43 protein-coding genes and 1 pseudogene (1 of these 44 cut by a window edge) are annotated in these 57,671 nt (G+C 41.1%); 25 read left to right on the plus strand and 19 right to left on the minus strand.

Features of this window, described 5'->3' with window-relative positions; genetic code table 11:
- Positions 1 to 47: 47 nt before the first annotated feature.
- Entirely contained in the window at positions 48 to 1,010 is a 963-nt protein-coding gene (locus BLS32_RS02475; RefSeq protein ID WP_091391709.1) for a helix-turn-helix transcriptional regulator, read from the plus strand.
- 353 nt (positions 1,011 to 1,363) lie between these two features.
- On the opposite strand, the gene BLS32_RS02480 is transcribed toward BLS32_RS02475, so the two are convergent.
- Positions 1,364 to 1,846: a DinB family protein gene (locus tag BLS32_RS02480; protein WP_091391710.1), complete on the minus strand. Its 483-nt coding sequence runs from the start codon at positions 1,844 to 1,846 to the stop codon at positions 1,364 to 1,366.
- A gap of 328 nt (positions 1,847 to 2,174) precedes the next feature.
- Between BLS32_RS02480 and thiL the strand changes: the two genes are divergently transcribed.
- On the plus strand, positions 2,175 to 3,227 hold the full coding sequence (thiL, locus tag BLS32_RS02485; RefSeq protein WP_091391711.1) for a thiamine-phosphate kinase: 1,053 nt from the start codon (positions 2,175 to 2,177) through the stop codon (positions 3,225 to 3,227).
- A gap of 202 nt (positions 3,228 to 3,429) precedes the next feature.
- Complete coding sequence (locus tag BLS32_RS02490) at positions 3,430 to 4,101, plus strand: T9SS type A sorting domain-containing protein (protein ID WP_170227510.1); 672 nt, start codon at positions 3,430 to 3,432, stop codon at positions 4,099 to 4,101.
- A 253-nt stretch (positions 4,102 to 4,354) separates the two neighbouring features.
- Here the strand turns inward: BLS32_RS02490 and BLS32_RS18395 are convergent, their stop codons facing one another.
- Entirely contained in the window at positions 4,355 to 4,528 is a 174-nt protein-coding gene (locus tag BLS32_RS18395) for a hypothetical protein (RefSeq protein ID WP_091391713.1), read from the minus strand.
- A gap of 245 nt (positions 4,529 to 4,773) precedes the next feature.
- On the opposite strand from BLS32_RS18395, the gene BLS32_RS02500 reads away from it, so the two are divergent.
- A complete protein-coding gene (locus tag BLS32_RS02500; protein ID WP_091391714.1) occupies positions 4,774 to 4,974 on the plus strand; it encodes a hypothetical protein in 201 nt (66 codons plus the stop codon).
- A 407-nt stretch (positions 4,975 to 5,381) separates the two neighbouring features.
- Positions 5,382 to 6,020 (plus strand): DUF6266 family protein, encoded by a 639-nt coding sequence (locus tag BLS32_RS02510; RefSeq protein ID WP_091391716.1) that lies wholly within the window; start codon positions 5,382 to 5,384, stop codon positions 6,018 to 6,020.
- A 175-nt stretch (positions 6,021 to 6,195) separates the two neighbouring features.
- Here BLS32_RS02510 and BLS32_RS02515 read toward each other — a convergent pair whose 3' ends face one another.
- Positions 6,196 to 6,915 (minus strand): hypothetical protein, encoded by a 720-nt coding sequence (locus BLS32_RS02515; RefSeq protein WP_091391717.1) that lies wholly within the window; start codon positions 6,913 to 6,915, stop codon positions 6,196 to 6,198.
- 334 nt (positions 6,916 to 7,249) lie between these two features.
- Between BLS32_RS02515 and BLS32_RS02520 the strand changes: the two genes are divergently transcribed.
- Entirely contained in the window at positions 7,250 to 8,968 is a 1,719-nt protein-coding gene (locus tag BLS32_RS02520) for a helix-turn-helix transcriptional regulator (protein ID WP_139171673.1), read from the plus strand.
- A gap of 11 nt (positions 8,969 to 8,979) precedes the next feature.
- Here the strand turns inward: BLS32_RS02520 and BLS32_RS02525 are convergent, their stop codons facing one another.
- Positions 8,980 to 9,741, minus strand: coding sequence for an XRE family transcriptional regulator (locus tag BLS32_RS02525; protein ID WP_091391719.1), 762 nt, complete (start codon positions 9,739 to 9,741; stop codon positions 8,980 to 8,982).
- Between the two features lie 108 nt (positions 9,742 to 9,849).
- Between BLS32_RS02525 and BLS32_RS02530 the strand changes: the two genes are divergently transcribed.
- From BLS32_RS02530 to BLS32_RS02555, 6 genes are all read left to right on the plus strand, one after another.
- Positions 9,850 to 10,563 (plus strand): ImuA family protein, encoded by a 714-nt coding sequence (locus BLS32_RS02530; RefSeq protein ID WP_139171674.1) that lies wholly within the window; start codon positions 9,850 to 9,852, stop codon positions 10,561 to 10,563.
- Complete coding sequence (locus BLS32_RS02535) at positions 10,560 to 12,053, plus strand: Y-family DNA polymerase (protein ID WP_217639544.1); 1,494 nt, start codon at positions 10,560 to 10,562, stop codon at positions 12,051 to 12,053. The genes BLS32_RS02530 and BLS32_RS02535 overlap by 4 nt, the downstream gene beginning before the upstream one ends.
- Complete coding sequence (locus tag BLS32_RS02540; RefSeq protein ID WP_091391721.1) at positions 12,050 to 15,232, plus strand: error-prone DNA polymerase; 3,183 nt, start codon at positions 12,050 to 12,052, stop codon at positions 15,230 to 15,232. The genes BLS32_RS02535 and BLS32_RS02540 overlap by 4 nt, the downstream gene beginning before the upstream one ends.
- A gap of 235 nt (positions 15,233 to 15,467) precedes the next feature.
- Positions 15,468 to 17,279 carry a sensor histidine kinase gene (locus BLS32_RS02545; RefSeq protein WP_170227511.1) on the plus strand — a complete coding sequence of 604 codons (1,812 nt, stop codon included), beginning with the start codon at positions 15,468 to 15,470 and terminating at the stop codon, positions 17,277 to 17,279.
- A gap of 28 nt (positions 17,280 to 17,307) precedes the next feature.
- Positions 17,308 to 17,754 (plus strand): response regulator, encoded by a 447-nt coding sequence (locus tag BLS32_RS02550; protein ID WP_170227512.1) that lies wholly within the window; start codon positions 17,308 to 17,310, stop codon positions 17,752 to 17,754.
- Between the two features lie 159 nt (positions 17,755 to 17,913).
- Positions 17,914 to 18,903, plus strand: coding sequence for a TlpA family protein disulfide reductase (locus BLS32_RS02555; RefSeq protein ID WP_091391724.1), 990 nt, complete (start codon positions 17,914 to 17,916; stop codon positions 18,901 to 18,903).
- Positions 18,904 to 19,448: 545 nt separating this feature from the next.
- Here the strand turns inward: BLS32_RS02555 and BLS32_RS02560 are convergent.
- Positions 19,449 to 19,859, minus strand: coding sequence for a response regulator (locus tag BLS32_RS02560; protein ID WP_091391725.1), 411 nt, complete (start codon positions 19,857 to 19,859; stop codon positions 19,449 to 19,451).
- A gap of 764 nt (positions 19,860 to 20,623) precedes the next feature.
- Between BLS32_RS02560 and BLS32_RS02565 the strand changes: the two genes are divergently transcribed.
- Together BLS32_RS02565 and BLS32_RS02570 are read left to right on the plus strand one after the other, a co-directional pair.
- Entirely contained in the window at positions 20,624 to 22,051 is a 1,428-nt protein-coding gene (locus BLS32_RS02565) for an amidohydrolase family protein (RefSeq protein ID WP_091391726.1), read from the plus strand.
- A 16-nt stretch (positions 22,052 to 22,067) separates the two neighbouring features.
- Complete coding sequence (locus BLS32_RS02570) at positions 22,068 to 22,826, plus strand: S1/P1 nuclease (protein ID WP_170227513.1); 759 nt, start codon at positions 22,068 to 22,070, stop codon at positions 22,824 to 22,826.
- Positions 22,827 to 23,024: 198 nt separating this feature from the next.
- Here the strand turns inward: BLS32_RS02570 and BLS32_RS02575 are convergent, their stop codons facing one another.
- Together BLS32_RS02575 and BLS32_RS02580 are read right to left on the minus strand one after the other, a co-directional pair.
- Positions 23,025 to 23,249 (minus strand): T9SS type A sorting domain-containing protein, encoded by a 225-nt coding sequence (locus BLS32_RS02575; RefSeq protein ID WP_170227514.1) that lies wholly within the window; start codon positions 23,247 to 23,249, stop codon positions 23,025 to 23,027.
- Between the two features lie 63 nt (positions 23,250 to 23,312).
- Positions 23,313 to 23,666, minus strand: a complete 354-nt coding sequence (locus BLS32_RS02580; protein WP_139171676.1) for a hypothetical protein — start codon at positions 23,664 to 23,666, stop codon at positions 23,313 to 23,315.
- A 549-nt stretch (positions 23,667 to 24,215) separates the two neighbouring features.
- Here BLS32_RS02580 and BLS32_RS02590 point away from each other — a divergent pair.
- The 3 genes and pseudogenes from BLS32_RS02590 (at position 24,216) to BLS32_RS02600 (ending at position 28,034) form a co-directional block, all read left to right on the plus strand.
- Positions 24,216 to 25,331, plus strand: coding sequence for a pepsin/retropepsin-like aspartic protease family protein (locus tag BLS32_RS02590; protein WP_091391731.1), 1,116 nt, complete (start codon positions 24,216 to 24,218; stop codon positions 25,329 to 25,331).
- A gap of 203 nt (positions 25,332 to 25,534) precedes the next feature.
- A pseudogene (locus tag BLS32_RS02595) lies at positions 25,535 to 26,146 on the plus strand (S1/P1 nuclease); the annotation flags it as partial.
- A gap of 211 nt (positions 26,147 to 26,357) precedes the next feature.
- Positions 26,358 to 28,034: an AIPR family protein gene (locus tag BLS32_RS02600; protein WP_091391733.1), complete on the plus strand. Its 1,677-nt coding sequence runs from the start codon at positions 26,358 to 26,360 to the stop codon at positions 28,032 to 28,034.
- 77 nt (positions 28,035 to 28,111) lie between these two features.
- On the opposite strand, the gene BLS32_RS02605 is transcribed toward BLS32_RS02600, so the two are convergent.
- Both BLS32_RS02605 and BLS32_RS02610 read right to left on the minus strand, forming a co-directional pair.
- The gene (locus BLS32_RS02605; protein ID WP_091391734.1) at positions 28,112 to 28,909 is read right to left on the minus strand and encodes a hypothetical protein; all 798 of its coding nucleotides are present in this window, start codon (positions 28,907 to 28,909) and stop codon (positions 28,112 to 28,114) included.
- Complete coding sequence (locus tag BLS32_RS02610) at positions 28,906 to 30,105, minus strand: hypothetical protein (RefSeq protein WP_139171677.1); 1,200 nt, start codon at positions 30,103 to 30,105, stop codon at positions 28,906 to 28,908. The genes BLS32_RS02605 and BLS32_RS02610 overlap by 4 nt, the downstream gene beginning before the upstream one ends.
- Positions 30,106 to 30,374: 269 nt before the next feature.
- Here BLS32_RS02610 and BLS32_RS02615 point away from each other — a divergent pair, with 269 nt between their 5' ends.
- Genes BLS32_RS02615 through BLS32_RS02635 form a run of 5 tightly spaced genes read left to right on the plus strand, consistent with a single transcriptional unit; the run spans position 30,375 to position 36,793 of the window.
- Entirely contained in the window at positions 30,375 to 31,601 is a 1,227-nt protein-coding gene (locus BLS32_RS02615; RefSeq protein ID WP_091391736.1) for a DNA cytosine methyltransferase, read from the plus strand.
- On the plus strand, positions 31,602 to 32,678 hold the full coding sequence (locus BLS32_RS02620; protein ID WP_091391737.1) for a DNA cytosine methyltransferase: 1,077 nt from the start codon (positions 31,602 to 31,604) through the stop codon (positions 32,676 to 32,678).
- A complete protein-coding gene (locus tag BLS32_RS02625; protein ID WP_091391738.1) occupies positions 32,675 to 34,750 on the plus strand; it encodes a GmrSD restriction endonuclease domain-containing protein in 2,076 nt (691 codons plus the stop codon). The genes BLS32_RS02620 and BLS32_RS02625 overlap by 4 nt, the downstream gene beginning before the upstream one ends.
- Positions 34,747 to 35,865, plus strand: coding sequence for a DUF3696 domain-containing protein (locus BLS32_RS02630; RefSeq protein WP_091391739.1), 1,119 nt, complete (start codon positions 34,747 to 34,749; stop codon positions 35,863 to 35,865). The genes BLS32_RS02625 and BLS32_RS02630 overlap by 4 nt, the downstream gene beginning before the upstream one ends.
- 1 nt (position 35,866) lies before the next feature.
- Positions 35,867 to 36,793 (plus strand): hypothetical protein, encoded by a 927-nt coding sequence (locus tag BLS32_RS02635; protein WP_091391740.1) that lies wholly within the window; start codon positions 35,867 to 35,869, stop codon positions 36,791 to 36,793.
- A gap of 330 nt (positions 36,794 to 37,123) precedes the next feature.
- On the opposite strand, the gene BLS32_RS02640 is transcribed toward BLS32_RS02635, so the two are convergent.
- Both BLS32_RS02640 and BLS32_RS02645 read right to left on the minus strand, forming a co-directional pair.
- On the minus strand, positions 37,124 to 37,696 hold the full coding sequence (locus tag BLS32_RS02640) for a hypothetical protein (protein ID WP_091391741.1): 573 nt from the start codon (positions 37,694 to 37,696) through the stop codon (positions 37,124 to 37,126).
- 88 nt (positions 37,697 to 37,784) lie between these two features.
- The gene (locus tag BLS32_RS02645; protein ID WP_170227515.1) at positions 37,785 to 38,213 is read right to left on the minus strand and encodes a helix-turn-helix domain-containing protein; all 429 of its coding nucleotides are present in this window, start codon (positions 38,211 to 38,213) and stop codon (positions 37,785 to 37,787) included.
- A gap of 637 nt (positions 38,214 to 38,850) precedes the next feature.
- Here BLS32_RS02645 and BLS32_RS02650 point away from each other — a divergent pair.
- The 3 genes from BLS32_RS02650 to BLS32_RS02660 are packed head-to-tail and all read left to right on the plus strand — an operon-like array spanning position 38,851 to position 45,864.
- Positions 38,851 to 41,883 carry a SusC/RagA family TonB-linked outer membrane protein gene (locus BLS32_RS02650; RefSeq protein ID WP_091391743.1) on the plus strand — a complete coding sequence of 1,011 codons (3,033 nt, stop codon included), beginning with the start codon at positions 38,851 to 38,853 and terminating at the stop codon, positions 41,881 to 41,883.
- Between the two features lie 11 nt (positions 41,884 to 41,894).
- Entirely contained in the window at positions 41,895 to 43,271 is a 1,377-nt protein-coding gene (locus tag BLS32_RS02655; RefSeq protein WP_245699307.1) for a RagB/SusD family nutrient uptake outer membrane protein, read from the plus strand.
- Positions 43,258 to 45,864 carry an alpha/beta hydrolase family protein gene (locus BLS32_RS02660; RefSeq protein WP_091391744.1) on the plus strand — a complete coding sequence of 869 codons (2,607 nt, stop codon included), beginning with the start codon at positions 43,258 to 43,260 and terminating at the stop codon, positions 45,862 to 45,864. The genes BLS32_RS02655 and BLS32_RS02660 overlap by 14 nt, the downstream gene beginning before the upstream one ends.
- Positions 45,865 to 45,925: 61 nt before the next feature.
- On the opposite strand, the gene BLS32_RS02665 is transcribed toward BLS32_RS02660, so the two are convergent.
- The 8 genes from BLS32_RS02665 to BLS32_RS02700 form a co-directional block, all read right to left on the minus strand.
- Positions 45,926 to 46,198: a hypothetical protein gene (locus tag BLS32_RS02665; RefSeq protein WP_091391745.1), complete on the minus strand. Its 273-nt coding sequence runs from the start codon at positions 46,196 to 46,198 to the stop codon at positions 45,926 to 45,928.
- A gap of 94 nt (positions 46,199 to 46,292) precedes the next feature.
- A complete protein-coding gene (locus tag BLS32_RS02670) occupies positions 46,293 to 47,825 on the minus strand; it encodes a DoxX family protein (protein ID WP_091391746.1) in 1,533 nt (510 codons plus the stop codon).
- 172 nt (positions 47,826 to 47,997) lie between these two features.
- Positions 47,998 to 48,888: a helix-turn-helix transcriptional regulator gene (locus BLS32_RS02675; RefSeq protein ID WP_091391747.1), complete on the minus strand. Its 891-nt coding sequence runs from the start codon at positions 48,886 to 48,888 to the stop codon at positions 47,998 to 48,000.
- 158 nt (positions 48,889 to 49,046) lie between these two features.
- The gene (locus BLS32_RS18400) at positions 49,047 to 49,205 is read right to left on the minus strand and encodes a hypothetical protein (protein WP_170227516.1); all 159 of its coding nucleotides are present in this window, start codon (positions 49,203 to 49,205) and stop codon (positions 49,047 to 49,049) included.
- A gap of 67 nt (positions 49,206 to 49,272) precedes the next feature.
- Positions 49,273 to 49,948 (minus strand): IS1 family transposase gene (locus BLS32_RS18885; RefSeq protein WP_443093389.1). Its coding sequence is split into 2 segments (ribosomal slippage): positions 49,273 to 49,602 and positions 49,604 to 49,948, totalling 675 coding nucleotides; the frame shifts between segments, so codons are not numbered across the junction.
- Positions 49,949 to 50,434: 486 nt separating this feature from the next.
- Entirely contained in the window at positions 50,435 to 53,992 is a 3,558-nt protein-coding gene (locus BLS32_RS02690; RefSeq protein ID WP_091391749.1) for a DUF6443 domain-containing protein, read from the minus strand.
- Positions 53,993 to 54,017: 25 nt separating this feature from the next.
- On the minus strand, positions 54,018 to 57,614 hold the full coding sequence (locus tag BLS32_RS02695) for an RHS repeat protein (RefSeq protein WP_091391750.1): 3,597 nt from the start codon (positions 57,612 to 57,614) through the stop codon (positions 54,018 to 54,020).
- An 8-nt stretch (positions 57,615 to 57,622) separates the two neighbouring features.
- A protein-coding gene (locus BLS32_RS02700; RefSeq protein ID WP_245699308.1) for a T9SS type A sorting domain-containing protein crosses the window boundary here: on the minus strand, positions 57,623 to 57,671 show its end. 1,901 nt of this gene lie beyond the right edge of the window; only the last 49 of its 1,950 coding nucleotides appear in the window; its start codon lies off the right edge, out of view; its stop codon occupies positions 57,623 to 57,625.

A 57,671-nucleotide genomic window follows, 5' to 3' on the forward strand; every position in this document is an offset into this window, starting at 1 on the left:
ACTTTTGACTTTTGACTTTTGACTTTTGACTTTTGACTTTTGACTTTATGTACGACGAATCCCCAAAACGCTTTGACCGCATCGTTGCGATCCTGATCCAGCTGCAATCCAAAAAAGTAGTACGGGCACAGGAACTGGCGCAGCGTTTTGGCGTAAGCCTCCGGACGATTTACCGCGACATCCGCACACTTGAAGTTTCGGGCGTTCCCGTATATGGCGAAGCAGGTACCGGTTATTCGCTCGTTGATGGCTACAGACTGCCTCCGGTGATGTTTACGCGTGAAGAGGCCGGAAGCTTTATTGCTGCCGAAAAGCTGATGCAGCAATTTACCGATGCTGAAACTGGCGGGCATTATGCCTCGGCGATGTTCAAGCTTAAATCGGTACTCAAAAGCGCCGACAAGGAATTGGTTTCGAATATGGAATCGAAGGTGCTGATCCGGAATACCAATCCGCTGTTCGACCATAAAGTGCCGAATGCACTGGCGGCCATTTTCAGGAGCATGGGCGAAAAAAGCCAGATCGTGTTGTTTTACCAGGCGATGCAAGCCGAAGTAGCTTCTGAAAGAACGATCGAGCCGGTGGGCGTTTTCCATGAAAACAACAATTGGTATGTGTACGGATTTTGCCACCTCAGGAAAGATTATAGGCAGTTTCGGGCCGATCGCATCCATGAGATCCGAAGCACGGAAAATGCATTTACGCGGCAGCATGCAGCATTGGAAACTTTTCTGAAACCCGATACTGCTTCTACGACTACAATTCGGATCTCAGTTGCAAAAGACCTTGCCAAGTACATGCGTCACGACCGTAAAGGCTATGGTTTTGTTTCTGAAGAAGAAATGGAGGACAGCATTGAAATGACTTTTGAAAGCCGCGATATTGAAAACGGATTTCCGCGGTGGTTTTTATCTTATGCTGATTTTGCTGAAATTGTTGAACCTGAAACTTTGAAGATTCGGGTTTTGGAGTTATTAGAAATGGGTAAATCTAAAATTCTAAATAAATAGTTTTTAAAGCTTTTTCTTTTTTTCAATTGATAAAAAAAGAAACAAAAAAATCTAGCCGAGACTGTTCGGCGACCTGCTAATTCTCAATTCTGAAATGAAACGAACTCGCTTACGCTCAAACAGCGTTTCATTTTTTTCAGAATTTTCAAATTGCAGGTAACCCGCCTGCCACAGTCTAAGGGCGGAAGAGCTGCTGGTAGTGACGATTGCCAGTTTGTTCAAGAGATATAAAGTCAAAGCCTGAAATTATTTCAGGCTTTGTTAAAATTATTCAAGTTTTATCGGCACTAGCCTGTCTCAAAATTACCTTTTAAAATGGCGCGGATTTGCAATCCGTACATGAACCACAAGTTTTACCTTTCCCAAAAAAATGGCGGTGTAATGCCCAATGCCCTCAGATACACAAACATTTGTCCGCGGTGGTGGATTTCGTTGTCAATGAAATACTGGATGTTCTGGATTACCGGAAAATTGTATAGCCCGAAAAGGTTGAAGGTTTCATGAAAATCCTGGGCAGACAATTCTTCCCAGTTGGCGTTGATCGCAGCTGTGCTTTCATCCCATTTTGTGAGATACTCCGCCTTCGTTTCCAAATTAAACCTGTTTTCAGAGAATGGCTCTTCAGATCGGTCAACAATTGATTTTAGCGCCGGTGCACCCATAGCCAATATTTCGGCAGTCAGTTGTGCCGCTGTCCGCATCCCGCCAATGGTAAATTCGAAAAAATGGTTTTCAGGAAAAGCATCAATGACTTTCCTGGTCAGGTTTCGGTGGCCCTGCCAGTGCTTTAATAAATACTCCGAATTGATGACCTGTGGTGTTGTTAATGTGTCCATGATGTGATTTTTAATGGTTATGGGACAAAATTAAGGGTGGCTGGTGACAACAGTCTGTCAGGAGGATAATTAATAATGGACAATGGATAATTACTAATAGCGCAGTAATTACTGATGGCGCGGATTTGCAATCCGTGCAAAAAACATACAAGTTATTTACCTATATAATCATTAAAATCTTTGAAATATGCGGGCACGGATTGCAAATCCGCGCCATCAGGTTGTCTATAATCTTTTTTCGCATTCATCATCCTTTTGACTTTTAGACTATATAGCTTTCCAACTTTAAACTTTGTAACTTTGCCACTTTAAACTTTGCCAATAAAAAATGATAGAAGATAAAACACCGCAGCGCACTTCGCTGGCACAATTGGGCGAATTCGGGCTGATCGACCACCTGACGAAACACTTTGGCGTAAGCCAGGAATCGACCCTTAAAAGCATAGGCGACGACGCGGCCGTACTCGATTTTAAGGATAAGAAGATACTGGTTTCGACCGATTTGCTGATTGAAGGCGTGCACTTTGACCTGGCTTACATGCCGTTGAAGCACCTCGGCTATAAAGCGGTTGTTGTGAATGTCTCCGACATTTGCGCGATGAATGCGAAAGCGACCCAGATCACCGTTTCGGTAGCAGTGTCCAACCGTTTTCCGCTTGAAGCGCTTGAGGAATTGTTTGCCGGGATTGCGCTGGCAGCGGATGAATATAAGGTAGATGTTATCGGTGGCGACACGACCTCCTCGCAAAAAGGGCTCATCATCAGCATTACGGTTTTAGGTGAGGCAGATGCCGACGAGATCGCCTACCGAAATGGTGCGAAAGAAAACGACCTGCTCGTAGTTACCGGCGATATCGGCGCGGCATATATGGGATTGCAGGTCTTGGAACGCGAAAAACAGGTGTTTCAGGTGAACCCGAATTCGCAGCCCGACCTTGACGCTTATACGTATTTGATCGAACGCCAACTCAAGCCCGAAGCGCGTAAAGACGTCCGCACTTTATTGCATGCACTTGAAATCAAGCCGACTTCAATGATCGATATTTCAGACGGATTGTCTTCAGAGATCATCCACCTCTGCAAACAATCGGGCGTGGGCTGTAATTTATATGAAGACAAGCTTCCACTGGATCCGCAGCTCATTAATGTTTGCGAGGAATTCGGTATTGATTCGACCACAGTAGCCATCAATGGCGGCGAGGATTATGAATTGCTGTTTACGATCAAAATGGAAGATTTCGACAAGATCAAAGGCAACCCGAATTTTACGGTCATCGGCCACATGGTACCCGAAAGCGAGGGCATCCACCTGATCACGCGTGCCGATACCAAAATTCCTTTGAAAGCGCGGGGCTGGAATGCTTTGAGCGAAGAAAGCTAAGCTATCGAAACTGACGATTCCCTACATTAACGACTTTTTATCAAAGTCACCTACAGATAAATTCGACTCGTATTGTTCTTTTTCTTATATTTGAAACAGGCGAATACCACCAAGAGCCAATATTTTTTGAATCCCGCAACACGGAACCGAAATGTATTGGCTCTTTTTTTTGCCTGTAACCAATAACCAAATCCAAATACCCATGAAAAAAAACCTGCATTTTTACCTATTCCTGTTGTGCCCGGCAGCTTACCTCAGCGCACAGCCTGTTGCCGCTGCGGCCGAGGTAGTTAATTACATTGCCTGGACGCAAACGCCGCCTGCCTTATCAAATGTTGATGTGATGCACACGGTTCGTTATGAATATACGATCCCGCAAACCCGCATTGTCATGACTGCCATTGTAAAATGCAGCAGCGACGGCAGTACGATCGGACCAATCGCACAGGCAATCATCAACCCAACGCCGGCCACGACAGAAACACCGGTAGCGGTAAGCGGTAATTTGTATGTCCCGCCCGGAACAATGCCATCAGCCCAGTTGCCCGACGGCCAGTTTTACCGCTGGGAAGCCTCGATACGCGGCAACGGAAACGTGCTGATCCTGGGCATCAGCAGCCCGCTTACGATCAATGGGCCACTTGGCACGGATTCGTTTGCAGCCAAGAAAATGGCGCTTTATCCAAACCCCGTGGCAGACCGTTTGTTTTTGCCGGAAAATCTTTTAAACCGGAACATCAGCATTTCAGATAGTAGCGGCAGGATCGTTTTTTCAGGAATGCATTCCGGTTCCTTTGAGGTCGCAGGATTTTCACCGGGCCTGTACTTTCTTACTGCCGAGAGCGGTGAAACCGGGAAATTTGTGAAGCGTTGAATTACTGGAAAACACAATTTTTAAAGATCAAAATCCCAATCAGGATTGTATAAAAACAAAAAAAGCGATAATCCCTACATTATCGCTTTTTCTTTTTTGAAAGTGTTATTTTGTATTATTATGGCTATGAATAACTAACTCATAATCATAATGTAAAAGTAATGGGAAAGGCCGTGAATCCAATTACGGTTTCCCGCACATTTGATTGCGGGAAACCGTATATTTAAATTCCGAAGGTAAAATCTTCAACAGATTATGACCGTTTCTTAAACAGCAATTTTAACAACAGTGACATCAAAAAACTTACTGCTGCCCCTACCGCTGCTAATATCATTGTTTTTAAAATTTCTGATGAATTAAGGTTTGGCAGTATGCTCAAAAAAGTTCCGGTTGCGGTGGGAATTGCTAATTGGTTTGTTGTTTTCATGGCTTATAAAATTTTAGGTTTAATAATCTGTTATTGCAAATTTTATAAATAATATGCAAGCAAAAAAAAGGCAGCTGTTCCAAACGGTACGAAACGTGCAAAATGTCATTTTTAGTACCAAATGTCATCTTTAGTCAATCAAATTTTGATGTAAATTGCAGTATCAAATTCTGACACCGGGCCATTTGCCGTTAAACCCTCGCCCGGATTAAGGAACTATACGCCAACCAAACAAAACCCACAAAATGAAAACACCAGCTAAAAGAATCTGCATCTTCCCGAAAGATGTTGCGTTGGTAACAGGACTCAGTTACCGACAAAGTTTGCGCCTCCTCAACAAAGTACGTGAGTCGCTGAAGAAGAAAGAAACAGATTTTGTCACCATTGAGGAATTTTGCAATTACAAAGGACTAAGCAAAGAACAAATCGACCAGTTCATTTTTTAAAAACACTTTTTTTAAACAAAAACCCATAAGTGCATCTGCATTTGTGGGTTTTTGTTTTTGCCGGATTTTAAGTTTCCGCAAAACTTCCCAAAAAGACACGATTTCTTTTACCGTTGTTTTACTGTTGTTCGCAAAAATGCCTTTTTTGCAAACCATTACAAAAGGAAACCAAAACAACACCAAAACAATTCCCTTTTTACAGCTATGACATTTGGCACATTTTTGCCAATACTGTTCAAAAACAACCATTTACGACACTTTGTACTAAAAATGACATTTGGCACCGTTTGGTACGCCGCCCCTTTTTTTATCCGGAAAAGCGCTATACGTTTGCCATGAAACCGGGACAGAATTCCGGTAGCCTGCGCAGGCATCTTTTAATTCATTTTTTTTAAACCATTAAAATTATGGGAACAATTCAGAAAGGAATCCTCGGAGGATTCTCAGGAAAAGTCGGCACTGTAGTAGGTGCAAACTGGAGAGGCAAAGACGTAATGCGAAGCCTTCCTAAAAAAAGCCAGCGCGTGGCTACCGAGCAACAAATGATTGTCCGGACGAAATTTAAACTGATTACGCAATTCCTTACGCCAATCAGTATGATCCTTAAAGCCCACTTTGGGCAGTCATCAGGAGAAAAGTCAAGGCGAAACCTTGCGGTATCTTACCATATCAGGGAAGCCATTACAGGAACTTATCCTGATTTTACGATCGATTTCCCTAAAGTGGTTATTACAAAAGGAGAACTTCCGGGATTGCAGGAACCTGAAGTAACCCCCGAAGCCGGAGGAAACCTTGCAATCGTGTGGGAAGACAACAGCGAACAAGGCCTTGCCAAACCGGGTGACTTGTTGCTGGCTGTAGTATACAATCCTGAAAAGAATCTGTATGAAGACAGGCAAAGTGCTTTGCGTAGCGCATTGGCCTATGACATGGCCGTCCCTGCAAACTGGGTCGGAGATGCTGTGCACTTGTGGCTCAGTTTCACAAGTGCAGACGGCAAAACTCGTTCTACAAGCTTTTATGCCGGAACTTTTACTATTCTTTAATAACTAATTATCACAGTTGGAGCCGGGGCAGATGTCCCGGCTTTTTTGTTTTCAATATTCAATACGAGTATACAAGTTACCAGTTTTTAATTACTTATAAAAAAAAGCCGCTGCATAGATATGCAACGGCAGTCAAGGCAGATAAAATATTTGTATGGCTTATAAACCTGCTTGTTTATTCGTTAATAAGAATTTCAGAAACCAATGACTTCGTTACCGCTCTTTGGGTGCTTTCTGTTGTTCCCGAAAGACAGGCAACGAGACAGCCCACAGAAACATCCCAATCCCGGTCACGGGGTTTTTGCTTTTGCTTTTTCGCAAAATAACTGCTATACCTCGTGATTGATGTAAGCGTCAGGATTGCTTTCTTGTCCTCGGGTTTCAGAGCCGTGCCTGCAATAATCCCGGTTTCGTAGCTTACAATATAATTGTAAATCTCACTGTAATCTTTATTTTGCCGCCCAAGCGCAGCAACCTGCTGTATGAAAGCAAGCAATCCCTGTTTCAAACTGTTGCTCATCTCAAATGTGCCTAACGCCTCAGCAGCTGTTTTATCAGAATTGTTGAGGATGTATACAATCCCAGGAAGTGAAATGGGCATGTAATCATTTCCCAGCATAGCAAAATCCGGATTTTGGAGTGCCAGACCGTCGACATATTCTGCAAGCAATATCCTTGGCGGACTCGAAGGGCCTCCTATATAATGTTCGGCAATTTGATTGTGGACCTGGCCAGCCATATCATAAGGGTTTGATGGGTTTTGGGGTTCTGTATCCCCTGCTTTTGAATATGCAACTGTATCTTTTGCATTTTCTGAGGGGTTTGAATATTCGTTTTCCGTTTCACAGGAAATGGCGGTGAAAACAATTGTCAGGCATATAATAATTTTTTTCATGGTTAAGATTTAAAAATTTACTGATTTTTTGATCAGTTCATTTCTCCCGGGGTAGTCTGAACAGCTTTAGCTTCCGGCTAAATTGTTTGTTTGAATTCAGGGCAAATCTAAAACCGCCAAATAACCTCCACAACTGTCGTATGCTGCGGTTTATAAAAGATTTCTTTTGAAAAAAGGTTTGATTTATAAACCGTACTATCATTTTCTGTTCTACCTGCCAGGATTTCAAGGCTTTTAAGCGTTGACATTGGAGCTATAAGAAACCTGCTTTAAATTGTAGTGTTTTTCGTAACATTTTAATACTTTTACTAAACCAAATTGTCGATTGCAGCACATGAAATATGCAAAATCTATATCTGACATCGCTGTCTCCAAACTATTCTTTGGCACCATATTCATTTTTTTCTTTTGTCATATGCTGCAAGCCCAGAATCAGTTTAAGGTTCCTGACAGCCTAAAAAGAAAAAGCTATGCTTACCTGTCTGAAAAACTGGATGACGACAACAGCGGACGCTTGGCAGATTCTTTATATGTCTGGTCTTACCTTTATAAAGCAAAATCAGAAAAGAACCTGGCTGAGACCGCCATGGGTTTTAAGCACCTTATGTACCATTCCCCGAAGAATTTCCGGCTTATTTATGCCGACAGCATGGTAGAAACTGCTTCTAAAACAAAAGACGCTTTAATCATTGGGTCTGCTTATTTGTCCAGAGGGATCATTTTTTATGGTCAAAACCGGTATAACGATGCGCTCAATGATTATATCACGGCAAACGAATACCTTTCAAAAACAAAAGACAAGTACCAGATTTTTAAGGCCAAGTACAATCTTGGACTGATGAAGTATTTCCTGAAGTATACCGATGAAGCCTACTCGCTTTTTAAGGAATGTACCCAGTACTATGAAACAAATGGCGGAAAGCCTTACCTGCATTCACTGCATATGGTAGCACTATGTTACCAGTCTATGGAAAAATTCGAACGAAGTACTGCCACGAATACGCTTGGAATAGCCGAAGCACTACAAACAGGCGACCATGATATCATTTGCTATTTTGAGCATTGCCAGGGCGTGAACGATTATCTTACTGGTAACTATGACACTTCCATCAGGCTTTTAGAAAAATCGATGCCGGGCATCCTAAAAAATGAAGACGGAGCCAATGCAGCTGTTGGCTATTTTTATTTAGGCAAAGATTACCTCTCTAAAAATGACATGGGAAAAGCGTTGCCCTACCTCAAAAAAATTGACAGCATATCGCGACATGGTACGTATATCAGGAATGACCTTTGGGAAAGCTATGACATCCTGGTTGCTTACTATGAAAGCATTCATGATGAAGCCAGTAAATCTTATTATTCACAGGCACTGACAAAAGCCACACGTGCCAACCATAGTGATTATGAATCCGTTTCCGGGAAAATGGCGTATGATTATACTAAAAAAATCCAGCAGTCGGAATCAGAAAAGGCTGCGATTGCCAAAAGCGGTAATAATAAGATTATCGCAGAAGCAGGCATTATCATTTTACTTGCGATTGGTTTGGTCAGTGTCAGTTATAAATTCAAAAAACAGAAACAGATCGACCAGAAAAGATTCAGGGATATTTTCCACGAAGCAGAAGAAACAAAAAGTGGTTCAGTGAAAATGAAAGTCGAGATACAGCCGTCTGATGGCTTAAGCGATGAGGTGCGGGAAAAGATACTCGACGCACTTGATGGTTTTGAAAACGGCAAGGGATTCCGCGATAAACAAACCGGGCTGCCTGAACTTTCCAGATTATGCCACTCCAATACCAAATATGTTTCCAAAGCCATTAATGTTTACAAAAATAAAAGCGTCCCTGATTATCTTGACAGCCTCCGTATAGAATATGTCCACAAAAAGCTGAGAGAAGACAGGCAGTATGCGAATACTAAAATTGCTGCCATCTCCGAAGATGCGGGGTTTAAAACACCACAAAAATTCAATCAAGCTTTCAAGAAATATACAAAGGGACTATCGCCTGGCTTTTTTATGGCTGAAATCAGAAAAAGCAGGGAACAGGCATAGCCAAAAAGTTGTTACCCGTTTTTCCGGGTTTTGATTTCCAGCATCAATTTCGAGAACATGGCTTTTACGCTATCATCGTTGACTTCACGCTGAACCTTATCATCAAAACCGATGTTGCAGACGTATTCCCAGATTTCAATAATTTCAGATGCCTTTGCTTTATATGGTTCGTAAAGCGTATTGTCTGAAATTAGCATTAAGCTATTATTGTCATTTTTATTTAACCTCTTGTAAACCATCCCCTGATTTTTTGTAATCAGGATATATGTTTTGCCATTTTTTATGTCTTCAAGCTTTTCAGTAAACTGCCCCACAATATAAGAGCCATCCTGGTGCGGCGGCATAGAATCTCCTTCTACCGGAAAAGCCCTGTACTTTCCACTGCCTAAAAACGGAAGCGAAATTCGTTGCAGGTTTTCAATGAATTCTGGATCGGCATATCCCGTAAGGTATCCTGCGCGGGCTTTATGTGGTACAATTTCAATAAGATTCTCCCCATGTGCATCTATCATAATCGGCAGCAGGATGCGGTTGTCTTCAAGTGTGAGCAGTTCTTCGATATCGTATTTGCGGATATCGACCGACAGCAGCAGGTCAATACTGATATTAAAATACTGTGCCATTTTTTTCAATATTTCATACGGAGGTTCTGCATTCCCTGATTCATACGGTTCATAGCGGCTTCGCTTGATATCGAGGGCTTCAGCGATCTTTGACTGGCTTTCTTTCCGGCTGCTTCGCAGGTATTTGATGTTATCTGAAAATAATGTCATTGTTAATGTTGTAAATAACAGCAACAAATGTATGTAATTTTGCTGTAAATCACAGCGTTTATAAATTAAATACCCGAAAAAGTGCAGGCTGCAACAGAAAAAATAGCGTTGGCAAAGGAACTACAGGCAAAAATAAATGCCATGCAGGGATTGGGCAAACCATCAGGTGAACCTGCAATTGCGGGTCTTGCTCCTTTTGACAATGCCTTTCCCGGCCATGTTTTCCCAACGGGCGCTATCCACGAATTTGTCAGTTATGAACCATCACATGCTGCGGCTACAAGCGGGTTCATTACCGCTGTAGCAGGCAAAATCTTAAAAGAAGGCGGCCTTTGCCTATGGATCGGAAATGAAAAAAAAATCTTTCCTCCAGGCTTAAAGCATTTCGGGCTTGAACCGGACCGTGTCATTTTTATCCAAACTCTAAAACAGAAGGAAAAACTATGGATTATTGAGGAAGCCTTAAAATGTGAAGCCCTCACGATTGTCGTTGGTGAAATGAAAGAACTTGGTTTTACCGAATCGAGGCGGCTGCAACTGGCAGTAGAACACAGCGGAGTCACCGGTTTCATACACCGTTTTTGCCCTTATTCTGAAAATGCCGTTGCCTGCGCCACGCGATGGAAAATAACGCCTTTGGCAAGTATTCCCAATGATGATCTGCCCGGCGTAGGGAACAGCTGTTGGGATGTACAATTGCTGAAAGTGAAAAATGGCAGGCCTGCTTCGTGGCAAATCAGCTGGATGGACAAACAATTTGTTCAGTCGGGTCAAAAGAATTTTTTCAGTCCTTCTTTCCACGAACGCCACACCGGATCATGACAAGGTATGCTTCCATATGGTTCCCTTACCTGCTTACGGAATATGCAATACGGAAAAAGCCTGAGCTCCGGGATGTTCCTTTCGTATTGGTTTCGCCACAACGTGGGCGTATGGTCATCGATTCGGCAACTGCAACAGCCATGCAAAAAGGCATCCGGCCCGGAATGGTACTGGCTGACTGCAAAGCCATTTTCCCGGATTTGCTTATGGTCAAATCAGAACCCGGCAGGCCGGAAAAACTATTGTATGCGCTGGCAGAATGGAGCATCGGCTATACGCCTTTTGCCGCTGTGGATCTGCCGGACGGACTGATTTTAGATACAAGCGGCTGTACGCACTTGTGGGGTGGCGAAACGGCCTATCTCGAAAACATCAAAACAAAAATGGCCGCTTATGGGTATACTGTTCACACCGCCATTGCCGACACCATTGGAACGGCATGGTCTGCGGCAAGATTCGGGCAACCTGCTACTATCATAAAAACAGGCAAACAACGGGATTTTTTACTTCAACTGCCGCCAGAAGCATTGCGGCTGGAACCAGAAATTCAGGCAAGGCTTAAAAAACTCGGATTGCAACGCATCGATAGTTTCATTGACATGCCGCGGGCTGCTTTGCGACGACGCTTTGGTGAAACATTACCATTGAGAATTGGGCAGGCACTGGGGCATGAGGTTGAAATGGCAATACCGATAAAGCCTGTCGAACCCTACCAGGAAAGACTTTGCAGTATGGAACCGATATCGACTGCCACAGGGATTGCCATTGCGCTTCAAAAATTGCTTGAAATACTTTGCCAAAGACTTGATTCCGAAGGTATGGGCTTGCGTTATTGTGTTTTTAAAGCTTACCGCGTGGATGGCGATGTCCAGCAAATTGAAATCGGTACCGGCCATCCTTCACGGAATGCGCGGCATCTTTTCAGGCTTTTTGAGCATAAAATTGCAACGCTTGAACCGGCACTCGGCTTTGAATTGTTTTTGTTAGAAGCGACAAAAACCGAAACAGTTACGGAAGCACAGGCAGCCATCTGGAATATGCAGAGCCAGAACGACACAAAAATTGCAGAACTGCTGGACAGGATTTCGGCAAAAACAGGCAATCATGCGATCAGGCGTTTTTTGCCGGATGAACATTACTGGCCGGAGCGTTCCGTAAAACAGGCCAAGCCTTTATGGGAAAAACCAACTACAACATGGCGGACTGACCTGCCGCGCCCGATCCATTTGCTGGATCAACCGGAAGTTATTGAAGTGACCGCAGTATTGCCGGATTACCCGCCGATGCTGTTCCGTTACAAAGGAAAATTATATACGCTAAAAAAAGCCGACGGCCCGGAACGCATCGAACCCGAATGGTGGCTTTCAGACGGGCTTTTCCGGGACTATTATTGCGTGGAAGATGAAGATGGTGCACGCTATTGGGTATTCCGTTCGGGACCCTACCATGCCGGGCAGCCCGAATGGTTTATACATGGATTTTTCGCATGAGTTATACAGAATTACAGGTTACCAGCAATTTCAGCTTCCTGCGTGGCGGCTCCCATCCCGACGAACTCGTCGCCCAGGCTGCCTTGCTTGGCTATAAGCAGATTGCCATTGCCGACACCAATACACTCGCCGGGATTGTACGCGCCCATGTTGCTGCAAAAAAGGCAGGCATCAAACTTATTATTGGCTGCCGCCTCGAATTGCTTGACAGTTCTCCTCTTCTTGTTTATCCCACTACGCAGGCAGCCTATGCCCGGTTGTCGGGATTATTGTCAACAGGCAATATCCGTGCTGAAAAAGGGCAATGCCATCTTTACAAGAATGATGTTTTCAAATATGCCGAAGGGTTGATATTTATTGCCATCGCCCCACTTTCACTCAATGAAACATTCGATTTTGACGATGACTTTAAATTAACACTTCGGGAATACAAGGATGTTTTGGGGGAGTCGCTTTATCTTGGCGTAAGCCGTTCGTACCAGGCCAATGACAATAAACGCATGCACCGGCTTGCGCAACTTTCCATGTCTCTCGGCATTAAAATGGCCGCAACGAATGATGTACACTACCATGCGCCGGAACGGAGGCAATTGCAGGATGTATTGACCTGCATCCGTGAGAAATGCACCATCCATACGGCAGGTTTCCGCCTCTACCAGAATGCGGAACGTTACCTGAAACCAGCCGATGAAATGCAAAGGCTGTTCCGGCAATATCCCGAAGCACTGGCCACGAGCCAGGAAATAGCGGATGCCTGCCAATTCTCACTCGATAGCCTCAAATATGTGTATCCTGAAGAAATCACTACTGAAGGGCGCACACCCCAACAGGAACTGGAACTGCTGGCGTGGCAGGGCGCGAATGAAATCTTCGACAATAACATTCCTATAAAAATCGCCGAAAGCATTCGCTACGAACTGGAATTTATGGAGCGGAAAAAATATGCGGCTTATTTCCTGACCGTACATGATTTCGTCCGTTTTGCGCGGAGCAGGAATATCCTTTGCCAGGGGCGCGGATCGGCGGCAAATTCCGTTGTTTGTTTCTGCCTTGGGATCACATCAGTCAACCCGGCAAAAATCAAACTGCTTTTTGCGCGTTTTATGTCTGATGCGCGGGACGAACCGCCGGATATCGATGTCGATTTTGAACATGAACGACGCGAAGAAGTCATCCAGTATATTTATGAAAAATACGGGCGCGACCGGGCTGCCATTGTTGCAACCGTCACACAGGTACACCAGAAAGGAGCCATTCGTGACGTGGCAAAAGCTATGGGATTGTCGGCGGATGCCGTTGACCGGCTTTCGGCTTCCGTTTGGGAATTCCGCGACAAGCTCGATGACGATACCGTGACATCGGAAGGCTTTGACCTGAACGACCCACACCTGGCAAAAGTGCTTGACCTTACCAATCAATACGTTGGATTCCCGCGGCAGCTTGGGCAGCATACGGGCGGATTTGTGATTACGCAAGATAAGCTTTCAGACCTTTGCCCGATCCTTAATGCGCGGATGGAAGAACGTACCAATATTGAATGGAACAAAGATGATATTGAGGCACTCGGATTCTTAAAGGTAGATGTGCTGGCTCTTGGCATGCTGACCTGCATCCGCAAAGCATTTGATTTGTGCAAGACCCATTACGGTAAAAACTATACTTTGGCCAATATCCCGCAGGATGATGAAAAAGTGTATGATATGATCTGTGCTGCCGATACTTTGGGCGTATTCCAGATTGAGAGCCGTGCCCAGATGTCGATGCTGCCACGCCTGAAGCCACGCTGCTTTTATGACCTGGTCATTGAAGTGGCCATTGTTCGGCCCGGACCGATACAGGGCGATATGGTGCATCCGTATTTAAGGCGGCGTGACGGAATTGACCCGGTAGCATATCCTTCAAAAGAACTCGAAGATATATTAGGGCGTACCCTTGGCGTCCCGCTGTTCCAGGAGCAGGCTATGGAAATCGCTATTGTGGCCGCGGGTTTTACGCCAGCCGAAGCCGACGGATTGCGTCGCAGCATGGCTACGTTTAAGGCGAAAGGAAAAGTCAGTGACTGGGAAATAAAACTCGTGGACGGCATGATCAAAAAAGGCTATGAGGAAGGATTTGCGCGACGTGTATTCCGGCAGCTTGAAGGATTCGGGTCATATGGATTCCCCGAAAGCCATGCGGCGAGTTTTGCCTTATTGGTTTATGTGTCTTCGTATATCAAATGCCATTATCCGGATGTGTTCGCTGCCGCGCTGCTCAACAGCATGCCTATGGGTTTTTACCAGCCTGCACAAATCGTCATTGATGCACGGAGGCATGGTGTTAAAGTAAAGCCTGTGGATATTAATCATTCCTTTTGGGACAATATGCTTGAGGAAAAATCAGGCGGTTATTATTCCATCAGGCTTGGGTTCAGGCATATTAAAGGACTGGCATCGGAAGATGTGCAATTGCTGCTGGCTGCACGGCAAAAGGCATTTCCTTATGTGCATTCTTTATTGGATGCAGGAGTTTCCATGGCTGCGATGGAAAAACTGGCTGATGCCGATGCTTTCCGGTCAGTAGGGCTTGACAGGCGGCAGGCTTTGTGGGAAGTGTCTGCATTGTCTGACAGCCCAACCGGGATGTTTGAAGGACAGCCTTCAGCAAGTACTGATGAGCCGCAGCTTACTTTGCCCTTTTTGACAGAAGCCGCACATGTGGTTGAAGATTATGCCACTACAGGACTGTCTCTAAAAGCACATCCGGTAAGCTTTGTACGGCAGCAATTGGGCAGCCTGGGTGTTACGCCAACAGGAAACCTTGGCAAAATGAAAAATGGGGATGCGGTTAAAGTGTCAGGTCTGATTACCGTGAGGCAAAGGCCGGGTACTGCAAAAGGCGTGCTTTTCGTTACCATTGAGGATGAAAGCGGCTTTGCCAATATTGTAGTTTGGGAAAAAGTATTTGAAAAACACCGGAAGGAAATTATCCAGGCGCGTTTGCTCATGGTGGAAGGAAAATTGCAAATTGCTAATGGCGTCACCCATGTTCTTGCTGACAAATGCTTTAACTTATCTTCGTTATTGCGTGGCATGACACTCAATCGGAATCCTGAGGCAGCACTCTCCACGCTGTCGCGCGGAGATGAAAAAAGCAGCGGCACTGAAGAAGTTTTCTACAAAGGGCGGAATTTCAGATAGGCGTTTTAAATTACAGAATTTGTAGAGATGTGAAACCACATTGGATTGTACAAAATTGCATTTGATCATTCGCAGAACGAAACGATGCCTTATAAAATCCCTTGCTCCAAAATCTGAAATTCCCGAACAAACTTTTTTTATTACTTTTATCCCGAATAAAATGAACGTGAAAAAGTTAGCCCTATCCCTATTCTTCTTTTTTATTGCCCATATTGCTGCAGCGCAGCGGATGGAAATGGCAGCACTGAAAAACAGGTTGCCCCATATTAAAGAAAAGCAACAATACATTGATGCACTCAACCGGCTCGCCATGCTTTCCCACCTGCGGTATAAGGATTCGTGCCTTGTGTATGCGTCAAAAGCCATGTCACTTTCTGAGCAGGCAGGTTATAAGAAAGGCATTGCAGATGCGCTTAATTGTGAGGCGATTTATTATATGAGCGTCAACAATTACCTGTCGGCCCGGTACTTTAATGATGCTCTGCAACTTTACCGGCAGCTGGAAGACCGCGAAAATGAAGCGCAGTTGCTGATGAACCTCAGCGTCCTGCTGTATACCAACAACAATCCGGCTGAGGCTGTCAAATACATCTACCGTGCAGAAAAGCTCAGCCGCAGCCTGCAAAATGATTCGATACGCTCGATAATTCTGAGCGACATCCTCACCCTCGACCATAAACTGCCACTCGCAAAATATAAGGCCTATTATGACGAAGGGCTGGGCATTGCAAAAAAACACAAGGACTACCGGATGATCATTTCTTATGAAAACAACCGGGGCACCCTTTTGTATAATGATGGCAGAAAGGCTGAAGGCATTGCCATCCTTGAACGCTCTGAAAAACTTGCCGACAGTGTTGGATGTGAATATGTACAGACCACCGCATTCATGACGCTGGGCGAAATGATGCTTGACCTGAAGCGCAACCATGAAGGTATTGCCTATTATGAGAAAGGGCTGCAACACTCAGAGTTGTATGGTTATCCGGAAAGCTATACGATTTTTGCCGACCGCCTGTACCAGTTTTACAAGGCACAGGGCGACAGCCGGTCGGCATTAAAATACCTTTCGCTGTTGCAACTCCAGCAAAACAAAATCCAGGAATCCATGTCAAAGTCGGGTTTCAATTATGTCAACTATGTAGAAAAAGACAATGAAATAGACTCGCTTGAAAAACACCGGGATTTCCAGACCCAGCTCCTCATCGTACTTGGCACACTACTCATTGCGCTTTTGGGAATCGCTTTCCTGTATTACAGGCTCAACCAGTCTAAGAAGAAAAGTGCTTCGATACAACAGCAATTGCAGGAGGCCCTTTCTAAGCACAATACCGAACTTGAAGCGCAGGTGCAATTCAACAACATGCTCATTACGGTACTTGCCCATGACGTCCGGCAGCCTTTTTCAAACGTCATCATGGCCACAGAATTGTTTACTTCGCCAAATGACATCCCTGAAGACCAGAAATCCTATATCCTTAAGGAACTTGAATTAACAGCCCGGCAAAGCATGTTCTTTATGGATGGTGTGCTGTCATGGATCAAGTCTAAAGAGTCCGGGTATGCATTTGGCACAGAACCCATCCATCTTGCCGAAATGGTACAGGAAGCCAATTCCTTTTTTGTACCCGTACAACGGAGAAAGGATATTGTGTTTCATTCGGCAGTGCCGCCGTCAAGTGTGCTTAATACCAGTAAGATGGTCTTACTTTTTGTGTTGCGCAACATCCTTAATAACGCTACTTCTTATTCCCCGGCAGGAGCATCTATTGATGTACACGTCACCCATTCGAACGACTATTCGACCGTTTCGGTTACCGATACCGGACGGGGCATGTCGGCAAAAGCGGCTGCAAACCTTTTCCGTATATCGCACAAGCAAGAGAGTAAAGGCAAAAAGGGAGCAGGCGTTGCGCTTGCTTTGTCCTATGAGATGATGGCAAGGATCGGCGGCAGCATCGCGGTCGAGAGTACTGAAGGAAAAGGCACTGTTTTTTATATCAAAATCCCAACCGACCCCAATCTGGGTTCCACTGCCCACAATTAAACTTATTGAAACATAAATGCCCCATCCCATGGACAACCTACAAGAACCCATCACGCTTTACTATGTAGACGACGACAAAGACGACCTCGATATATTTGAAATAGCCTTACAGCCCCTTACGGGCCGGGTCGTGCTTTTTGAGATCGGTGCTGACTTGCTGGCGTCCCTAGAAATGCCCCATTTGCCGGCAATCGTTTTTGTTGACCTTAATATGTCGTCGTTTACCGGCTTTCAAATCATTCAATACATCAGGAGTAAAGAAAGGCTGGCCAAGCTGCCGATTGTGGTGCTGTCCACGTCTATTGATTTCCGCACCAAACAAACCTGTTGGGAACTCGGAGCAGACTTTTGCATTGCCAAACCACGACAAATCCACGAACTCACCACGGCACTCCAATATGCCATTAACGTTGACTGGACTTTGCGTGAGCGGTCGTTTGCCAGCTTTCAATTTGTTTATGAAAAAAAATCCTGACTGCTAAATTTGACTATGCTTTAAATCTAATGCTGAACTGTACAAATCCCGGAAGCAGAAAAGCATGACTATAACAGTTTAGAAAAACGCGTGACAAACAACGTATTTTGTTAACTGATAAAATATTTATATTTTTAAGTTTCATTTTAATTCTTAGCCATGAAAACTTTTTTTCTAGTCTTCTTATTTTCCTTAAGTCATGTTTTCGCCCAATCAGATCAATTAAAATTTGCTGCAACAATCAAAAACCGGAACAGCGATTCGCTATTAATTTCGTCCAGTACTTTTCAAAGGGTAGTTAAAGCAGCAAAAAATGGCGTTTTTAATGATTCCTTTACTGTAAAAGAAGGGGCATATTTTTTAGATGACGGAACCGAGTCTACCCATCTCTATCTCAAAAACGGTTATGATCTGACAATGACTATTGACGCGTCAAAATTTGACGAAACCATTCATTTTGAAGGCAACGGATCAAAAGAAAATAATTTTCTTGCCAGCAACGCCCTTGTGGAAGAGGATTTTGTAAACAGCCTTGGTGAAAAAATGACCGATCCGGTTTTTCTTCGCAAAAGTTTTGAAGAGCATCTGGAAAGCGTCAACTCGTTACTATCAAACGGCAAATATGATCCTGCTTTCATAAAGAATGTAATGGATTCAAAAAGGATATGGATGGATAAAAGTATCAAATCACTTGAAGTTTCGTTAAACCGGAAGACCATTAACGGCCTGCCATCCCCATCTTTCAAGTTTGAAAACTTTGCTGGCGGCTTTTCGAGGTTAGAGGACTTCAGGGGCAAATATGTTTATATTGACCTATGGGCAACATGGTGCGGTCCCTGTAAGCAGGAAATCCCATTTCTTGAAAAATTGCAGAAAAAGTACCGGACTAAAAATATTGCGTTTATCGGCATTTCAATCGACAAACCCGAAGATGCAGGAAAATGGAAAGCAATGGTCGCAAAAAACAATATGGGAGGCGTACAATTAATTGCAGGCAAAGACAGGCAATGCGAGTTTATGAAAATTTTCGAAGTAAATGCCATTCCAAGATTTATACTCATTGACCCAAACGGTGTCGTTGTGAATGATCAGTCATTTTTTCCATCCATGCCTGAATTGCAGGAACTCTTAGACAAACTGGTGAAATAGCCAAAACACTGTTTTTTGCAAACAACCTGACCTAATGAATTATTGCCGCAGCTGGTAATAAGAGGCTGAGTCGTATCTAACGCACATTCATAACCTCATGTACTTTGAATCACCTTGACAGACTATCTTTGTCACGGAATGCAATACCGCGCGATCGGGCTTTCAAATCATTGAATAGATCAGGGGTAAAAAAAGCTGGCCAAGCTGCCGATTGTCGTGCTTTCGACATCTGTCGATTACCGCAATAAGCAAACCTGTTGGGAATTCGGCGCAGCGTTTTGCATCGTGAAACCAAGGCAAATAGACGACCTCACTATGGCACTTCAATATGCCATCAATGTAGACTGGACTTCGCGTAAGCATTGTATTGAAAACTTCCAATTTGAGTTTGAAAAAAATCCTGATTCTGGCGAACGTTAACAATGCCCGCGTGAAACGCCGTAGCTTCAAAAGTTTAAAGGCGGTAGCGCTCTCAATATCTATTTAATCTAAAACTCACGCATCAGTATGCATCATAAATTTGCATTCAAGACGAGTTGGTATTTTTATGTGCAGAAAAACTCCTTTTCCGAAGGCTGGAAAACTTCCCAATTGATTGTAAGTGCACGGCTGATTGATTGGGAAAGCTTTTTAAAGTTTGGCGATTTGCAGATGTAAAAATTAGCGCCCAGCATCATGCACTTTTTCACATTGTCAGGATTGTCGGAAGTACTCAGCATGACTACGGGAAGATCACGCCAATGTTCGGCAGCCCTGATCTCTTCAAGAATGTCAAACCCCGAGCGCAATGGCATGTTGATGTCGAGAAAAATGATCCCTGCCGCAGGGGGCGGGTTTTTTAGCTGGCTGATCAGCGCATCACCGTACGAAAATGTCATTACTTTCCGCCCAAGACCTGAGACGATATCTGTAAAAACCTCAAGATCGTCGCCGTCGTCGTCTGCATAAAATACCATAGTCAAATTTTTTATAAAGGTAAAAATTTAAATGATTTGATGTTTTTAGATAGTGCGTGAATGCAAGTGTCTGTACTCTTAATCTTACCTGGACACGCAAAAAGCTGCAAACAAGCTTTTTACTGAAAGAAAATGTGTTATAACCAAATGATTTTTAGTATATTGACTAAAGAAACCAATTAAATTGCTGTTGGAAAATACTTGCAATTTAACCTTAAATCGGTAGATAATCTATTTTATTTAACACATTATCGAATAATAAATTTTTCAGTTTCTTAATTTTTTACTTTCATCAAGTATTTATCGGGAATACCACTTTAGCCGATAATTTCTTTTTTTAAGGAGTAATTCTTTATAAAGAAATTATCGGCTATTGTGATTTAAGAACTTATACTTTACTTGTGATGAAAACATGATTTTACATTACCCTCATTCTGTTACACTTGAATCTTAATGTTAATGCACAAATTTTCGATGCAATTAAAAATGCAGTTGGAAGCGTTGCAAGCCTAACAGTCAAAACAATTACTGCTCCTAAGTTCCCTAAATAGCATATAACAGTATAAATGTTAATCCGGAAATGGTATAGAGTCAACGGCGGCGATCCAACGCCAGGTGAACCATGAAAATGCGTACCGTGTGAATTTCAGAGTGAAAAATTTTCGGAAGGTGCAATTTCAAGCCTAAATTCTATCAATACTTATCGTTGTATTGCCGGCGAATGGAAGAAAATAAACTAATTATTAATCAGAATAAATCACCTTATGAATAATATCAATGCCATTTTAGATGATATCCGTCCGAACCGTAGCGCTTTATTTTCGTTTTTCAGCATGATGCCAAAAGGCGGAGACCTTCACCATCATTATTCAGGATCTATTTATGCAGAAACGTATATTGATTATGTATTCCAAAAAGATTTTTACATCAACACCAACACCTATGAGATTGCAAAAGATATTGGCAAAATTCCGACTCCCAATCTGGCCGAGTGGAAAAAAATTAGTGACCTCCCAAACACAGATCAAATTAAATTGAAGTTATTGCGAAACTGGTCTGTCAAAGATTTTGTAAAGGGTGCGCATTCTTCGGACGAACATTTCTTTTCCACTTTTCCAAGTTTCGGCAGCCCCAGCAAAGATAATTATGTTACAGGGTTGAAAGAACTTAAAAACCGTGCAATCAATCAAAAGCTAAACTATATCGAAACGATTTTTATTTCGATTGACCTCAAAAGTATTGTCGTGTCGAATGAATCTGACCTCGACACATCGTTGTTAAAAGCCCAAAAAAATAAGGACGAAACTGAACTTGACGAAATCCTCAATAAAATATTCAACAATTACGAACGGCTGCTAAACGACGTCGCCATTGCACACAACGAAATCATTCAACGCCATCATACAGACAGCAATATTGAAGATGAAAATTTTAAGATCAGGTATCAAAATTACACCGCACGTTTCAAACAGCCTACGGATGTATTTATAGAAATGATAACGTGTTTCCAATCGTGTGTTTTATCGGATCTTATTGTGGGTGTCAACATCGTCGCGGCCGAAAATGGCGAAACAGCAATGCGGGATTACTGGCTGCACATGAGGTTTTTTAAGTTCCTGGAACAGAAATATCCAACAGTCAATTATGCCATACATGCAGGAGAGCTTGTTAGCGGAATGGTTCAGCCGGAATATTTGGGCAAACACATCCGTCAAAGCCTTATTCTTGATAACCTGAAAAGGATCGGACATGCGGTCGACATCATTTATGACAATGATTTTATAAATACTATTAGCAAACTAAAACAAAAGAAAATTGCTATAGAAATCAACCTTACCAGTAATGAATTTATATTGGGCGTGGCAGATGACATGCATCCTGTAGAAATTTACTACCGGAATGGAATCCCAATCGTCATCTGCACCGATGACGAGGGCGTGTTGCGTACCAGCATTACTGAACAATATGTGCTTTTGGCGCACCGATACAAACTTACTTACGAGCAGATTAAAGAAGTCGTAAAAAACTCTATTGTACATTCAAATATTGAAGATGCTGCACTGAAAGATGAACTCCTAGCAATCCTCGAAAAACAATTTAACGATTTTGAAGATGAAATTCAGGAGTTTTACAGTCCTATTGTCTTCACAGATAAAAATATTCTTAAATTTCAAAACGTCGCTTTTCACTAACCAAAAATCCAATCCAATGAAAACAAAATTTTATTTATTCGTTACTATTACCCTGCTTGCGGTTACAAAATCTTTTGCATGGGGTGAAAAAGGGCATTCCCTTGTAGCTGAAGTTGCCTTTCATTATTTAGACGACAAAACAAAGGCAACCATCATGAGTTATTTAGACGGCATGAACATCGAAGACGCGGCGAACTGGATGGATGCCATTAAAACAGATCCTAAAAACAAATACATGAGCCCGTGGCATTATGTCAATTTTGAGAAAGGCAGTGCAGTTGTGGAAACTTCGGGGGATAATATTTTATTCGTACTGGATAAAACCATATCTGAGTTAAAAAACAGGCAAAAGCTTTCGAAAGATGAAATTAAGACAAGAATCCTGTATCTATTTCATCTCATTGGTGATTTGCACCAGCCGTTGCATGTCGGCTATGCAAGTGATAAAGGCGGCAACAATTACCAGCTGAATTATAAAGGCAAGGGAACCAACCTGCATTCATTTTGGGATTCCGGAATTATCAAGGAGCGGAATATAACTTTGCAGGATTGCCTAGATGCGAAACAATATAGCCCGGCCGAGCTGAAAGCACTGCAAAAAACAGACGTAGTGGCATGGGCTGTTGAGTCGAGGAGTTTTTTAGATGGCGTTTACAATACCGGGAATAAAGTTAATGATGGATATGTAGATACAAACAGCCCCATTATAGAGGTACAGATTTTAAAGGCCGGAATAAGGCTTGCCGGAACTTTGGAAAGTGTTTTCAAAGATTAAACAGTTGCACTTTCTTTGTAGCCCATCGAAAGTATTTGCGTGTTATCGGGCAGGGTTATCAACAGCCGTATGGTCTGATACCTCCAAATGAATTAAGATGCTCCTAAATATTTTCCCTGACGTACCTACCAGACATAAGAAAAGCTACAAGTAAAACACTTGTAGCTTTTCTGCAATTTCAAGAATTTGATTAATTCTTCACAATCCGCTCCCATTGCTTTCGATCAGGATGAAATAATTCCCGGCTTTTAAGCTCGACAAGTCGACTTCCATATTTTTTGTTTTTTCTTTGGCTAGAAATCCGTTATACACGTCCCTGACTTTTTCACCAGCTGCATCATACAATTCAATTAAGGTTTGCCCGTCTGCCTGATTGTTTGAAAATCCAATATTCAGGACAGAAGCTGTAGGGTTTGGAGACACAACAAAACTGAAGTTTTTGACCGCTACCGACGCGTCAGTACGGTCGATGGCTTTCGCCAGGTTCTATTTAGAATCCGGTGCTGCATCGCCGTCAAGCTGTAGTGCCACATCTTCCATAAACAAAGCAGCAGGGACTGGAACCACAAGGCTAATATTCTGAAAACTTACATAGTATTCCGTGGCCGTTTGGGCAACAATAAATTGCCTTGTCATAGCAGCAGTCGCAAGCCTTCCGCCAAAAACCACACCCTGATCGGTCACCCTGATTTCGAACTGGCTGATGGCTTCGCCGGCATCCATCGTTTCATCTTCAACAAAATTAACGAGGTCGTCAGAGGCTTCCAAAATGATATGCGCAAATTTGAATACAATCAATAGCCTGGCAAGTTTAAACGACACATTTTCAAATATTTTCACATCGATTTTCAATTTTTGCAGTTCGTTTTCTACTGTTTTTTGGTGAAATGTATAAACCAACGGTATGATGCCATAGACTTGTTTCTAATAGCAGTAAATCACCTTTTTTTAGAAATTTTAAACTATATAATTTCCAACAATGCATTTCCAAAAATATACTTGAGACAATTTTATGTTTTTCAGGTCTGAATATGAAAAGGGATAGTTTGCAGACGGACAAATGCCGCTTTGCCAATTACCGACATAAACCGCATGGATGTTTTTTCGCCTATTGTATATGCATCCGGGTGTAAAGGGCAGTTGTTTCAAAGTTATAAAGGCAACGGTTACACAGACTAAGATTGTAAAATAGTTTACCACATGCAGCTTAACTGATTTTTTTTGCATTTCATCGAATAATGAGATTTTGGATTCCATTATTTTTTACTTTCATAAAATATTTATCGGGAATACCACTTAGCCGATAATTTTCAATATTAATTCCTGTAACGGATGTAAATATTGAAAATTATCGGCTTTGTTACTAATCAGTAATTTAAACTCCTTTTTATGAGAATTTTATCTGCCATTGGTCTTTTTTTAATGTGTTCGTGTACTGTGATCAAATTCGCGAAAAACCAAAATATCATTCCAAAGGCAGCCTGCGCTTCTATTGGAAATTATCCACAACCTTATTTTGAAGTAGAATTACAAGGTAAAAAAAAGCTATTCCTATTTGACACTGGGGCAACCGGCACCGTGCTAACCGACTCGACAGCTATTGAAAATTTTACAAATAAGAAGTTTGCGACATTTGGCACGCATGTTTCTGCAAACGGCGTAAAGAAAAAAAACAGGTTCTTAACAGCAGGATTTAAGTCGCCATTATTTGAAAGTGCGCAAAAATTACTTCTTTACTCACCTATGCCAACTTCTATGTGTTCAAAGAGTTCAGAAATGGCAGGGATACTCGGAATAGATGCATTTTTCCAAGATGACATGCCGCTATTCCTAAATTTCTCGAAAAATGAAATTTGCAATATTGAAACAACGCTCCTTCAAAATCAGGTTTCTCAAGGTTTTAAAGCCATTAAATCTGAATGTAAAAACAATCAGATTTTTGTATTTATTGACATTGAAGGCAAAATGCTGAAATTTAAACTGGATACCGGTTTTAGCGGCTCAGTCATAATCCCCTTCTCAGACAAACTGCAGTTTACAAACCCTAACTACATGGTACTGCAAGGGTCAACATATAATACACTTTCGTCGATGACTGCAGGAACGGAAACGTTTTATGAAAAAATGCCTGTAGATTTTGCCGGTGAAAAATTTGAAGCAAAAATAAATGTTTCGTCGACAATTAAATCTCAAAACCTGGGAATACAATTTATGAAAGGTTATGACTGGATTATAGATTTTAAAAATAACAAAGTGTACATCAGGCGGAATGCGAACATTATTGACCGCACTTTCAGCAGACGGATTTCTTACTATGCAAAAGCAGTTTCGTCAGAGTTGGTCATTGTAACTAAAGAAAAATCGCAAGACAAATATAATCTTGGAGACAAAATCATATCTGTTAACGGTCAAAAAGTCAATCATGAAAATGTGTGTGAAATTCAGGAATATCTGAACAAAACGGAAGACTGGAATGCCCTGCAACTGGAGGTACATGCAAAATAATTCTCTGGAAAGCTTTGCAAATTTAAATTTGCAGTTGCACCGACCCTTATTTGACCTGGCTAACAATAATCGTGTATGATGTAAATGAGACTTAGGATTTCCTAACTTTGAAGAAATGTAAAATCATGAAAAAAATCCTGCTTTCTTTGATATTCTTTTTTGCAGCCTTCGAAACATACGCCTGGGGCTAAAAAGGCCATGCACTTGTAGCGGAAGTCGCGTTTCAATATTTAGACAACCAGACAAAGTCAACTGTAATGAGTTATCTAGATGGCAAGACCATAAAAGAAGCCGCAAACTGGATGGATGCCATTAAAAGCGACCCAAAAAACAAATCCATGAGCCCATGGCATTATGTAAATTTTGAGAAGGGTAGCGCGATTGCGATCATGCCCAGCGACAATATTCTGTTCGTGCTGGACAAGACCATAAAAGAACTGAAAAACAAGCAGAACATTACGAAAGATGAAATTAAAATAAGGTTGCTGTACCTGTTCCACCTTATTGGAGATTTACATCAGCCTTTGCATGTGGGTTATAGCAGCGATAAAGACGGTAATACTTACCAGCTGAATTATAAAGGCAACGGAACCAACCTGCATTCATTCTGGGATTCTGGAATTATTAAAGACCGGAATATTACGTTACAGGATTGCCTGAATGTAAAACAATATAGCCCGGCGGAGTTTAAAGCACTGCAAAAAACAGATGTGGTCGCATGGGCGGTTGATTCGAGAAGTTTTTTAGATGGCGTATACAATACCGGGAGTAAGATTAACGACAGTTATGGTGACAAAAACAGCCCGATTATTTAAAGGCAGATATTAAAGGCAGGAATAAGGTTGGCTGGGACTTTAGCAAATATTTTTAAAATTGATAATTATGGGTATTTAGGATTACATTGGCAAATATTTGTCCCACAAATTGAGGTTCTCAAGATACTTTACGACAATTCAACGATCCGCAACGTTATTAGTATTTCAAAAGATAATAATTAAAAATTAGTGCAACTATAGACAATAAAATATGAGTAAAATTACAGTTAATAGAATAAAAACATATTTGCTTAAAAACTTTGATGGCAAGATTAATCTCGAAGACGTCAACAAAAAAACCGCAGATGATCAGCAGAGATATTTTTATACTAGGGCATTATCCGCGTATAGCCTAACTATTGCAGCGGGAGCAAATTTAGACGATGCGGCTGACTCAATTACTGATGGATTCAACGATAACGGGATTGACGCCATATATTTCGACAGACAATCCAAAAGTCTTTGGCTTGTACAATCGAAATTTATTGAAAGTGGTGTTGGCGCAATGGATAATGGGGATATCGAAAAGTTTGCAAAAGGTGTAAAAAAACTTATTGACGGCGACTTTGAAAGATTTAATGATAAAATAAAGAACAAGTCGGATGACGTTTTGGAAGCGTTGGACGACGCCTCTGTTAAAATTCATATCGTTCTTGCATACACTGGAAAAGCATTGTCTGTCCACAACAAATTATCGATAAATGATTTGTTAGAGGATCAAAACGACACAGAAGAAATTCTGTTTTTTACAGATTTCAATATAGACATCGCCTATAAAGCACTTGAAACAGGAGTTGGCAGTACTCCAATAAGTGAGGATATTTTTATATCTAACTGGGGACATATCGAGGAGCCTTTCAAATCGTATTACGGACTTATTAGTGGAACTGACCTTGGAATTCTTTGGGAAAAATATGGGCGAAGATTATTTACTGAAAACATCAGAAGTTTCCTCGGAAATTCAAACATCAATGACGGAATATTAAACGTTATTAAGGAAGAGCCTGACTTTTTTATCTATTTTAATAATGGAATTACTATTTTATGCAATACTATAAAGAAGAAACCTATGGGTGGAAGCGACAAAACAATAGGTGCTTTTACCTGCCATGGTATTGCTGTTGTTAACGGTGCACAAACACTAGGATCAATTGGTTCACTAGCTGCTTCGAATCCTGAGCAACTTTCTAAAATTAAGGTTTTTGTTAAATTTATTTCTTTGGAGGAAAGTCCAGAGGGGTTTGGACAACGTGTAACTGTTTCCACAAACACTCAAAATAAAGTTGAAAAAAAAGATTTTGTTTCGTTAGACGGGGAGCAAGCGAGAATAAAATTAGAACTTAAGTTGGAAAATATAGATTACCACTATAAAAGAACAGATGAAAAAGTCTCCTCTGATGTCTCAAACTTTCTACTTGAAGAGGTAGGCTTCGCATTGGCATCATTTTGGCCAAACGTGGATTACTCTACTATGGTAAAAAAAGAATCTGGAAAAATTTGGGATGACGTCACCAAACCTCCTTATACGGATTTATTTAATGGAAATATTTCTGCACAGCAAATTATAAAAATTACGAGAATTTATAGATATGTCTCAAATAAAATGAATGATATGGCTTTTAAAGCCTACAGCAGGGAGAGAAGCATTTACAGGTACGGAAATTCTTTGGTTGCACATATAATATTTCAAGAAATGAGTAGCGAAATATTCTCCGATTCTTACCAGAATTTTGAGATGTTTTTCGAAACTGAACTACCAAAAATAGCAGAAAAATATATCAAAAAACTCTACTTAACTGTGGAAAGGAACTATTCTGACTCCATGATAGTATATGTGTTACGAAATTATACGAAATGCAGGGATTTAAAAAGATTATTATCTAACTAATATTTTTAACCAAAAAAATTTAATCTTGTTAATGATTAATTAGACACTAGACTACTATTTATTACGCAATTATGTATTTATACAATATCCAGTGTTGTACACCATTCCGAAACCTCTTTTTGAAGGGTCGAATCAATGTTGTTATAATACAAATTATTTATTCGTGTTCTATCTAGAATCATTCCGTAATCAGATGTGTTTTTTTGCCACTTGTCTTCCTGGATGTATTCTACGGTTGATATAGATGTTATAATATTTTTACGATACCAAAAAATATACGTGCACCAACGATCTAATTCAATTGATTTTTTCTTATTCCAATGTATTCCTGCAGCACATTGCAAGAGAACATATAGGTTGGAACTTCTTTTATCACCTAGCGTTTTGTAACATATAACATCAACTCCATCATCTTTGTAATCGGAATGCGCTTGGATTCCTCTTTTTTCATTACATTTATCAGCAATTTCATCAAGATAGCTATTCAAATTCATAGCACTTGGAAATCCTAAAGTATAAATTTCTCCTCCAATAAAATTTTGCAAAGCTATAGCAGATATCTTTTCGAATAATTTTGTTCCATTCAAATTTCCCGATGCTCCGAAATAATCGAAATACAAACAAAGAAAATATTCAGGGATTTTTTCCCAATTTAACAGTGGCGATATCGTTCCTCCATTAAATTCGTAGTATGGCTCATTAAGAATACTTGATCTCAACATCAACTCGCTAATCCATGAGGTTACAATTTCTTCTTCCTTATCATTCGAAAGACTCGTAATAATCGCTTTAGACATAGGTCTACCCGTTTTCAACAGATTCAACTCAAGCCATTCAATCTCTTTTCCATCTTTGAAAGGAATATAATCCGTCATGATTTTAAGTTGGATTTTAATGCTTGCACTACTTCTTCTAGTTCTTGGACTTTATCGAGAATGTCCTTCTCGTTTTTAAACTTATACGCGAATGATAATGATTCTTGAATATTTCGAAATGCTTTAGACAAATTTCTGATTAAAAATTCCTTTTCACCATTAGTTCTTTCATAAGCCCCTTCTAAATCTCCATACCTGTCTAAATATTTTATTGCTTCGCTGCTACTAACCACATGGCTCAGCTGGCTTGTGATTTTTCTAGAGTCTGTAAGTACTGGGTCTTTCCCTTTGTTTTTATTCCCAAAAACCCATGTCAGCACATTTTCGAATTCAGCTATTTTATTCGAGGGAATTACTCTTCTATTAAAATCGATCTTGTTATAAGATTCTATTCCTATATATTCGCGAATTGCTGGCGAATTGTAAACAACAGTAAGTAAGGAAAATTTATCTAAAATCGGCTTTGTATCAAACTTTTCAAGATCGTGAAGTGCTTCGATGTACATTTTATATGATACAAATTGCTTTTTTAACGAATCAGACCTATCTCCTACAATTTTCTGAACTTCATTTATAGCTTGGTTTTGATCATCATTGTTTTCTTGTAATTTCTCTTCTATTGTATTTGAAATATAGGCAGCTTTTGCAAATGCCTCCCATTTTAATAAACCTGCTATATGCCTAACTCCAAGATAACTGGAAACCTCTTTTCTGTTTTCATAAACGATACAAGGAATTTTTGCAATGTCTTTTTTAATCTCTTCATCATCAACCTTCGGATAGACCTTATCGATCCCCAGTATTGATCTTAATCTATCGTCTAATAACATCTTTATTGACGAAATTCTTCGATTTCCCTCTACCACTGTAAAAGTTAAACCGTCTTCTGATAAATTGGCTAATTTTTCTGTCAGTTCATCATATGAAAAATCTGAAAATTTAAAACCACTAGGAAGATTATTAGGAACTACAATAACTGGCTCTTCATCAAAATAACCATTTTGAATTAATGATAAAGCAATTGCTTCGGTATCAAAGCTATCATATAATATTTTTGTTAATTCTAGTTGAGTAATGGAATTGACATCATCAACATATTGTATCAGCCTTGGATTTCTATTGTCAAGTAAAATCTGATCAACTTTGATTTCAATCTGGGGCTTTTTGCCTCCTTTTCCAGCAAATGTATTTTCCATTTTCATTATAAAACTTAAGTGTCGATTACAAATGTACTGGATTGAAGATTAATAATTGATATTTTATCTACACTAGTTTAAATAGTTTTGTCTGCATAACGCTTAATAATATCAATAATTTTTAGCTATCGAATAATAATTTTTTGGCAAAGAATTAAATTGAATCGTGCACGTTTTTTGTAGATTTGCCAATTACCGAATTCTGATAGTTATAACTAATTCAAAACACTATCTTATCTCCAATAAAAAAAGAATACATCTACTTGTTAATGAACAATATAAATATACAAAAATATAAATTACAGAAAGAATCTTTGATGTTTGTTCAAGATAATCAACTGTCATTATTTGAAGAAGAATTTACAAAATTTGGCAGAAAAAAATTTATAACTGTTGATTACGAACATAGGGGATATTCGGTCAATGACAAGCGTGACACAATTATTGACAGTAAAGTACAAACAATTAGTTTCTTTTCTGGAGCAGGCGGTTTGGATATTGGGGCACAATTAGCAGGATCTAAGGTAATTTCTAGTCTTGATTTTGATAAGGATAGTGTCTCTACAATGAAGCAAAACAAATTCTTTAAACACGCTGAACATTTCCATAAAGACATCCAAAGCGTTACCGCCGCAATGTATTCTAATATTTTAAAAAAAAACAATCCAGAAAAGCTTATCCTGATCGGTGGACCACCTTGTCAGCCGTTTTCAAAAGCAGGCTATTGGGTTACTCATAAAAACCGATTAGGAAGTGAAGATCCCCGAAATATGATAGGACAATATTTAAGGATTGCTGGCGAATTAAGACCAGATGGATTTATTTTAGAGAATGTTGAAAGTCTTTTACACCCTAAAAATGAAAATGCTGTTAAAGAAATTGAAGAAGCCGTCGATAAACTTGGTTATAAATTAAGCATATACAAAACTAACGCAATTGAATTTGGCGTCCCTCAAAAAAGAAAACGCGTTTTTTTCATGGCTACTAGGAATTCTGCCACTAGCGAACCTTTGAGGACACACGGTAGTGATCAAGAAATTTTAGTGGATAAGTATTTAAAACCTTACGAAAAAGTAATTGACTGGATAGGCCGATATGACAAACCTGATTTTTTTGAAAATGAAGAGTTAGTGCTAGGTAAAACATATGAAAACGAACTCAGGCAAGTTCCTCCTGGGCAAAACTATTTTGCTTTGACAACCAGAAGCGGGCATCCAGATCCAAAATTTGAAGCAAATAAAAGATTTTGGAATTTTTTACTCAAGCTTCATCCAAATCTCCCATCATGGACGATTGCGGCTCAGCCAGGGCCGTGGGTAGGACCTTTCCACTGGGACAATAGAAGATTAAGAGTTCCTGAAATTTCCGCGATACAAACGTTCCCAGAAGATTATATTTTTGCAGGAAGCAGAAGGTCGATACATAAACAAATTGGGAATGCTGTACCATCGCTCCTAGGTAAGGCTATTGTTGAACATCTTATAAGAAATATATAAATGAGCAAACCAAAAATTGTCAGTATATTTTCCGGCGTCGGCGGAATTGATTCAGGCTTCGAGAAAGCTGGTTTCGACACAATATTTGCATCTGATATCTGGCAGACATCATGCGATTCACTAAAACTCAACTATCCATCAGCTGAAATTAATTGTGAAAATATAAAAGACGTTAATTTTCGAGAAATTCTTGCAAAACATACAACTATAGATGGGCTTGTTGGGGGGCCACCTTGTCCTGCATTTTCGAAATCAAGGTTTTATCGAACAGAAAAAAACAGAGGCCTAGATGATGAAGATGGATTTTTAACAGTCTCAAATTATTTCAGAGCTGTCGAAGAATTAAGTCCTAAATTTTTTCTATTTGAAAATGTGCATGGGTTTGTTTTCAAACCACATTCTTCAGCATTGGAATATGTAATGGAAGAAAGCGAAAGACTTGGCTATAAAATATTTTACAATGTTCTGAATGCGGCGGATTTTGGCGTTCCGCAAACAAGGCAGCGATTTATCTGCATAGGAATAAAGAAGGAAATGGATGACTTTGTATTTCCAGAGAAAACGCATTATCCCCCTGAAAACAAAAGCAATAACAGCTGGGTAACGGCGGGGGATGCAATCGGCGATATTGATTTTGACTTAGTCGAAGACAAGGCAATGCAGGCAGGATCAAAACATAAGGATTTACTTCGCCTAATCCCACCCGGAGAGAACTACCTTTACTTTACCGAGGAGAGAGGCTTCAAAGAACCATTATTCAAATGGAGGTCGAGATATTGGTCATTTCTTCTAAAATTATCGCCAGACAGGCCATCTTGGACCATACAAGCTAGTCACTCTAACAATATGGGTCCTTTTCATTGGAAAAACAGATTTCTTAGAATATCAGAAATTAAAAGGCTGCAATCGTTTCCAGATGATTATCACATAACAGGAAATTTCAAAGACCAATGGAGACAGGTCGGTAACGCTGTTCCTCCTCTTTTGGCATACGTGCTGGCAAAACAAATAAAAAGCTTATATTTCAATAATCTTAACAGAAAGTCTAAGGCAAACAAGTCAGAGCTACAATTATGATACATTTTGAAGCCAACCTCGATGGAAGCGTCGAACCTGGAGAGGCATATACAAATTTTAACGAGGCGACGAAAATTTTTGAGATGTTTTCGGATTTGGGCTGGAAGCCAGCATTGAGAAATTCTGGAAGAGGGGGATATTTCCTTTTCGAAGTTCGTATTGAAAGCGTCATTTATAGAATTCATCTATACCTGAAAAAGGTGACATTTGGAGGCCGCGATAACCGTCAATACGAAAAACGAGCGCAATTCTCTGCTGGGCTCGATAGAGCTGGTTTTGAAATCGGGCAAGAAAAGCAAAACGAGTTTGCGCTGATTATAGGGATTTACAAGAGAGAAAAATTTCCAAATATTGTACTTTGTGCGTGGGACATTGAAGACTGGGGCCGGAATGTTGGCAGAGCATTTAATTGTTTTGTGGACGTCCATAAAATTGCCGAAGCATATGAAAAGAAGATTTCACAGCATCGAACATCGATCGGACAAATTGTATGTTGTTTTGTGCCTGAAAAATTTAAATTTTATATTGACAATCGAAGTGAATTGCATAAAAACCTCTTGCCCAATTTTGATAATTTGTTTTTTGAGGATTTACAGCCCGGCCAATCCGGCATACCTAAATATCAAGATCTCTACCAATACGTGATTGACACACTTAAAAAATTGGATGGAAGTGCGAGTATCGACATCATGGAGGAAGAGATCGCGGTAGAATTAGGACTGAGCGACGAAGAAAAACAAATGCCTCATAATCCTAATGAAGGAAGTAGAACCAAACTTGGTTATCAATTGGCATGGGCAAGAAATTACCTGAAACGCGCTGGTCTAATCGAAAACCCAAAGCGTACAATTTGGGCACTCACACAACTTGGGTGGAACATCCAAACCATTGACAAGATAGAAATATCGCAAACAGTATCACAAGCCGAAATCCAAAACGAAATCGAACGAGATTCTCTATTTACAGTTAAATCGGAAGACGATATAGAAATCGAAGATGAACCCATCAATTTAACTATCGAGAATCCCTTTGACCCAAATCTTGTGGATATCAGGACCCGTACTATGTCCCTCGACTTATTAATTAAGCGTCTGGAAAATGACGAAATTGACATGAATACAAGCTTCCAAAGAAAAGCTAACCTTTGGAACAAGACAAAACAGAGTAGGTTGATTGAATCAATTTTAGTCAAATTCCCACTACCTGCATTCTACTTTGATGGTTCAAATGATGATAAATGGCTCGTAGTTGACGGCTTACAGCGATTAAGCGCAATTCATAATTATGTGAACAAACAAGCTTTTGGTTTAGAAAACCCAGAGTTTTTGGGACAATTTCGGGACCTAAAATTTCGGGAATTGCCAAGTTATTTACAGAGAAGGATACAAGAATTTGAAGTTACAGCTTATGTTATCGCGGCAGGCACACCAAAGGTCTTAAAATATAATGTTTTCAAGAGGATTAACACAGGAGGACTAACGCTAACCTCGCAAGAAATTCGTAATGCACTTAACCAAGGGAAAGCATCCAAATTTGTTAAGAAGCTGGCCGAGATGCGTGCTTTTAAAATGGCCACAGATTACTCAATACCTGAAGACAGGATGCTTGACCAAGAATTTGTAACAAGATTTTTAGCGTTTTATTTGTTCGATACAGACGTTTATAATTCAGATTTAGATGGCTTTCTAAATAAAACCATGGAATATCTAAACACTTTAGATGACGAAGAGCAAAATAAAATTCAATCAGACTTTAACAAAGGACTATTAGCTTCCCACAAAATTTTTGGCCGTGATGCTTTTAGAAAAAGATTTAGTAGAAGGGATAAAAGAAAACCCATCAATAAGGCGTTATTCGAAGTTTGGTCAGTTTCATTGAGTAAGCAAGATGCGCAGCAAATTGATTTTTTAGTACAGAATAAAGAAACCCTGATTGACATTTTTATTGCCAGATTAAAAAATGATGAAGAATTCAATAAATCAATAAGTTCTAGTACAGGTGACAAATCTCGTGTCAAGAGGAGGTTCGCCGAAGTTGAAAGTATAATTGCATCAACATTAATTACATTATGATATCAAAAATTAACATACAAAATTTTAAGTCCCTTGAGAATGTAGAAATTGCGTGTAGTAATTTAAATATTTTGACTGGATTAAATGGCATGGGAAAATCCTCTGTTATTCAAGCATTACTTCTTCTCAGACAATCTTTTGATAAAGGCACTTTAACGAATGAGGGTCTTACGTTAAACGGCGACCTAGTGGAAATTGGCGTTGCAAGCGAAGCTCTGTACAAATTCGCGCTTAAAGAAGAGATAAGTTTTACATTGTCATTCCAAGATCAAAGTAGTCAAGCATGGACTTTTATATACCGCGAGGAAGAAAATTTCACAGGTTCTGATATAATGCCATTCGCGGCTGATTTGCCAATCCCACAAAAGTTACAATTATTTTCAATATTTCGCTACGATACTTTCAAATATTTAAATGCCGAGAGACTTGTTAAAAATGAATATCCTATGTCATATAGCCAAGTTGTCAGAAAAAAGACACTTGGAAAAAATGGAGAGTTTACCGCGCATTTTCTGGAGCATTTCGGGCCAGACGAGATCAACACTAGATTAATGTATGTGGGTACGGATGTAAATACCTTAAGCTATCAAATATCAGCCTGGATGGCGGATATTAGCCCTGGCATCAAAGTGAAAACAGAGAAAATCCCTGGCGCAAATTCCATAAAACTAAGATACGAATTCGAAGGTAATGGTGAGACAACTGGCGAGATTACGCCCCTGAATGTTGGCTATGGAATTACATATATACTACCAGTTTTGACAGCGTTGTTATGTTCTAAAGCGGGGGATATTCTAATAATTGAAAATCCTGAGTCCCATATTCACCCTAAAGGACAGTCAATTATCGGAAAACTTTTAGTAAGGACGGCAGAGTTAGGGGTTCAAATTTTTGTAGAAACACATAGTGACCATCTAATTAACGGAATTAGAGTTGCGATTAAACAAGATCAAAATCCAGGCATAAACACTTTATCCTTTTTTGTCAGAGGTAAAGAAAAAAATAAAATTTCTACAACCTTGGAAAGTCCAGTTATTGACGCGGACGGCAGGATTGATTATTGGCCTGAAGACTTTTTTGATGAATGGGATAACAACCTATTAGAGTTATTATAGTATGGAGATTATATTAAATGAACTGTCATTATCAAATGTAGAGTCTGCAGATATTGCTAAATCATTATACAACGATCTTTTTCAAATCTGCAATTCCTTTCGTAAAAAATTCAAAACACAAATAGGAATAAAATTTTCTGAAAGTCCACGCAACTACACATTACACGATGATTTGCCGTTTGAGAAGTGGCTAACTAATTTAAAAAAGGACGATAGAGCGACAATGCTTTCAATGCTTACAAGGGAAAAAATATTGCATGAGTATCCATATTATAAGGTAGTTGTCGGACTAAATGCTATTGAAAGTAAAAGTATCGGATACGCTTTTGAAAATGGCGAACTTTTATTTAGTTTCCAATCACGCGAAATGTGGCAAGTCTTAGAATTGCCTGCCATCCAAGAATTAATTGATGAGGATACAGATGATATAATTTCTAATGATATAATAGTAACAAACTGTTTCGATCATTCGTCTAGCGAACATTACAACGATATTATAGCCGACAACGTACGCAAACTTAATAGTGCCTTGTATTCAAGCATCAATTCAGGGAACGAGTTGTGGACAAACAGAGATGTACTATTCCCAAGTTTAATTTTTTGCGATGATCTCGAGGTATATTTAAGAACTCTGTCAGGAATAGAATTTAAAAATTTGTTTAAAAGGCTCAAGAATTATCAAAGTTATTTTTCAAATTGGTTACACGGAGATTTTGATCGATTAGCCGTAACGGGAAATGCACGTATAGAGTCAACTTCAAGAGAGATTAAATTTGTTAAAGAACTTACAATAAAATGCCCTGATGGGAACAGTCGGTTTTTTACTTTTCATTGTGATTATGGGGATAGAGCCAATAGGATGCATTTTTTTCCCGACACGGGAACAAAAAAATGTTATATTGGTTATCTCGGTAAAAAGATCGTTTAAAATATTTGAAAATTTAAATGATTTGAAAATATTGCAAAACTCACTTTATCGTTTTCAGGGTTTGAATACTCAGGTTCTTTTTGGTCAAACTAACCAGATGAAGAAACTCAAGATTATTTTAACTCCTCTCTCATTCCAAGAACTACATCATTGGTCGGTCATGTTATTTCTCCTCCTTTTTAGTATTTATCATAACATGACGTGCCGCCGGCAAGCTAATTCGCGATGCCGCGGACTCGGTTTTCTCCGCCAACACAAAACTTTCTTCGTGAAAAACAAACGTCAACTTATTGAACCATCCTATTCGCTTACCAACTATTGGCGGTAGTTTTATTTTCCCTTTGTTTCAAGCTTTACCTTTTCCCACTCTTTTTTAAGCAGTAATTGGGTTTGTTCAGAAAGATTACTTAATTCAGTTGTCGCATCGTCGATATCGTTGTCTGAAATGTATTTTTGAGCATATAATCCGATAAAATATTGAATTGAATTTAAAATCTCTAAATCCTCTTTTGGATTAAATCTTAGCTTCAGAAGATATAGCCTCTTGATGATTTCTTGGTAAGCAATTTTTTCTTGGTATATCAGCGAGTTTCCGTTTAATGAATCAAAATAATGTCTTTGATATTCATAGTTCACATCATCCATATATTGCTCACTAGGATTTTGTGATTCTGCATCTTGAATAAATTTTTTGTGAAGTACTAACGTCTCTGATATTATGGAAATTAATTGTGTGATTTCTTCTCTTATAATTGAAAGCCATTTTATTCTTTCTGTTGTTACGGTATCAATGTATTTTGTCGTTTTTATATTCTTTCTGGTAAAGTAAATATTTATTGTTGCCGCAATGAATGTCAAAAGCACACCAGAAGGCAAGACAAAATCGTTTAATATTTCTTTCATTTCGTTGTTCAAAGAATGAAGATCAACTTATATATAGCGAATTATAACTAATACTGCTAATATATATTATATATGCCAATGGCTCTAACTACTCCTCTATAATTCTGCAATATTTATAATCCTTATTATCTTTCATTTGCTTAAGTTCGTCCTCAGTTATAGGTGTAGTTTCCAGAACATCTAATCTTTTCGGCACCTCGCCATCATCATTTAGAACATGTTTTCTGCTATTTGTTTCTATGAGGCGTATCCTTTTAATTACTAGGTCGTGCGATTTAACTTCATCGGGAAGTAAATCATTGTAAGAATTTTGCTCCAGTGCTATAGCAATTCTTCCGAGCATCCTAATGTTAACCTTTGCGTCGATTTTGGGATTCTCAAGGTTACCAATATAACCTTCAGAAACGCCGACCCTTTGAGCTAACTCAACCTGATCAATGCCAGCTTTTATTCGAGCATTTCGAATTTTTTCCATTACTCCAAAATCTATTTCAGAGGTAATTATCTCTATTATCATAGTCAACATTATAATCGACAATGAAAGGAATTGTTTAATTTATTTCACATACCTATAGCTATGTAATTGTTATTTGTATATATTTGTCAAATATTAAAAATGCGCACTAGTTTTACTATGTAATGCGTAAATTTGCGATACTTCATATAAAATATTTGAAGCTTTCGCTTTGAATCCTGTTTCAAAAAAACTTGGCAGTTTAAACCCACAGGATGATAAGTAGATTGCTCACGCTTACGGGCGTGGGCTCACTTATTTGTGGGTGGTATGCCAAGTACCTTTGAAACGATAAGCTGAGTTCCGCGCCTTTTTTATTTCCGCTACTCTTCCTCAAAGCAATCTTCATTAAAGTTTCGCTCCAACAATTAAAACGATTTAAATACCACGTTGATATCTGCGTACCGGTTGTAAAATTGGTTTGGGTTAGTTAAACCGGACGCAGGTTATCAATAATGGTGATACAGTTTTTTATTAACCTGAGTAAGTTGCGACAGATTGCTTCGTCGTTCCTCCTCGCAATGACGTGAAGCCTATGATGATATAAAACTACCGGACACAAAAAAGCCCTCTGCTTGTCGCTAAACTTTTGCAGAGAGCCTAAGCTAAAAAAAGTAATCTATTAACTCAATCCAAAATTATGAAAACCATTTCATTTATTTCGGGCAGGCGGCATGTATCATACCTTTTTCTTCTGGTATTTTACATATCCACTACCAATGCCCTGGCACATACCAACATCGTGCCTTTATCCGCCACAGAACAGCAACAACAAACAGTAACAGGAACTGTAACCTATAACAACATGCCCATGACGGGGGTTACTATTACCGTAAAAGGGAAAAACACCACCGCCATTTCCGGCGAAGACGGAAAATTCTCCATTTCCGCAAACGGCACAGATACGTTAATCTTCGAATACCTCGGTTTCAAAACGCAATCGATTGCACTAAACAACAGGACAATCCTAAATATCCAACTCGAAGAAGATGTTAACGACCTGAAAGAAGTCATAATCAATGCGGGTTATTATTCTGTAAAGGATTCTGAACGCACCGGAAGCATTTCTAAGATCACTGCTAAGGATTTTGAAAAACAGCCTGTGACCAACGTGCTTGCCGCGATGCAGGGCAGGATGGCTGGTGTCAACATTACCCAAAACACCGGGATTGCCGGAGGCGGTTTCGACATTGAAATCCGCGGCCAGAACAGTTTGCGGAGCGGCGGGAACAACCCGCTGTATGTGATCGATGGCGTGCCGTATGCATCGGATTTGATTGGTGCGCGCGTCACTTCGCCCGAAATGCCGATGCCTACAAGCCCACTGAACAGCTTAAACCCGGGTGATATTGAAAGCATCGAAGTGCTGCGCGATGCCGATGCCACGGCAATTTACGGGTCGCGTGGTGCAAACGGCGTGGTGCTGGTCACAACCAAAAAAGGAAAGGCTGGCAAAACAAAGTTTATCGCAAACGTGTCGAGTGGATTCGGGCGGGTCACGCGCTTCCGCAAGCTGATGAACACCCAGCAGTATTTACAGATGCGTAAGGAAGCTTTTACCAATGAAAACATTACAGAATACCCGTCATGGGCAACGGACATAAATGGGGAATGGCCGCAGGACCGCGACACCGACTGGCAGGAAACATTAGCCGGAGGCAACGCCGGGTTTACGACCGTGCAGGGTTCGGTTTCAGGCGGCTCGGAGAACACGCAGTTTCTAGTGAGCGGGAATTACAGCCGCGAGACGACCGTATTCCCCGGGGATTTCAGGTATACCAAAGCCAATGTGCTTTCGACGATCAACCACAAATCGGAAAACAAGAAATTTACCCTTGGCTTTACTGCCGGATATACCGCCAGGGACAACAAACAGCCCTCGATCGATTTCATGCAGGAAGCCATCGCGCTTGCACCAAACGCCCCTGCGCTGTATGACGATGCCGGGAACCTGAACTGGCAAAACAATACTTTTAACAACCCGCTGCGTTATTTGCAGACCGAGGCTGGCGCAAAGACGTATGATTTGCTGGCCAACGCACAGCTTGGGTACAGCATCCTTGAGAATTTGCAGCTGCGCTCTTCATTCGGGTTTACCGATTTGCGGCATAAGGAAACCAGCGCGTTGCCATCGACGATGTTTGCACCGTCAACCGGGCGAACACCCAGTTCTTCTTCGTTGTTTGCCACTACAGCCAACCGCCAGTCCTGGATCATTGAACCGCAGCTGGATTACAAGATTAGTATAGGAAAGGCGAAATTGCAGGCGCTTGCCGGGGCAACGTTCCAGCAGCAGGATGCCAGCCAGATGACCCAGCAGTTTTATGGCTTTGCCAGCAATGCACTTTTGTACAACCCGGGTTCTGCTTCGCGGATCACGACTTTGTCTTCGGGCGAATCGGTGTATAAATACCAGGCATTCTTCGGGCGCGTGAATTTTAATTTTGCGCAGAAATACATCATAAACCTTACCGGCAGGCGCGACGGATCGAGCCGTTTTGGCCCTGGCAACCGCTTTGCGAATTTTGGTGCGGTGGGCGCTGCGTGGATATTTTCGAACGAAAAATTGATTTCTGAAAAGCTTCCATTTTTGAGTATGGGAAAACTCCGTGCGAGTTACGGGACTTCGGGCAACGACCAGATTGGGGATTACCAGTATCTGGACACCTACAGCACTTCGGGCTATTCGTACGGCGTAAGCGGATTGCAGCCCACAAGGCTTTTCAATCCTGACTTTGCATGGGAATCGAACAAGAAGCTTGAAGCCGCTTTGGAAACAGGGTTTTTAAATGACCGAATTTCTACAACTGTGGCGTGGTATCGCAACCGCTCCTCAAACCAGCTGGTGGGCATCCCGCTTCCCGGCACTACCGGGTTTTCAGAATTGCAGGCCAACCTCGATGCTGAGGTTGAAAACAGCGGCTGGGAAGTGACGCTGCGCACAGTCAATGTTAAGACCGAGAACTTCAGCTGGATTACCAGCATCAATTATACCATTGCGAAAAACAAGCTGCTGTCATTCCCCGGGCTTGAAAGCTCTTCGTATGCGAACCAGCTGGTGATCGGGCAGCCGCTCAATATTGTAAAATCCTACCATTACACAGGCCTTGACCCGCAAACCGGGCTTTACACTTTTGAAGATGCCAACGGCGACGGAAGGATATCGGAACCTGAAGACAAGACGGCCATTAAAAACCTGAACCCGCAGTATTTTGGTGGGGTGCAGAACCAGTTGCGGTACGGCAATTTGCAGCTGGACTTTTTATTCCAGTTTGTAAAGCAGCTCAATTACAACCAGTATTACGGCACGGCAGCCCCGGGCAATATGATGAACCAGCCAGCAGCAGTGGTTTCGCACTGGCAGCAGCCCGGAGATACCGGCCCATACCAAATCTATGCGACCGATTTGAACGATGCCGCCATTACGGCAAATAGCCAGTTCGGATCGAGTGATGCAGCCATCAGCGACGGGTCTTACATCAGGCTGAAAAACATTTCGCTGTCTTATGATTTGCCTTTGAAATGGACGCGCGGCATTGGCTGCCGCCTGTCGGTGCAGGGGCAAAACATGCTGACGGTCACTTCGTTTAAAGGTGCGGACCCAGAGTTTAAATCACCGGGCTACCTGCCGCCGCTGAAAACTATTACTACAAGCCTTCAACTGACATTTTAACTCTTACGACCATGAAAAATATATTTTTTACCACCTGCTTTTTACTGCTTTGCCTTTCAGGCTGCGACAGTTTTACCGAAGTGGAACTCCCGAATTCACAACTCACCAGCAATGCGGTATTTGAAGACCAGGCTACCGCTGATGCTGTCATGGCAGATATTTACACGAAAATCCGCGACAACGGGCTGCTTACCGGAAATTCCTGGGGCATTTCGAACCAGCTGGGGCTTTACGGCGACGAACTGGACTTTTACGGCAACCCGCTTGACGGCTCTTTAGCCTTTTACAACAATGCGCTGTTGGCCTCTTCCACTGAAGTGGCCGATATGTGGAACAACAGTTACAACCAGGTTTATGCCGCCAATGCGGTAATTGAAGGTGTCGCTAAATCAGCGAGCCTTGCCCAGGCCGATAAAGACCGGCTGACCGGCGAAGCGCTTTTTGTGCGCGCACTGGTGCATTTTTATTTGTTGCAGTGCTTTGGCGATGTTCCTTACGTTACCACAACTGATTACAATGTGAACCGCAGCGTATCAAGGCAGCCGGAATCGATTGTTTACGGGCTTTTGATGGCTGACCTGGAAGGGGCCGTGTCATTGCTGCCCGAGGCTTATACCGGAGCGAACCGCGCGCGCCCGAACAAATGGGCGGCAACGGCGCTGCTGTCAAGAGTATATTTGTATGAAGGCCTTTGGGCGGAAGCCTCGAATGCCGCTTCGGCAGTACTGAACCAAACCGGATTGTATGGTGTTGAAACCGACCTTGACAGGACTTTTGTGATCAGCAGCAAGTCAACCCTCTGGCAACTGATGGCGAACTCGGCAGGCGGGAACACTTACGAGGCGCAAACGTTCATCTTTTTCAGCGGCCCTCCAACGGTCTCGGCATTGTCACCAAGCCTGATGGCCGCTTTTGAACAGGGCGACCAGAGGAAAGCGCACTGGACAAAAGAAATTACGGGCGATAACGGGGAAACCTGGTACCATGCCTATAAATACAAAGAAAACAGCAGCACTGGAAGTTCAAAAGAATATTCCATCGTGCTGCGGATTGGCGAACTGTACCTCATCCGCGCGGAAGCAAGGGCTGAGCAGGGAGAGCTTATCGGCGCGAAGGAAGACCTCGACATAATAAGAAGTGCCGCCGGGCTTGCCCCGACAACTGCCGTAACACAAACCGATATCTTAAACGCTGTACTTGCAGAAAGGCGCGTGGAGTTATTTACAGAATACGGGCACCGTTTTTTTGATTTGAAAAGAGCGGATAAACTTGACGCGGTGCTTCCGGTAACAAAGCCGGGCTGGGACAGCAGCGACAGGCTTTTTCCGATTCCGGCTACTGAAATCATGAGGAACCGAAACCTTGCCCCGCAAAATGCAGGTTATTGAAATAAGGCCGCTGCGGCTGGTGCTGTACGTTTTAGTATTGGCAGCTGCCGCAGCAAATGGCCAAAATAAAAAGAGGATTACTGAAAAGGATTATGCGCTTTGGAGTACACTTGCAAGCCCTGCCATTTCCGGAAACGGCAACTGGGCTTCGTATCATTTGCAATATGAATCCGGCAAAGACACCTTGTTTTTAAAGGCTAAAAAAGGAAAGCGGGCGTATGCGTATGCAGCAGGCCGCAATGAATCTTTCAATACCGAAAAGGGATTTGCATGCCTGAAAAATGACACTTTGATACTGCGAAATCTTAAAAGTGCAAATGAGCGTATCGTTGCCGGTGTTTCAGAGTATGCTTTTTCCGGAAATGGAAAATATGTGATGATGCTCAAAGGGAAAGAAGGCAATGCTATTTTGGAGGTGAACGACATGCAGGGAAAAACTGTTTATTCACTTGCAAATGTTTACTCATGGCACGCCAGTGCCGATCGCAACGCATTGCTATGTTCACTTAAAAATGGGGATCAATTTAAAGTGATGCTGATCGGGCTTGGTAATTTAATTTCGGGAAAAACAATAGCCGCGTCACCTGACGGCCTTTTTGCAAACCTGACTTTTTCTAAAGATGGTAGCGCTTTTGCTTTCAGCCAGCATACCGCTGCTGAAAACCGGTTGTGGTTTTATGATGGGGCAATGCCAGCCAAGGTTTTCAGTCCGTCAGGACGTGAAGATTTTCCAAAGGATTTGTCAATAGCTGCCCAGGTATACGACCGCCTGTACATCAGCGACGACCATTCGAAAGTGTTTTTCTATATGGCCGAGCCGAAAAAACAGGCGAACCCTGGCGATGCCATTGTAGAAATATGGAACACTGCCGACCGCCGCATTTATCCGAAAGTAAAGCGCTTTGGTGATGGGACACTGGGCAATAAGCTGGCGTTCTGGCAGCCGCAATCCGGGCGTTTTATTCAGCTGACCGATAAGCAATTCCCAAACGGTTCGGTTTTGCCCGGCCAGTACTATGCTGTGCTTTATGACCGGTTTAGGTATGAGCCGCAGTTTGAGGCTTTCGGGCCGCGCGACTTGTGGCTGGTGGACCTGGAAACAGGCAGCAAAAAGCTTGTGGCTGAAAAGCTTGGCGGTGGGAACCGCGATATCGCCTTATCGCCGGGCGGTAAATATATCACTTATGCGAAAGACGCAAACTGGTGGGTATACGACATTGCAACGGAAACACATGTGAACATTACAAAAGATTTGGGTATGCCTGTTTGCGATACCGACAACGACCAGCCTGATAAACCCGACCTTTACGGAAATCCCGGCTGGACGGAAAATGACAAATCGGTGCTTGTGTATGATAAGTTCGATGTCTGGGAAATTTCGCCCAATGGCAAAACAAGCCGCAGGCTCACCCGTGGCCGTGAGCAAAGGATCCGTTTCAGGATCGAGCCTTTGGATGAAACCCAAAAGTTCAGTACTGACGGTATTGATTACAGCAATGGAATTTTTGACCTAAAAAAAGGTTTGGTGTTGCAGGCGCACAACCACTATACTTCTTACAACGGTTATTTCCGATCGGATGAAAAAGCAGGGGAAAAACCGCTTGTCTGGGAACACAGCCGCATTGACAATTTCATGCCATCGGCTTCGGGCAACGCTTTTGCCTATATGAGCGAGCGCTTTGACAGTGCGCCTAAATTGGCAGTTGGGAATTATGGTACCATAAAGACCACTACAGTTGTCCAAAGCAACCCTCAGCAAAAAGATTATTATTGGGGCACAGCCAGGCAAATCAGTTATGCCGTTAACGGTAAAAAATTAAGTGGCGTGTTATTTTATCCTGCGGATTACAAACCCGGTATTAAATATCCGATGGTCGTGCACATTTACCAGCAGCAGCTCCGCTACATCCACGATTATGAAAACCCTTCGATGCATATCCGCGATGGCTTCAATGTGACCAATTTGGTAAATGCCGGTTACTTCGTGCTCTATCCCGACATCGTTTATGAAGCCGGAAAAACCGGGCAGTCGGCAACGGATTGTGTGCTCGCGGCAGTGGATGAAGTTGTTTCACAGGGTGCTGTCGACCCAAAAAAGATTGCGCTCCAGGGGCATTCTTTCGGAGGCTATCAAACCTATTACATCCTGACCCATACCAACCGCTTTGCCTGCGGTGTCGCCGGTTCAGGCTGGACAGACCTATTGAGCCTGTACCTTTCGGTCAGCAAAAACTACCAGGACACTGAATATTTCAGGATGGAACACGACCAGATCAGAATGGGGAAAACATTGTTTGAAGACCCTGCGCGTTATTTAGAAAACTCCCCGGTGGTGTATGCGGATAAACTGGAAACGCCATTATTGTCATGGACAGGTGAAAAGGATGGGCAGATCAGCGCCTTGCAAAGCATCGAGTTTCATTTGGCATTGCGGAGGCTGCAAAAACCAAGTACCTTGTTGGTGTATACCGGGCAGGACCATTCTTTGGAATTGAAGGAAAGCCGGTATGACCTCAACAGAAAAATGCTGGAATGGTTTGGGCATTACCTCAAAGGAGAGAAAGCACCGGATTGGCTCCGGAATGTGGAATAATTTAAAAAAGCGATGCCGTCCCTAAAGGGACGGCATCTTTTGTAACAGCCAAAAAACAGGATTAATTCCTGGTCAGTGGGATTGCACAGTCAGAGCTACTGCTCGGATCTGCTTTTGCATAAAGATTGAATCCGTTTGCAGTACAGGCGAGGACACCTGTGTTTGCACACATGATCTCTGCACGACAGGGATTTGCAACCGAGAAATGGCTGTACCCCTGCACTGCGCCAGACTTGCTGCCTGATTTTGACATCGCCTGTGTTGAGAATGCGCCAGCCAATCCCAGTGCTACGACTGCCATTGGCATTACTAAATTAAAAAGCTTTGCTTTCATAATTAAAAGAATTAAAGTTATGGCTTACTCTTTTTTACAGGTTTTCAGCCTTCCCCTGCCCTATTTGGCCAATAGCGGTGGATTGTATTTTCTCTTATTGATTTTGAATTTTTCCCGATTGCTGATAGGCATCTGTAATTGTACTCCCAAGCTTGTAGCTTACCACATAATCACCGATAAGCGCATACAGCATATTGCCCGAGACAGCAAATTCTTTAAGCCGTGCGCCTTTGACATTGTAGATGTAGAAGCTAAAAAGATAACTGCCGTCGGAAAGGTTGTAGAGATCAATGATACTGGCGTGTTTTTCCCACATTTCTTCGCTGTCATACCGCCCCATAATGCCGGAATTTACAAATAACAAATTACCTGAAACGGCGCACTGCCTGTTTACAATGACCGGAGGAGCAGCCATTTTACGCTGGGCGTGGCTGGCAACATTTACAATTTGCAGTTTTGCATGGCCGAATGTATCTATGGTGTTTCCTCTTTTGATTAGGTTCAGGGTGGTGTCAGCAACTGTGAATCCGTTTCGGTAAGCATAGAGGTAGACCAACGAGTGCAAACCGCTACTGTACTTCAAGTAGCCGTCAGTATCAAATATGCCGTCGATCTGTTTTTGGAGCAGCGACGGATTTTGGACAGCCGCCCCATGCCGTGCAAGGCTCACTTTGCCAATAACCATTTCGCCTGTTTTGGGTTTGTGGTTCCGCATTATTAGAGTTGTCGAATCGACTGGTACTGCCTGTGAAAAGAAAAATCCGCCCTGCAAAAGCATTTTCGCTTTCCAGTCGTTGATGTTTCCACGGAATATTACCGGAACCGTTCCGTCGGCAATAAAGAAATAAGGCTCTTCAACAGCCGTTTTAAGCGCCTTAAACGGATAATTGGTCTTGTCCAGCCCTATCCTAAATACTTCTTTTTGTTTTAGAGACGTGTCCAATACCGTCATGACAAGTGGTGCGGTCGAATTGCCAAGGTAAATTTTGTCCTTTGAAACGCCTGCCAGGTAATAGGAATTCAGCTTTAGGTCGGTTTCATTTTTCTTGACGGCTGGCCAGTGCGGGAAACGCCTTGTGAGGGTGTTGCTGTAGTGTATGATTTTCTCAGAGCTGATGAACAACGCGACCACAAGGCAGCAACTTAAAATCGATAACAAGATCAAGACAGCTGCGAGGCCTTTTGAATTTAAAGCCGTTTTTACATCAGCGCCCGGGCAATGTAAAAGGACAGCTGAAGCAGCTAGGATGACAAATATAATGTTGAAAACTAAATGTTCTTTCCAGCCCAACTTTTCAAGGATGCCACCGCAGGAACAAGGTACAAATTCACTATAATTTAAAATAATGTAAATGTAGGCCGTGAACATGACCATGAGTCCAAATGCTGCAAACAAACCGGCCAGGCGCGTTTTTGGAAATATAAGGAGTGCCGCGATCAGGAATTCGGCGGCTATCACCGCATAACCGACCCAGGATGCAAAAGCGCTGAGCAAGGGTGACTGGCCAAGCTGCACCGTGAAGTTCTCGAGGTCTAGCAATTTCGCTGTGGCAGCGTAAATAAACAACAGAATATACAATAGTGTAACAATCTGTATGATAACCCTCTTAGTAGCTGGTGCATCCATTACAATAAAAATTTTATTTATTGTAAATTTCTGTATTTCAGAACATTATATAATGAATTTCTATACTGTAAAGCATGAAATACTACACCCAAAAACTATACTTAATAGTTTTTTATATGAAAAACCGGAGCCTATATGAAATACGGAGGCATTAGTGCAGATACTTTACCGTTTACAGGTCATTTTCTTTCCTAAAACGCATACCTGTAGGCGTTATTCCAAAATACTTTACAAACGCACTATAAAAAGTACGGTAAAGTTTAAAGCCCGCCTCATGTGAAATGCTTTTAATAGGCATATCGGTTTCCAGAATCAGTTTCTGTGCTTTTTTCAATCGTGCCTGGCGGTAGAAGTCGGAGAAATAAATACCGTACAAGGCATAAAATCCCTTTTTTATCCTGATGATACGGATATGGAATTTCTTGCCAAGCGCCTTTATCTCATAATCCTCTTCGCGTCCATCCCCTGATTCAATATACTCACGAATGTTCATAATCAATTGCGCTTCTTCGGGATTTGCCTCCCAGTACCGTTTCTGGTCTGCCGAAAGGATAGGTAAGACAAACCGTTCGTCACTATGCAGTGTAATGGCATTGACAGCCAGGTTGCCTCCTTTCAACATCGATACAGTACAAAATGCAGGTATCTGATCGTTGAGCCAGCCAAAATCAAGGAAAACCACGACACTATCTTCCTTTTGCAACATCAGTTTGCGGCGTGCTTTTGGCAATGGATTATGTCCTGTAATGAAATCAATAAGATACTCTCCTGAAAGGCCGTAATATCTGATTACATTTTCGAAATTCCAACTGTGGTCAATAATCGTAAATTCGGGATCTGTGATTACTGTACTGACCCTGATGTAATGCTGAAGGAATTCGTGGTGCGACGTTTCGATGTTGGCCTGCAGCTTTTCTGCGGCAAGGTTGACTATAACAATTACTTCATCTGTGAAGTGGTCGCGGTTGATTCTGGGGATGCGGAAGGAGGTATTTCCTTTACCGAATTCGAACAGCATTTCAAGAATGCCTTTGAGCATTTGCTCAGAGAGGTTTTGTTGCATGGCGTTTAAAATTAAATTAGTAAATGGCTTGTAATGAAGTAAATTTAAAAAATAATTTTAAAATGCAGCGCAGTGCTGAGTTATATTTGAGATGCGGTCAGCGCGTTTTTACAAATCCACGCTATCGGGGTACAAGACGGTGAACTATCATATTTATTTTATGCCTCTTTGCTTTTTAATTTGTCAATTTCCCGCATGATGTGTTCGTCGCCGAGGCGGTCTCTATTTTGGTGCTTTTTGTTGTCTTTTTTGACTTCGCGGATGAAGAGGGAGATGAAGAAGATTAAAAAGAAAACCGTTATTAATAAATGGTTCATCGTTTTAGTTTCAGTAAAGCTATGTTTTACATTTAAGTTACAAATGTGGTTTTGCCGTAAAAATGATCTATGCCCAAAAGTAAATCCTGAGAATTGCGTCTAACATTACATAGCTTCTTGAGAAGCAGATGGTGCGGCGGTTGGATCTTTTTAAATGTGTACGTATTGTCAGATTGTTTCTTTCGATATGGTTTGTAGCGTGGCGTTTGACTGCGTGTACATTTGATTCGATCAGGTATTTGTAGTTTTTCAATCCGTCTGTAAATATCTTTTTTGCGTTCGATAGTTTCAATGTATCGACGACACGGCTTAAGGTTTTGTTCGTTCGCTTTCCGACGTTAAAACTGACTACTTTTTTTGATTCTTTTTCCAATGCGTAAACCAACCAGATGAAATTGGTTTTTGCGTTTAACATAAGTACACATTTCATCAACTTCATACTCTTTGCCTTTTTTGATAACTAGCTGGGTAATTTGTTTTGCAATTGCCCTGATTCTTTTTAGCAATGTTGCAGCAGCAATTTTAAGTATTCTCGCTGTGCTCCTTATACCGAGTCCTTCTTTTGTAAATAAGATTATATCAGCATTTATGTTTGGATGGTAGGCATTGTATGTATAATTGCTTAAATATCGTTTTTTGCAGGCTTTGCAATGGTATTGCTGCTTTTTGTTTTTAGTCGCTCCGTTCTTAATTGCTGTAAGTTCTTTGCAATATGGGCATGTTTTTTCGTCACTAACTTTGATACATGAAGTTGGGTTATTGCTCGTTGGGATTGATTTAAGGAGTTGTTTAAAATAGAAAAGACAGATGTATGATCTGTCTTTTTAATCGTTTATTATTTATTTTACTGATTGTCTGCGTTTTGGATTTGGTTTTTGTGTGATCACTAAATTTGGTACATTACCACGGTGGTTTGTTGCAAAATTTTTGATTCAATTTTTAATAATCTATTTGATTTATTCAGAGATAACTGTTACAAAGTTAAGAAAGTCAGTCCAGCAAAGAATTACAATAATCAAGTTTGTTAAGAAATAAAGCAGTAAATTATTGTCTCTTTTCTTGAAGAATAGTACAATGGCAATGACGATATTGATATAGCTCCAAAATAAAGCTACAACAAACAATTCATAAAGATTATATCCTAATAGTTCATAGCTGAAGACAACAATAAACATAAATGATAAAACACAATAGCTACCAATTTTCAATAGTTTCAATGTTTTCATATCTTATTTTTTAATAGAGTTTTTCAATTTATTCCACGTAGGGTCAGGTGCCGATACTTCCCCAATCTTAGGAACTACACTTTCTAAAACTCCCTGAATATCTGGAACACCATTTTTATTTACACTTACTCTTGGAAACGCGTTGGGAGCCTTGTAGACTTTATCTTTGGCAACCACTGAGGTATTAACTCCATCAACAGGAGCATACAAATCGGTATGTGGTTTTATTGGATAAGCTCCATCATTTGCTTTCCCAGGATTAAGATTTTCGCCAGTTTTGTGGTCTCCGCCTTCTGGTTTGTAATAGATTGTTTCATCACTATCATTTTTCACGTAAGGCTCCATTCTCTCGCCTCCTTTACTTTCAATTTTATCCCATGTTTTGTCAGAAATACTGATGCCTTCCCCGTATTTACTTAGTTCTGTGCCTTTGTCAAGTGCTTCTGAATGCTCCATACCTTGTTTAAAGTCTGACTTATTCATAACGATAGCCTCGCCTTTCCATCCTTGACTATCAGTGCCTAACAAGTTTCCACCCTCGTCAATAACAGGAGCAGCAGACATCCCATCAGGGTCAATATAATAAACAGGATTGTTAAGCGCGTAAGTGTATGGACTATATCTTCTACTTGTCTCGGCTAACGGGTCTATATTCATCCATCTTCCCAAAGCAGGGTCATAATTCCTTGCCCCATAATCGTACATGTTAAGCCCTAACTCGTCTTGGTACTCTTTCCCATTGTATTTATACTTATACAACTCCGGATTTCCAACTCCAGGAGTTGAAGGATCAGATGGTTTTAGCACAACTTTCCCTTGCTTGGGAGGGCCATCGCCAATTGGCCCTTGATATGGTTCAGACCCGTAAGCTTTAATGTCAGGATTGTAATTCGTATGTTTTAACCCAAACGGGTAATAATTGTTTTCCTCCAATATTTTCAATTCCCCGGTTTCAGGATCCGTGCCATAACTAAGCCTGATATTCCCAAGATGGTCGAGATAATTGTAAACATAGTTGTATTTATCAACTTTCCCGACTACGGTATTTCTGATATCATCTATCACGGTATTTTTTACAAAGCCCTCAGCAGTCGGAAAAAACTGAAGCACACCGTTGAGGTATTGAAAACCGTCTAAGTATACTGTCTCTAAAACTGCCGCGCTCGGCGAAGAACTTACCAACTTGCCTAATTTTGCACCTAAAGCGTCGTAAATGTATTCAATTTTCTCGTAATTGCTAGTGCTAAAGTCTATGACCGTTGGCAGGTTTAGGTGATTGTATTCGATTGAAGAAATGCCCTTATTTGCGTCAGAAACCATATTGCCGAAGTAATCGTAAGCGTAATCATCGTCGGGATCGGTATTGGTTCCCTGGTAGGCCGTTTCATCTTTGAAGCCCATTGTGCTGTTGCTGGTGTCGTTCACGCGCATGAGCTGGTTGCCATCGTATTGGTATGCAAGATTATCAATCTCCAGTGTACTTTGCATGACATCAAGGTTTCCATTTCTTTCCATCGAAGTGATGTTGCCGTTTTTGTCGTATCCTGCCACTTCGTTATAAGAATTTGTAAGCGGGGTTGCCGCGTCTGGTTTTTGATATACCGCGCTTGATAGGCGGTTCAGGTCATCGTAGCGGTAGCTGTATTTTCGCCGGATATTATCGGATTGGGAACGCCAGTAAGTTTCTGAAATATTTCCATTGAACAGGTTTTCACTTTGCCCGTCGCCACTGCTATCGTTATAGGCAATTTTAAATGCAAAAAGATCCTGAGGGCTGTCATATAATTCGCCAATATTGTTGATGCCTGTAAGCCAGCCCCGGACGTTGTATGTGTAGTCTATTTTTTGCAAGCCATGGAACGTTGAAATATCCTGTCCACCAACGTTTTTTGAAATCAATTGCCCCAATTCATCGTATTCGCTGTGTGAGATTAATTCAGGAAGCACTCCACTCCCTGAAATATCCTGGATGTGGTTGACTGGTTTTCCCTGCAGGCTGTATTGATAAGCATCATTCACGGTGATTTCCTGTACCCCTGCCTTAGGCTGGTGGATTGTTATAGTATTCAGGACAAGGCCTGAAAAATCATAATTAGTAAACACATTGGTATGGCCTCCGATATAGTTTGTCTTAAGATGGGCTATTATCCTTGATTTGCTGTCATAGAGCACAGATGTCGTTTCTTTTTTTGTCCCGCTTTTTAAGATTGGCACACGAACCCATGTCCCCGTAAGCATGCCTTTAACATCTTGCTGTACATGTTGCCCCATAATATCGGCTGGGAATGAAGATGGCGCATTAGGAAAGCCATAGTCATCGTAGTAACTAACTGTCAGGAGTTTGAATTCGCCACTTTGCTGGGTAGTTTCCGGGGCTATATGGTTTGAATATTGAACACTTACATTGTCAATGGTTTGTGGCTGGGCCAATTTAACTTCACTAACATCCGTTTGGTTGTCGTAAATGCCTTGCAAGTGTTGACGTGCAGGCGTATCGAAGGCATCCCCGGTAATCCACCCGGTATAAACGACCCTGTTAAATACATCGTATTTTGTAATCAGCCAGCCATCGTCTTGGTTTTTGTCTTTGAAGGGACTCTTTACCGGCCCTGTTGCTGTCAGGCGGTCCAGTTTATCATACACCAAAAACTCCCTGCCTTTTCCCGGGAGTTTTTTTTCTGTAAGCCGGTTCCGGGAATCGTAACGGTATTGGTAACCGAGTTTATCAACTGCAGTATCGTTGATTGTTTCGGAATGCGGGTATACGGGCGGCAGCACAAAGGTCAAATTGCCATAAATATCATAAACATAATACGTGTCGTATTGATCCCCTTCGTTATAGGCACGTTTTAAAACAAGCCTGCCTTCAAAATCTTTAAACTCTTCAGTGGTGTTGTTATGTTCGTCTAAAAGTTTCCAGTTTTCATTTTTCGTTATTGTTTTGTACAACTTATTTGGTTTATGATGGCCCTGGCATGTCAGTGAGATTGCATAATCCGATCCTGAAGTTACAACCTGATAGTTAAGTACTTCATCACTACCGTTCGTCTGGTAATCAAATTTTATTTCGTGACCGCTATCCATGGCCCAATCATCGCCGGGCGCTGCTTGTTTTAAAATCCTGTTCAAAGGAGAGACTTCGAGGAATTTCTGGCTGTATGGATTCCCTGTAGTTTCGAAATGAGAGTTGCCTGTGGCTGTTGGGTCTCCGGTACTATAAAAAGTAGCTTGCTCAGACAATGCACTGTCTTTATAATTCAAAGTTGGGCTATGGTCTGCAAAAGGGAGGTATTCTTTTATTTGCCTGCCGAAGTCATCGTATTCTGTTGGGATTACAATGTCGCCGCCGGAATTGGACTGCTGGTAAAGCCTTTTTTGCAGAGGTCGACCAAGTCCATCGAAATAAATTGTTTCGGTACCTACATGATCCGTGAGTGCTGCTTCAATTGGATTAATCGTGCCCTTTTTATATATTTTGGTTATTATATAATTCTGGTCCATACTTTGCCCAAAAATTGCCAAAGGAAATAATATGCTTAAACACAAGATGTTTTTTTTCATAATAGTAAATTTCTAAATTCGGCAATCAATCTTTAAAATGATAGTCGTTCTGTATCAAAATATTCCTGTTGTCATCACTGGTTTTTACCAACCTTCCCAATGCGTCGTATTCGTAGAACTTTTTTAGTCCGTTTGGCCCGGTTTCACTTGTTATGCCAACCATTGGGTCGAACGTATAAGTTGTGATCATTGCACGAGGAAACGCCAGCCGTAGTTCATTTAGCGCCCTCCTTAAATTGTCATCATTTGCTTCAGAGGCGAGAAGATTGGACTTATCGGTGATGTCGGCTAATATTAACGGTGGGATCTGACTGTAACGGACACCGGTTAATTTCGCTACAATATTTTTATTATTATACCCGTACACATAGCTCTCGTAGTCTTCATTGGAAGAACCGCTACTATTGGTGATTTTTAAAGAAGAAACCAAACATTTTGAGTTTGGTTCGTAATCGAATTTCACACGCGATTCTAACGCATTACCTCCCTTTGAAGTCATGACCTCAGTTAAAAAGTTTCCTTGTGGGTTTTCTTGTGGATAATCTGTATACAGATTTTTTTGCCTGCTAATTTCACTGTTGTCGGAATAGGTGATAATATCAGTTATTTTTTCCGGATTTTCCGGATATAGCTCACTGTACCAATAGCCTTGTGATATTATTCCTTCACTTGACGAAGATTGCTTACGTCTTAGCATATAAGGAAAATCTAAATCGTATCCGTATTCTTGTTTCTCAACTACTCTCAATCCGCCAGACATAAAAGTAGTTTTTTCCTTAGATGCCAGCCAGCCTATTTTACCAGATATGTTTTGTCCTACCCGATGATATGAATATTTTCCTAACTGTGGTTCGTGCCAGCTCGCGATATCAATCAGCCCTGCTGGAAAAGGTTCAGGTCCTGGATTTGACAGATTTAAAACAGTACTTGCTCCCCAGGTATAGTACAGATAACCGTCGGCGTCTGCCCATGCATACTTATTATGGGTATCTTTTCTAAATCCTGTAGATTCACATGTGAAAAATATTTTTTCATCATACTGGAATTTTTCAGATACCAAAACCTCTCCACTGGAATTGAAATAATTTTTTTCTGAAATTTTCCCATTTCTATAATTAGGTTCAAACGAAGTGATCTCACTGTCTGAGTAAATGACACCTGATCTGCCAACATTAAATTTTGATTGTGTATAAATTTTATTTCCAATGGCATCTTTTGATATCTCAAACACAGAACTGTAGGCTACATTTGGAACCGTCCTGATACTTCCCGCATTGACAACAATCGTAGGAGTTATGCTTGATACACCTATATGAGAAAAAGGACTCCCTTCGTTGCAGATTATATTTTTAGTTTGATAGACTATAGCCGTTGGTGCCTCTTCTAACTCTATTCCTGAAGAGTGGTTCAATCCATCAATTTCGTAATTATACTGATATTCTTTTTTTTGTGCAATAACACCTTCAGAAGAATAATTTTCAATGGATTTTACCCTTAGTCCATGTGATTTCTTAGAAATATATTCTGTGTATGCAGGTATGGTATCATGAACAGTTTTAGAAATATTTAAAATTGGACCAGCATTTTCGTTGTTTTCACTCCAGGTTGTTACCTGATATGTGCCTACCTTTAAATTTACTGCTACGGAGCCAATTGGTCCTGTACACCCACCCGCTACAAAATCTTCAGGTTGCGAATAGTTCGTAGGGCTATCAATATACAGAGATTCTGTTGGCCTCAGGCAGGGATAATATTCTTCAAACTCTCCGTTGGTCATAGCCATTTCACATTCGGGAAATGTTATCGGAATGTCATTATCGCAACCAGTGATATTTTGGATTAAATAAACCCCAAGTCCAGATCCACTTATATTATAATCGTTTTCTTCACTAATTTTTAATAATTTTGTTCTCACAATCCTCATATAGGTGTAGTTGCTATATTCTGTACAACCAAATGGCCTTAAATTAATTGGTATCATATTCGGCGTTGTGCAAAATTTAAAGTATTTCTCTGGCGGATCGCCACAATAAAACCCCTCATAATTAGGAACTGTGAATATATCTACTTCATGGGAATAATACCCCTCAGGATGGTAGATACTATCTGACACCATATTTTGTTCATACACAAATTTGGAATAGCCTCTGGTTGGGAAATGTATCTTTTCTAATATCCCGTTCTGTGCGTAAAGTATATCCGTTTTCCTGTCTGCTCCGCTGAAAATGATATTCCCTGAATTTACTGATTGGACCAGATCATCATTCGACGCAGCATTATACAGTCCTAAAAAATCCTGAGAATTTGAGTTAACAGCAGGCACGAGTTGCGGATTTTTGTAATCAAATGCATATTCTTTACCTTTCATATTCTCACTCCCGAATATTGTAACTTTATCTAATTTTAATCTTCTATATAAGTGTGCAAATTGTGATTGTCCGGCAGGAATTGTTCCAAAGTAAGAGTGGTCGAAAAGAATGCGTTTGTAAAAGTCTGAAGGGTTAACCGCTTCGAAATTTTGAACTGGTATTTTATATTTGTAAAACAATATTTCATTCAATGCGTTACCGCCTTGATATGAATTGGGTACAAGTTTTAAATCTTCTCTGGATTTATAAGTAAATTTTGCAATGTATTCGCCGTTGAGTTTAATACTTAGAGGCATTTGTTGTGAAGTCGTATAAGTTATTCCTAAGTTAAAAGCAGCATCATAAACCCAAGTCATTGGGCAGGTCAATTTCTTGTAATATGATCTTGACACCAAGGGTTGGGCTATTTCATTATCCCATGTATACAATTTATAATCAAAATCAAATTGATCCATTTTATTTTTTGAAATGGCTTTCGTAAGCAGCCATGAACTTTCGGAATTACCGCTATAAACGTGTCCAACCCCGGCATCGTCTCCACCTGAGATATGGGTGGTTTCTTTTTTTCCATTTTCCCCGAAATAATATTGTGTCCCGTCATCCATTGTCACAAGCCAAACGACACCTGCTTGAATTTTAGTAACGTGAATACGGGGATTTAAAAGCGTATGATATTCCCCGTTTTCTAAATCTTTCACGATATAGTCACTTATTCCTAAAACATTCAGACTGTAAAAATCCAATTCCGTGTCATCACGTCCGTTTACCACTGGCAACATGAAATCGTTTAGATATTCAGACAACTGGCCTGGAAAGCTGTAAACTCCGATATAATTAAGAATTGTAGTACTGATGCTATATGGATCTCGACCAATATCGTCTGGTTTTCCATTCGTAATCCTTGAGATTCTTCCTCCCAAATTGATACTCCATCCCAAACCTACATTTGTAGAAATTTGAGTCACCTTGACGCCTGTAGCATCATAATTTAAAGAAATCGGTAAAGAAAGCTCCCGTCCCTCAATTGTGTGTAATGGCACGCTAATGTCCGGTGTTCCAGAATACATATTTACAGGCGCTTCTCCATATTTTTCGAACGCTGCGGCCTCGGGGCTTAGAGGCAGCTTAATCCTTGAATTAATGTCGTTTGCGACGTTATAGTTGGTCATGTTAATACCGTCACTTTGAGAATAAACCACAGTGTTAAACAGTATCAGAATACCAAAAACGAATTTTCTTTCTCTTAAAGTCATTATCAAAATTATTTTTGTTTTATTACTTTAATTCCATCACTCTGCACATCCGTCTTG

The sequence above is a fragment of the Flavobacterium noncentrifugens genome (assembly GCF_900100375.1).
Lineage (GTDB): Bacteria > Bacteroidota > Bacteroidia > Flavobacteriales > Flavobacteriaceae > Flavobacterium > Flavobacterium noncentrifugens.

What these genes read in the sequence shown, in the direction of transcription:
- BLS32_RS02475 (WP_091391709.1), top strand. Translation starts at nt 48, where the DNA reads ATGTACGACGAATCCCCAAAACGCTTTGACCGCATCGTTGCGATCCTG.
- BLS32_RS02480 (WP_091391710.1), bottom strand. Translation starts at nt 1,846, where the DNA reads ATGGACACATTAACAACACCACAGGTCATCAATTCGGAGTATTTATTA.
- thiL (WP_091391711.1), top strand. Translation starts at nt 2,175, where the DNA reads ATGATAGAAGATAAAACACCGCAGCGCACTTCGCTGGCACAATTGGGC.
- BLS32_RS02490 (WP_170227510.1), top strand. Translation starts at nt 3,430, where the DNA reads ATGAAAAAAAACCTGCATTTTTACCTATTCCTGTTGTGCCCGGCAGCT.
- BLS32_RS18395 (WP_091391713.1), bottom strand. Translation starts at nt 4,528, where the DNA reads ATGAAAACAACAAACCAATTAGCAATTCCCACCGCAACCGGAACTTTT.
- BLS32_RS02500 (WP_091391714.1), top strand. Translation starts at nt 4,774, where the DNA reads ATGAAAACACCAGCTAAAAGAATCTGCATCTTCCCGAAAGATGTTGCG.
- BLS32_RS02510 (WP_091391716.1), top strand. Translation starts at nt 5,382, where the DNA reads ATGGGAACAATTCAGAAAGGAATCCTCGGAGGATTCTCAGGAAAAGTC.
- BLS32_RS02515 (WP_091391717.1), bottom strand. Translation starts at nt 6,915, where the DNA reads ATGAAAAAAATTATTATATGCCTGACAATTGTTTTCACCGCCATTTCC.
- BLS32_RS02520 (WP_139171673.1), top strand. Translation starts at nt 7,250, where the DNA reads ATGAAATATGCAAAATCTATATCTGACATCGCTGTCTCCAAACTATTC.
- BLS32_RS02525 (WP_091391719.1), bottom strand. Translation starts at nt 9,741, where the DNA reads ATGACATTATTTTCAGATAACATCAAATACCTGCGAAGCAGCCGGAAA.
- BLS32_RS02535 (WP_217639544.1), top strand. Translation starts at nt 10,560, where the DNA reads ATGACAAGGTATGCTTCCATATGGTTCCCTTACCTGCTTACGGAATAT.
- BLS32_RS02540 (WP_091391721.1), top strand. Translation starts at nt 12,050, where the DNA reads ATGAGTTATACAGAATTACAGGTTACCAGCAATTTCAGCTTCCTGCGT.
- BLS32_RS02545 (WP_170227511.1), top strand. Translation starts at nt 15,468, where the DNA reads ATGGCAGCACTGAAAAACAGGTTGCCCCATATTAAAGAAAAGCAACAA.
- BLS32_RS02550 (WP_170227512.1), top strand. Translation starts at nt 17,308, where the DNA reads ATGGACAACCTACAAGAACCCATCACGCTTTACTATGTAGACGACGAC.
- BLS32_RS02555 (WP_091391724.1), top strand. Translation starts at nt 17,914, where the DNA reads ATGAAAACTTTTTTTCTAGTCTTCTTATTTTCCTTAAGTCATGTTTTC.
- BLS32_RS02560 (WP_091391725.1), bottom strand. Translation starts at nt 19,859, where the DNA reads ATGGTATTTTATGCAGACGACGACGGCGACGATCTTGAGGTTTTTACA.
- BLS32_RS02565 (WP_091391726.1), top strand. Translation starts at nt 20,624, where the DNA reads ATGAATAATATCAATGCCATTTTAGATGATATCCGTCCGAACCGTAGC.
- BLS32_RS02570 (WP_170227513.1), top strand. Translation starts at nt 22,068, where the DNA reads ATGAAAACAAAATTTTATTTATTCGTTACTATTACCCTGCTTGCGGTT.
- BLS32_RS02590 (WP_091391731.1), top strand. Translation starts at nt 24,216, where the DNA reads ATGAGAATTTTATCTGCCATTGGTCTTTTTTTAATGTGTTCGTGTACT.
- BLS32_RS02600 (WP_091391733.1), top strand. Translation starts at nt 26,358, where the DNA reads ATGAGTAAAATTACAGTTAATAGAATAAAAACATATTTGCTTAAAAAC.
- BLS32_RS02605 (WP_091391734.1), bottom strand. Translation starts at nt 28,909, where the DNA reads ATGACGGATTATATTCCTTTCAAAGATGGAAAAGAGATTGAATGGCTT.
- BLS32_RS02610 (WP_139171677.1), bottom strand. Translation starts at nt 30,105, where the DNA reads ATGGAAAATACATTTGCTGGAAAAGGAGGCAAAAAGCCCCAGATTGAA.
- BLS32_RS02615 (WP_091391736.1), top strand. Translation starts at nt 30,375, where the DNA reads ATGAACAATATAAATATACAAAAATATAAATTACAGAAAGAATCTTTG.
- BLS32_RS02620 (WP_091391737.1), top strand. Translation starts at nt 31,602, where the DNA reads ATGAGCAAACCAAAAATTGTCAGTATATTTTCCGGCGTCGGCGGAATT.
- BLS32_RS02625 (WP_091391738.1), top strand. Translation starts at nt 32,675, where the DNA reads ATGATACATTTTGAAGCCAACCTCGATGGAAGCGTCGAACCTGGAGAG.
- BLS32_RS02630 (WP_091391739.1), top strand. Translation starts at nt 34,747, where the DNA reads ATGATATCAAAAATTAACATACAAAATTTTAAGTCCCTTGAGAATGTA.
- BLS32_RS02635 (WP_091391740.1), top strand. Translation starts at nt 35,867, where the DNA reads ATGGAGATTATATTAAATGAACTGTCATTATCAAATGTAGAGTCTGCA.
- BLS32_RS02640 (WP_091391741.1), bottom strand. Translation starts at nt 37,696, where the DNA reads ATGAAAGAAATATTAAACGATTTTGTCTTGCCTTCTGGTGTGCTTTTG.
- BLS32_RS02645 (WP_170227515.1), bottom strand. Translation starts at nt 38,213, where the DNA reads ATGATAATAGAGATAATTACCTCTGAAATAGATTTTGGAGTAATGGAA.
- BLS32_RS02650 (WP_091391743.1), top strand. Translation starts at nt 38,851, where the DNA reads ATGAAAACCATTTCATTTATTTCGGGCAGGCGGCATGTATCATACCTT.
- BLS32_RS02655 (WP_245699307.1), top strand. Translation starts at nt 41,895, where the DNA reads ATGAAAAATATATTTTTTACCACCTGCTTTTTACTGCTTTGCCTTTCA.
- BLS32_RS02660 (WP_091391744.1), top strand. Translation starts at nt 43,258, where the DNA reads ATGCAGGTTATTGAAATAAGGCCGCTGCGGCTGGTGCTGTACGTTTTA.
- BLS32_RS02665 (WP_091391745.1), bottom strand. Translation starts at nt 46,198, where the DNA reads ATGAAAGCAAAGCTTTTTAATTTAGTAATGCCAATGGCAGTCGTAGCA.
- BLS32_RS02670 (WP_091391746.1), bottom strand. Translation starts at nt 47,825, where the DNA reads ATGGATGCACCAGCTACTAAGAGGGTTATCATACAGATTGTTACACTA.
- BLS32_RS02675 (WP_091391747.1), bottom strand. Translation starts at nt 48,888, where the DNA reads ATGCAACAAAACCTCTCTGAGCAAATGCTCAAAGGCATTCTTGAAATG.
- BLS32_RS18400 (WP_170227516.1), bottom strand. Translation starts at nt 49,205, where the DNA reads ATGAACCATTTATTAATAACGGTTTTCTTTTTAATCTTCTTCATCTCC.
- BLS32_RS02690 (WP_091391749.1), bottom strand. Translation starts at nt 53,992, where the DNA reads ATGAAAAAAAACATCTTGTGTTTAAGCATATTATTTCCTTTGGCAATT.
- BLS32_RS02695 (WP_091391750.1), bottom strand. Translation starts at nt 57,614, where the DNA reads ATGACTTTAAGAGAAAGAAAATTCGTTTTTGGTATTCTGATACTGTTT.